42 protein-coding genes, 1 pseudogene and 1 riboswitch (2 of these 44 cut by a window edge) are annotated in these 57,671 nt (G+C 39.4%); of the genes and pseudogenes, 32 read left to right on the top strand and 11 right to left on the bottom strand.

Annotation, left to right across the window (positions count from 1 at the left end):
- On the top strand, positions 1-3,197 hold the 3' portion of the coding sequence (locus VRHSUH09_RS05750) for an acyl-CoA dehydratase activase-related protein (RefSeq protein ID WP_105081646.1). The gene continues 1,060 nt to the left of window position 1, outside the view; 3,197 of the gene's 4,257 nt are visible here — the last part of the coding sequence; its start codon lies beyond the left edge, outside the window; its stop codon occupies positions 3,195-3,197.
- A 761-nt stretch (positions 3,198-3,958) separates the two neighbouring features.
- Here the strand turns inward: VRHSUH09_RS05750 and VRHSUH09_RS05745 are convergent.
- A complete protein-coding gene (locus tag VRHSUH09_RS05745; protein WP_105081645.1) occupies positions 3,959-5,146 on the bottom strand; it encodes a multidrug effflux MFS transporter in 1,188 nt (395 codons plus the stop codon).
- Positions 5,147-5,511: 365 nt separating this feature from the next.
- Here VRHSUH09_RS05745 and VRHSUH09_RS05740 point away from each other — a divergent pair, with 365 nt between their 5' ends.
- Positions 5,512-5,796, top strand: coding sequence for a PepSY domain-containing protein (locus tag VRHSUH09_RS05740; RefSeq protein ID WP_054748410.1), 285 nt, complete (start codon positions 5,512-5,514; stop codon positions 5,794-5,796).
- 75 nt (positions 5,797-5,871) lie between these two features.
- Here the strand turns inward: VRHSUH09_RS05740 and VRHSUH09_RS05735 are convergent, their stop codons facing one another.
- The gene (locus VRHSUH09_RS05735; protein ID WP_105081644.1) at positions 5,872-7,509 is read right to left on the bottom strand and encodes an L-lactate permease; all 1,638 of its coding nucleotides are present in this window, start codon (positions 7,507-7,509) and stop codon (positions 5,872-5,874) included.
- A gap of 295 nt (positions 7,510-7,804) precedes the next feature.
- Complete coding sequence (locus VRHSUH09_RS05730; protein ID WP_009352449.1) at positions 7,805-8,944, bottom strand: Ldh family oxidoreductase; 1,140 nt, start codon at positions 8,942-8,944, stop codon at positions 7,805-7,807.
- A gap of 597 nt (positions 8,945-9,541) precedes the next feature.
- Here VRHSUH09_RS05730 and VRHSUH09_RS05725 point away from each other — a divergent pair.
- The 6 genes from VRHSUH09_RS05725 to VRHSUH09_RS05700 all read left to right on the top strand — a co-directional run bounded on the left by VRHSUH09_RS05725 (position 9,542) and on the right by VRHSUH09_RS05700 (position 16,508).
- Positions 9,542-11,545 carry a molybdopterin-containing oxidoreductase family protein gene (locus VRHSUH09_RS05725; RefSeq protein WP_105081643.1) on the top strand — a complete coding sequence of 668 codons (2,004 nt, stop codon included), beginning with the start codon at positions 9,542-9,544 and terminating at the stop codon, positions 11,543-11,545.
- Between the two features lie 131 nt (positions 11,546-11,676).
- Positions 11,677-13,008, top strand: a complete 1,332-nt coding sequence (gene brnQ / locus VRHSUH09_RS05720; protein WP_009352462.1) for a branched-chain amino acid transport system II carrier protein — start codon at positions 11,677-11,679, stop codon at positions 13,006-13,008.
- A 135-nt stretch (positions 13,009-13,143) separates the two neighbouring features.
- The gene (locus tag VRHSUH09_RS05715; RefSeq protein WP_105081642.1) at positions 13,144-14,220 is read left to right on the top strand and encodes an iron-containing alcohol dehydrogenase family protein; all 1,077 of its coding nucleotides are present in this window, start codon (positions 13,144-13,146) and stop codon (positions 14,218-14,220) included.
- Positions 14,221-14,443: 223 nt separating this feature from the next.
- Entirely contained in the window at positions 14,444-14,680 is a 237-nt protein-coding gene (locus VRHSUH09_RS05710; RefSeq protein ID WP_054748408.1) for a DUF1653 domain-containing protein, read from the top strand.
- 8 nt (positions 14,681-14,688) lie between these two features.
- The gene (locus tag VRHSUH09_RS05705) at positions 14,689-15,465 is read left to right on the top strand and encodes an HAD family hydrolase (protein WP_054748406.1); all 777 of its coding nucleotides are present in this window, start codon (positions 14,689-14,691) and stop codon (positions 15,463-15,465) included.
- Positions 15,466-15,602: 137 nt separating this feature from the next.
- A complete protein-coding gene (locus tag VRHSUH09_RS05700) occupies positions 15,603-16,508 on the top strand; it encodes a DUF3829 domain-containing protein (RefSeq protein ID WP_105081641.1) in 906 nt (301 codons plus the stop codon).
- A gap of 70 nt (positions 16,509-16,578) precedes the next feature.
- Here VRHSUH09_RS05700 and VRHSUH09_RS05695 read toward each other — a convergent pair whose 3' ends face one another.
- Positions 16,579-16,884: a hypothetical protein gene (locus VRHSUH09_RS05695; RefSeq protein WP_009352284.1), complete on the bottom strand. Its 306-nt coding sequence runs from the start codon at positions 16,882-16,884 to the stop codon at positions 16,579-16,581.
- A gap of 301 nt (positions 16,885-17,185) precedes the next feature.
- Here VRHSUH09_RS05695 and VRHSUH09_RS05690 point away from each other — a divergent pair, with 301 nt between their 5' ends.
- The 12 genes from VRHSUH09_RS05690 (at position 17,186) to cysK (ending at position 27,429) form a co-directional block, all read left to right on the top strand.
- Positions 17,186-18,121: a DUF3829 domain-containing protein gene (locus tag VRHSUH09_RS05690; RefSeq protein WP_105081640.1), complete on the top strand. Its 936-nt coding sequence runs from the start codon at positions 17,186-17,188 to the stop codon at positions 18,119-18,121.
- Positions 18,122-18,258: 137 nt separating this feature from the next.
- A complete protein-coding gene (locus VRHSUH09_RS05685; RefSeq protein WP_105081639.1) occupies positions 18,259-18,891 on the top strand; it encodes a hypothetical protein in 633 nt (210 codons plus the stop codon).
- A gap of 78 nt (positions 18,892-18,969) precedes the next feature.
- Entirely contained in the window at positions 18,970-19,683 is a 714-nt protein-coding gene (locus VRHSUH09_RS05680) for a hypothetical protein (protein ID WP_105081638.1), read from the top strand.
- Positions 19,684-19,932: 249 nt separating this feature from the next.
- Complete coding sequence (locus VRHSUH09_RS05675) at positions 19,933-20,574, top strand: peptidylprolyl isomerase (RefSeq protein WP_009352363.1); 642 nt, start codon at positions 19,933-19,935, stop codon at positions 20,572-20,574.
- Positions 20,564-20,845, top strand: a complete 282-nt coding sequence (locus tag VRHSUH09_RS05670; protein WP_054748400.1) for a GIY-YIG nuclease family protein — start codon at positions 20,564-20,566, stop codon at positions 20,843-20,845. Before VRHSUH09_RS05675 ends, VRHSUH09_RS05670 begins: the two co-directional genes overlap by 11 nt.
- Positions 20,846-20,896: 51 nt before the next feature.
- Positions 20,897-21,355, top strand: coding sequence for a YwiB family protein (locus tag VRHSUH09_RS05665; RefSeq protein ID WP_105081637.1), 459 nt, complete (start codon positions 20,897-20,899; stop codon positions 21,353-21,355).
- Positions 21,321-23,054 carry an arginine--tRNA ligase gene (gene argS, locus VRHSUH09_RS05660; RefSeq protein WP_105081636.1) on the top strand — a complete coding sequence of 578 codons (1,734 nt, stop codon included), beginning with the start codon at positions 21,321-21,323 and terminating at the stop codon, positions 23,052-23,054. The genes VRHSUH09_RS05665 and argS overlap by 35 nt, the downstream gene beginning before the upstream one ends.
- A gap of 15 nt (positions 23,055-23,069) precedes the next feature.
- Positions 23,070-24,680, top strand: coding sequence for a CTP synthase (locus tag VRHSUH09_RS05655; protein WP_009352524.1), 1,611 nt, complete (start codon positions 23,070-23,072; stop codon positions 24,678-24,680).
- Positions 24,681-24,689: 9 nt separating this feature from the next.
- Positions 24,690-24,905: a hypothetical protein gene (locus VRHSUH09_RS05650; protein ID WP_054748395.1), complete on the top strand. Its 216-nt coding sequence runs from the start codon at positions 24,690-24,692 to the stop codon at positions 24,903-24,905.
- 189 nt (positions 24,906-25,094) lie between these two features.
- Entirely contained in the window at positions 25,095-25,658 is a 564-nt protein-coding gene (gene ahpC, locus VRHSUH09_RS05645) for an alkyl hydroperoxide reductase subunit C (RefSeq protein ID WP_009352518.1), read from the top strand.
- 370 nt (positions 25,659-26,028) lie between these two features.
- A complete protein-coding gene (locus VRHSUH09_RS05640) occupies positions 26,029-26,478 on the top strand; it encodes an RrF2 family transcriptional regulator (protein ID WP_004698292.1) in 450 nt (149 codons plus the stop codon).
- A gap of 15 nt (positions 26,479-26,493) precedes the next feature.
- On the top strand, positions 26,494-27,429 hold the full coding sequence (gene cysK, locus VRHSUH09_RS05635) for a cysteine synthase A (RefSeq protein WP_054748392.1): 936 nt from the start codon (positions 26,494-26,496) through the stop codon (positions 27,427-27,429).
- Between the two features lie 179 nt (positions 27,430-27,608).
- On the opposite strand, the gene VRHSUH09_RS10455 is transcribed toward cysK, so the two are convergent.
- Positions 27,609-30,881 (bottom strand): subtype B tannase, encoded by a 3,273-nt coding sequence (locus VRHSUH09_RS10455; protein WP_174683239.1) that lies wholly within the window; start codon positions 30,879-30,881, stop codon positions 27,609-27,611.
- Positions 30,882-31,173: 292 nt separating this feature from the next.
- Between VRHSUH09_RS10455 and VRHSUH09_RS05625 the strand changes: the two genes are divergently transcribed.
- Both VRHSUH09_RS05625 and VRHSUH09_RS05620 read left to right on the top strand, forming a co-directional pair.
- On the top strand, positions 31,174-31,758 hold the full coding sequence (locus VRHSUH09_RS05625; RefSeq protein WP_105081635.1) for a hypothetical protein: 585 nt from the start codon (positions 31,174-31,176) through the stop codon (positions 31,756-31,758).
- Between the two features lie 8 nt (positions 31,759-31,766).
- Positions 31,767-32,345 carry a hypothetical protein gene (locus VRHSUH09_RS05620; RefSeq protein WP_054748232.1) on the top strand — a complete coding sequence of 193 codons (579 nt, stop codon included), beginning with the start codon at positions 31,767-31,769 and terminating at the stop codon, positions 32,343-32,345.
- A gap of 112 nt (positions 32,346-32,457) precedes the next feature.
- Here the strand turns inward: VRHSUH09_RS05620 and VRHSUH09_RS05615 are convergent, their stop codons facing one another.
- The 4 genes from VRHSUH09_RS05615 to dapF all read right to left on the bottom strand — a co-directional run bounded on the left by VRHSUH09_RS05615 (position 32,458) and on the right by dapF (position 37,694).
- On the bottom strand, positions 32,458-34,440 hold the full coding sequence (locus VRHSUH09_RS05615) for a PTS fructose transporter subunit IIABC (protein ID WP_105081634.1): 1,983 nt from the start codon (positions 34,438-34,440) through the stop codon (positions 32,458-32,460).
- A 33-nt stretch (positions 34,441-34,473) separates the two neighbouring features.
- Entirely contained in the window at positions 34,474-35,388 is a 915-nt protein-coding gene (gene pfkB, locus VRHSUH09_RS05610; RefSeq protein ID WP_105081633.1) for a 1-phosphofructokinase, read from the bottom strand.
- Between the two features lie 73 nt (positions 35,389-35,461).
- Entirely contained in the window at positions 35,462-36,799 is a 1,338-nt protein-coding gene (locus tag VRHSUH09_RS05605; RefSeq protein ID WP_245875995.1) for a Na+/H+ antiporter NhaC family protein, read from the bottom strand.
- Between the two features lie 61 nt (positions 36,800-36,860).
- Positions 36,861-37,694 carry a diaminopimelate epimerase gene (gene dapF, locus VRHSUH09_RS05600; protein ID WP_054748234.1) on the bottom strand — a complete coding sequence of 278 codons (834 nt, stop codon included), beginning with the start codon at positions 37,692-37,694 and terminating at the stop codon, positions 36,861-36,863.
- 309 nt (positions 37,695-38,003) lie between these two features.
- On the opposite strand from dapF, the gene ptsP reads away from it, so the two are divergent.
- Together ptsP and VRHSUH09_RS05590 are read left to right on the top strand one after the other, a co-directional pair.
- Positions 38,004-39,731: a phosphoenolpyruvate--protein phosphotransferase gene (ptsP, locus tag VRHSUH09_RS05595; protein ID WP_105081631.1), complete on the top strand. Its 1,728-nt coding sequence runs from the start codon at positions 38,004-38,006 to the stop codon at positions 39,729-39,731.
- Between the two features lie 121 nt (positions 39,732-39,852).
- Positions 39,853-40,113, top strand: coding sequence for an HPr family phosphocarrier protein (locus VRHSUH09_RS05590; RefSeq protein WP_009352491.1), 261 nt, complete (start codon positions 39,853-39,855; stop codon positions 40,111-40,113).
- A gap of 81 nt (positions 40,114-40,194) precedes the next feature.
- Here VRHSUH09_RS05590 and VRHSUH09_RS05585 read toward each other — a convergent pair whose 3' ends face one another.
- Positions 40,195-40,473: a metal-sensing transcriptional repressor gene (locus VRHSUH09_RS05585; RefSeq protein WP_009352282.1), complete on the bottom strand. Its 279-nt coding sequence runs from the start codon at positions 40,471-40,473 to the stop codon at positions 40,195-40,197.
- A 360-nt stretch (positions 40,474-40,833) separates the two neighbouring features.
- Here VRHSUH09_RS05585 and VRHSUH09_RS05580 point away from each other — a divergent pair, with 360 nt between their 5' ends.
- Positions 40,834-41,643, top strand: coding sequence for a transglycosylase domain-containing protein (locus VRHSUH09_RS05580; protein WP_054748235.1), 810 nt, complete (start codon positions 40,834-40,836; stop codon positions 41,641-41,643).
- A gap of 205 nt (positions 41,644-41,848) precedes the next feature.
- Here VRHSUH09_RS05580 and VRHSUH09_RS10650 read toward each other — a convergent pair.
- Positions 41,849-42,729, bottom strand: a pseudogene (locus tag VRHSUH09_RS10650) (IS30 family transposase).
- 190 nt (positions 42,730-42,919) lie between these two features.
- Here VRHSUH09_RS10650 and VRHSUH09_RS05570 point away from each other — a divergent pair.
- From VRHSUH09_RS05570 to nikB, 7 genes are all read left to right on the top strand, one after another.
- Positions 42,920-44,617, top strand: coding sequence for a ShlB/FhaC/HecB family hemolysin secretion/activation protein (locus VRHSUH09_RS05570; RefSeq protein WP_105081630.1), 1,698 nt, complete (start codon positions 42,920-42,922; stop codon positions 44,615-44,617).
- Between the two features lie 66 nt (positions 44,618-44,683).
- On the top strand, positions 44,684-50,893 hold the full coding sequence (locus tag VRHSUH09_RS05565) for a two-partner secretion domain-containing protein (RefSeq protein WP_245875994.1): 6,210 nt from the start codon (positions 44,684-44,686) through the stop codon (positions 50,891-50,893).
- On the top strand, positions 50,893-51,768 hold the full coding sequence (locus VRHSUH09_RS05560) for a hypothetical protein (protein WP_167386481.1): 876 nt from the start codon (positions 50,893-50,895) through the stop codon (positions 51,766-51,768). Before VRHSUH09_RS05565 ends, VRHSUH09_RS05560 begins: the two co-directional genes overlap by 1 nt.
- Positions 51,769-51,981: 213 nt before the next feature.
- Positions 51,982-53,193 (top strand): argininosuccinate synthase, encoded by a 1,212-nt coding sequence (locus VRHSUH09_RS05555; protein ID WP_054748244.1) that lies wholly within the window; start codon positions 51,982-51,984, stop codon positions 53,191-53,193.
- Positions 53,193-54,620, top strand: a complete 1,428-nt coding sequence (gene argH / locus VRHSUH09_RS05550) for an argininosuccinate lyase (protein ID WP_105081629.1) — start codon at positions 53,193-53,195, stop codon at positions 54,618-54,620. The genes VRHSUH09_RS05555 and argH overlap by 1 nt, the downstream gene beginning before the upstream one ends.
- 557 nt (positions 54,621-55,177) lie before the next feature.
- Positions 55,178-56,509, top strand: coding sequence for a putrescine-ornithine antiporter (potE, locus tag VRHSUH09_RS05545; protein ID WP_105081628.1), 1,332 nt, complete (start codon positions 55,178-55,180; stop codon positions 56,507-56,509).
- 390 nt (positions 56,510-56,899) lie between these two features.
- Positions 56,900-57,087, top strand: a riboswitch (cobalamin riboswitch).
- A 162-nt stretch (positions 57,088-57,249) separates the two neighbouring features.
- Positions 57,250-57,671: the start of a nickel ABC transporter permease gene (nikB, locus tag VRHSUH09_RS05540; RefSeq protein ID WP_105081627.1), read on the top strand. 517 nt of this gene lie beyond the right edge of the window; only the first 422 of its 939 coding nucleotides appear in the window; its start codon is at positions 57,250-57,252; the stop codon falls past the right edge of the window.

Below are 57,671 nucleotides of genomic sequence, written 5' to 3'. Positions count from 1 at the left end.
CATTAGAAAAATCTCGTGAAATTATCGAGCAAATTTACACATTATTGCCTAAAGGTGCATATATTGCACACTCTGGTGTAACTGGCTACGGCGAAGCCTTTCTTAAACGCGCCCTTGGCATCGATATCGGTGAAGTAGAAACGATGGCTCACTATCGTGCGGCCCGCTTCTTCTGTCCTGATGTATCCTTTATCTTGGATATCGGTGGTCAAGATATGAAATGTTGTAAGGTTCGCGATGGCTACATCGAAGATATTGTATTGAACGAAGCTTGCTCCTCTGGTTGCGGTTCTTTCATCGATACCTTCGCATCTGGCTTGCGTATTCCTATCGACCAATTCGCGAAGGAAGGTTTGTTGGCAACCTTGCCAATCGACTTAGGCTCTCGTTGTACCGTATTCATGAACTCTAAGGTTAAGCAAGCCCAAAAAGAAGGTGCTACGGTACAAGATATTGCAGCAGGCCTTGCTTATTCTGTAATTAAAAATGCCCTTTACAAGGTTCTTAAGGTAAAAGATCCTAAAGAATTGGGTGATCATATCGTTGTACAAGGCGGTACATTCTACAATGAATCCGTTTTGCGCGCCTTCGAAAAATTGATGGGCGTAGAAGTAATTCGTCCTGACGTATCTGGCTTGATGGGCGCATACGGTATGGCTCTTCTTGCTGCTGAAACAGCTGAAGAGTTGCAAAAGGGTAATAGTACATTGTTAGATAGCGAAGGGCTTAATTCCTTACAAGTTGCTACGACAATGCGCAATTGCGGACTTTGCTCCAATAACTGTATGCTTACCATCAATGCTTTCTCTGATGGTCGTACTTACGTAACGGGCAATCGTTGTGACCGCGGTGCGGGCGGTATGATTCAAGAGGAACGCAAAGCAGTTCCTAACTTGGTAGATGTAAAATTGCGCCGTTACTTCGACTATTATTTGAAGAAAAATATTCCAGAGTTTGAAGGTAAAATGCGTGTTGGTATTCCGCGCGTCCTCAACATGTATGAGGATTTCCCATTCTGGTTTACATTCTTTAACACCTTGGGCTATGAAGTTATCCTTTCAGAATATACGACAAAGGATCAATACAATAAGGCTATTGATACGATTCCATCCGATACGGCTTGTTATCCTGCAAAGGCTGTGCATGGTCATATTCGGGATTTGGCGAATGCACAGGTAGACTTTATTTGGTACCCTTGTGTGCAACATGGTCCTAAGGAATTTAGCCGCGACAACAACTACCATTGTCCAATGGTTATTTCCTATCCAGAACTTATCAAAAACAACATGCAGGAGGTTCTGGGGGATACTCCATTCCACGCGCCATTCTTGCCGTTGGCTGATAAAAAATCTCTTGTTCCTGCCCTTGTGAAAGCATTGGACTTCTTGGATCTCAAGAAGAAAGATATTGCTAAGGCAGTAGACCTTGCTTGGGAAGAGCAAGAAAATTGTAAAGCCTCTTACCGTGAAACGACGAAGAAAACTGTTTCTCGCCTCGTAGCAGAACAAATTCCAACCATCGTTTTAGCTGGTCGTCCATATCATTTAGACTCCGGTATTAATCACGGTATTCCTGAGCTCATTACATCTCTAGGGATGGCTGTTCTTACTGAAGATGGTGTAGCACCTCTCGGTAATGATATCAAGCATTTGCGCGTTGTAGACCAATGGTCCTACCATAGTCGTTTATACCGTGCTGCTGAATTCGTAAGCAGAACAGAAGGCTTCCAAATTGTAGAGCTTAATTCCTTTGGTTGCGGTCTCGATTCTATCGTAGCGGATCAAGTAAAAGATATACTTTCAGCAAACCATAAGATCCATACCTTACTCAAAATTGACGAAGGTACAAACCTTGGGGCTGTAACGATTCGTCTGCGTTCCTTGCAATCTGTAATGGAACGTAGCTTGCGTCGTCATAATAACCCAGAGGCACCAGAAGAAGTGGTGGTAGAAGAATTACCAACTTACGATTACAATCGTGTGGTGTTCACTGAGGAAATGCGTAAGACCTATAAAATCTTGGTGCCACAAATGTCACCATTACATTTTAGCCTCTTAGAGCCAGTCCTCAAAAACGAAGGTTATGACTTTGAAATGTTGCCAGCGCCTACGCGCGATGATATTGAAGTGGGCCTAAAATACATCAATAATGATGCATGTTATCCAGCAATCATCGTTGTAGGTCAGCTCATGTCGGCCTTACTGTCTGGTAAATATGACGTAGAAAAAACAGCAGTTATCATCTCTCAAACGGGTGGTGGCTGTCGTGCGACGAACTATATCGGTTACTTGCGTAAAGCATTGATTGATGCAGGTATGAAACAAGTGCCAATCCTATCCCTCAATGCGAGTGATATGGAACGTCAACCAGGCTTTAAGTTGACTAAAGGCTTCTTACATCGCATGATCCAAGCCGTGGTATATGGTGATGCTATTATGCAATGCGTATTGGCTACACGCCCATACGAAAAGAACCCTGGCTCTACCGATGCATTATGTGATTACTGGCTTAAAAAGCTGCGTGAAAACATTACATCTGCCAGCCTTCGTCAGTACAATAAGTACATCAAAGAGATTATCCATGACTTTGATAACTTGCCAGTTAACAAAGACGTACAAAAACCTCGCGTTGGCGTCGTAGGGGAAATTTACGTTAAATTCCACCCAAGTGCTAACAACCATATCAATGAACTCATTGAAAAAGAAGGGGGCGAAGTCGTTACATCTGGCTTATTAGACTTCTTCTTGTACTGTGCAATGGACAGCACATACCGTGCAAAACACCTTGATGGGACATGGTTATCTGGTTTCTTCGGTACACTAGCACGTGAAGCCCTTGAACTCTACCGCTTGCCATATGCTAAAGCCGTAGCGGCGTCTAAAAACTTTGATCCTCTACAACGTATGACAGAAGTAGCAAAAGAAGCAGCTCAATTTATCGGCCTTGGTAACCAATGTGGTGAAGGCTGGTTCCTCACAGGCGATATGATCGACCTTATTGAAAAAGGAGCCAAACAAATCGTATGCTTGCAACCATTCGGCTGCTTGCCAAACCACGTAACGGGTAAAGGCATGGTGAAAACACTATCTGCAGCCTATCCAGAAGTGCGCATCGCAGCAATCGACTACGATCCTGGCTCCAGTGCAGTAAACCAAGCGAATCGGTTGAAACTACTACTATCGACAATGTTTGAGTAAGTAGTTAGTGTATTGCGAATTTTCCCTAAACTAATAGTTGTGTAACTCGATGGAGCTACTGTAAATAAGTGATAAGGTCCCTTACATTTTATAATGGGGCCCGAATACAACTGCATATTACTAGTATAGAAAAAATACAGCCCTCTCTTGGCTCAGTACGTCACTACGTTCCGTAAAATCGCTGCAGAGAGGGCTGTATTCTTTTCTATGTACGCTCATTATGAAGACGTCCCATTATAAAATGTAAATAATCCAACCTATTATATACCTAATAGCTCCATCGAGTTATTTATCTCATTATTTACAAAAAATTAGCAATACATCTAACGGAAAAAGAGGAGAGAGGGCTGTGTTCTTTTCTATATACATCCGTTTTGAAGACGTCCCATTGAAAATATAACTAGTGCAGATGTGGGTAGAAGTAAGGAGATGTGGCTATGCCACATCTCTTTTCCATACAATCAGTTGAGCTGGCGCTTTTCATTATTGTGCTTATGTATATTGGTGTGGATATAAAAGAATAGTGCTAAGTTGATATTAGAATGTAGAATACATATGATTAAACATTTTGTTGATGCTGTTATGTCGTAATGGGACACCTTTATAAAAAATGTTAATAAAAATAGCACCACTTTTTTCGAAGCGATTTTACGGAACGTAGTGACGTACTGAGCAAGAAGAAGGTGGTGCTGTTTTTAAACTAAAATTATTCTGTTGTAACGGGGCCCCATTGTGGGGCTCAAGTACATGTATTAAATAAATTATTCTTTTTCTACCAAACCATACAAGCACAATAAAGAAAGCGCTGCACATACTAGCATTGTAATCCCCATAGGTATGCCCGTGTGTTCTCCACCAATACCAACGAGTGGAGATACGATGCCTGCCGCAAACATGCTTGCAAAGCCTAGTATGGCAGAGGCGCTGCCTGCCATTTTACCGTATTTAGTCATAGCCATTGAGAAGGAGGCGGAACCGAATAGGGATACTGTACATGCAGTAAAGAATAAAATTGTTGTTACAGGAATGAGAGACCATTCGAAAATCATGGCTACTAAGAATAGTAAAGAGCCGATAGTAAGTTGCCATAGACTGAATGTAAGGATTTGGCGAGATGTTACGACATTACTTACTCGTCCGCTAATGGCACTGGCCAAGATAATGCCGCAGCTATTGATACCAAAGAGGTAACTAAATTCCTGAGCTGAAAGTTGGAAAATATTTTGGTATACAAAGGATGAACCTGAGATATAGGCAAAGAAAGCGCCGAAAGCAAAGAATTGAATTAAAGATTGTCCTAGGAAACGTTTATCTTTAATCAGTGTAAAGTAGTTCTTTGTAGCCGTAGCAAGGCCGCCAGCAACGCGTTTTTCCTTTGGTAAGCTTTCACGGAAAAGAAGAGAGCCTACCAATAAAATAGCAGAGAATACTGCTAAGATAACAAAGATTACACGCCATGTAGCAAATAAGAGCAGTTGACCGCCTACTAAAGGTGCAATTACAGGTGCGAGGCCATTGACCATCATGAGCAAAGCAAATAGTTTAGTCAGTTCTTGACCAGATGCAAAGTCTCGAGCGATAGCTTTAGATATAACTACGCCTACAGATCCGGTTAAGCCTTGTAGAAATCGACCTAGTAATAGTATTTCGATGCTAGGTGCATAGGCGCAAATAATGCTAGAAATAACGCATAGTAAGTTACCTACAACAAGTGGCATTTTACGGCCCATTGTGTCACTTATAGGGCCACCAAATAATTGACCTAAGGCAACGCCAAATGTCATAACACCAATGGTCATTTGAATGTTAGATGCTGTTGTGTTGAGTTCACCAGGCATAATCGGTAATGCTGGCAAATAAAGGTCTGTTGCGAGCGGTGTGATTGCCGTTAATAGACCGAGAAAAACTACCATGATAAAGGAAACCTTGGTAGAACTTTCTTGTGTCATAGAAACCTCCTGTACTTAAAATAGAGAATAAAAAAGTCTGCGAATCGCACTTCGCAGACTGCATTTAATTTTTTCTATTTAACAAGAAGTATTGTAACACGATTGATATATAAATTCTATAGATTTTTTTGTAAAAGTTTTTTCTAATAATTAGAGTATAAACTAATAAAGTGATTTACAAGAATTATAAAATTATATATTAAACTTTTTTGTGTATGAAAACGTAGTTGCATAGAATCAGGCAAATCTCTATAGAATGTGATATCAAAACTTTGAGTTTGATACATCTGATTTTATAGATTAAAATAAAGTCATAGATTAAATCTAAAAATATCAATATAGTTTATCGTATATAGGAGTTTAGTATGACCAAATTTGTAAAAACTTTAGTATTGGCGGTAGTAGCTGTTGTTGGTACTGCAACATTCACATCTGTAGAGGCTATTAGCTCTGACGAGGCTGTGCAAAGCGCATTGGCTCGTGTTCCAGGTGCAACTATTGCAAATGTAACTGAGTTTAATCGTGACTATGATCATGGTCGTTTAGAGTATGAAGGCGAAATTCATTACAATGGTTATGAATATGACTTTGAAATCGATGCAGATACTGGTACTTTCACTAAATGGGAAGTAGAACGTAAACATTACTAAGATTTTAAAAGTAAATCATAAAAAAGAACAGCTCATTTCTGAGCTGTTCTTTTTGTTTACCTTATTAGCAATATCTTAGAAGAAGATAGCATGGATTTGGTGGATGAAATGTTGACCGAAGAAGGAGATGCAACCATGCATTACGATGAATACGATGAAGTATTTGAATGCAGTGTTCATAATAACGCTTGCTTCGATTTCATGCTCTAATTTATGAGCTTCATCAGCACTAACTTCTTTGTGGTTTTCGAGGTATGCTTTCAAAGCAGGACCTACGGCACCAATAGAAATCGCGATGGATTGTGGAGACAACATTTTACCGATACCAGCTGCACCAGAGTTAACAGCTGCTAACCAGAAGCCAAGGTCTTCCCAGTTTGTAGGATCTAAGCCTTGAGCTGCTGCGATTTGAAGTGGACCAAACAATACGTTGGAGTTTGTACCGGAACCAGTTAAGAAGGCACCCAACGCACCTACGATAGGAGCGAATAGTGGGTACAAGGAACCTGTACCAGCAACCATTGCTTTCGCAATGTCTGCAGTCATGCCAGAGTATGTCATCAATTTAGCTGTCATAACAACTGTGATGATTGTAAGGTATGTGAACTTCAAGTTTTTAACTGTGTTGCCTAATGTACCGAAGATTTCACCAGCTTTTGCTTTTTGGATGAAACCACCAACAATACCAGCGATGAAAATCATGATACCAGGAGTTGCAATCCATACGAATGTGTAAGGTTTTGCACCAGGACCTTGGTAAATAGGTACAGATGTTTTAATGGACGCAAGTGGACCATTAATTGCAGGGAACAATTTAGAAGTTAATAACAATAATACGAAGATCAAGATGAATGGCATAGCCGCTACAAGACCTTCACCACCGGAAACTTTTGGAGCTTCACCAGTTTGTTTAACTGCGTATTCAGGATCATTAGGAGGCATGATTTTTGCACAACCAATGATAACTGCCATGATTACGATGGATGCAGAAATTACGGATAATTCAGGACCCATTACAGCATTGATTATGATTTCAGGAACAGCTAATGCTAAACCAGAAAGTAATGTAACAAGGAATACACCTTTTAACGCTTTAATACCGCCACCGATGATCATAACAACGAAGAATGGAGCGATAAGGTTAAGCAAGAATAATTGTACGGAAATGAATGTACCCAAGTGGCTTGGATCAAGGCTTGTCAAGGATGCCAATGTAGTAGTTGGGATACCGATAGAGCCGAATGTAGTTGGTACGGAGTTTGCAACGAGACATGCAATGATAGATTTAAGTGGGTCGAAACCTACGGCAACCATCATAGCTGCAGGAATTGCAACGGCAGTACCAAAGCCAGCCATACCTTCCATGAAGGCACCAAAGCCCCATGCAAGTAACAATGCAAGTACGCGAGTATCAGATGTTACAGAAGAAAGCATTGTTTTAATAGTTTCCATTGCTTTCGTGTATACTACCAAGTTATAAACAAAGATAGCAGCTGTAATAACTAATAGGATTGGCCAGATTGCCAAAGCGGCACCTTCAAGGGCACCAGTGACCATAATAAATGGGTCAGATTGGAATGCTGTAATAGCGATGATGAAAGAACCGATTGCAGCAACACTTGTTGCTTGCCATGCTGGTAATTTCAAGATGGATAACGCTACGATCAACCAAATGATTGGAGATAGCGCTAATAGAACGGTGATAGCACTCATTTCTAAGATCATCCTTTCAAGAAAAACAAAAATATATGCTCAACAGGACGATGTAGTTTAATCAAATAAATTGATGAGTAAATCGCTATTATATTAAGTTGTAAAAGTTCAGTTAAAATGTAAAGTTACAATAAAACAACAGATATACTTATCGCAAAAATTGATATAGTACTTAAAAATTTTTAACCTCATAAGTTATGAGGTTAGAAATATAAGAGAGGGGACATAAACAGTGTTTATGTCCCCTTCTGTACTAACTACAAGTCCTTGTTAGGGCCATTACTAAGTTCAGGTATTAGTAGTTACCTTTGAACATTGTAGCAGGAGCTTCTGGTACATAATCGCCGAAGTAGGATTTGAAGTCAAGGCCTAATTCGTTGCAAAGATCTTGAACTTCAAGCATTGTACCGTTAAGTACAGGGATGCCTTCAGCTTTAACTTTTTCAACGGATTCATGTTCTTTTTCACCATGAGTGTAGATGCGGTCTTGACCAGCAGCTTTAGGAGCTTCACGTAATTCTTGTAAGAATTGGGAGAAGTGTTTTTTGATTTCAGCTGGGTCGCCGAAGAATTCAGGGTTGATAGCCATGAAGCCGTGGCAGATGTTGGATTTACCACCAACCATACATTTGTTGGAAGTACCGCCTTGAGACAAGATGGAGGAGAATAATTCAGCAATCATGCCGTTACCATAACCTTTGTGGCCGCCAAGAACTTCTGTAGCACCACCTAAAGGAAGGATACCGCCGCCTTCATGACGGGAGATGTTGCCCAATACTTCAGCTGCATCAGTGGAAGGAACGCCGTCTTTATTAACAGCCCAGCCATCTGGAGTAGCTTTGCCCATTTTGTTGTACATTTCAAGTTTACCACGAGTTACTACTGTAGTGGAGCAATCGAAGAAGAAGTCAACAGGATCTGCTGGTACAGTCCAAGCGATAGGGTTGGAACCAAGCATAGCTTGACGAGCGTATGTAGGAACCATGATTGCTTCGGAGTTTGTACAAGAGAAACCGATTAAGCCTTGGTCGGATGCCATTTTAGCATAGTAACCAGCGATACCATAGTGGTTGGAGTTACGTACGGATACGATACCAACACCGGATTTTTTAGCTTTTTCGATAGCCATTTCCATAGCCATGTGGCCCAAGATTTGGCCCATGCCATCATGACCGTCGATAACTGCGGAGATTGGAGTTTCTTTTACGATTTCAGGTTTTGCGTCGATTTTGATCAAGCCATTAGTGATACCTTTGTGGTAACGAACCATACGTTGCATACCATGGCTTTGAATACCGAACAAGTCGGAAGTCAAAAGTACGTCTTGGATGATGTCAGCTTCTTTTTCGGAGAAACCGAATTTTTGGAAAGCGTCCATGCTCAATTTTTTTAGTGTTTCATAAGGGAATAACACAGTGTTTTTTGCGTCTGCCATCGTTAAAACCTCTTTTCAGAAAATATGTACCTGATATAGCAACTACATTCTAAAAGAATCATGAAATTAATATGACTCTAAGGGTAGTTCTATATCCTCTCAAATGACACTGTCAGTATAGCACAGAAGTTAGTGAGATTGAATAGTTTTGCACTCTGAATGACATTACTAAATACGCATACGTACGGGTGATTTTAATCACATATTCTATAGTGTATAAGTGAAAAAGCCGATTATACCTTAAACTACATGGTTATGACTTTTAGTCATTGTTGCATGATTTTTTTATAGATTAATAGTATTTTTATAGGCCTTATTAGTATAACTGTTCAGCTTTCTAGAAAGAATGATAATGGATAGATATCGATAAAACTTGAAATGTTAAGGTCTATATATCAAAATAATTGATGAGGTCATAAATTGAATGTGATAACTGAATGTATTGATATACAGAAAATCCTTCGCTTTCATCTTTTTTTTTAAAATTAAAAGGTGTGCAAAAGGTTACACATATACAAGTCATACTGTAATATAATATAAATATACATCCTATAGTTTATCCTATAGTTTATATGATTTATAAGCGAGGTGCTTATCTTGAAAGAATATAAGTCTGTTTGTCCCTATGATTGCCCAGACGCATGTGGGCTAATTGTAAGTGTTGAAAATAATAAGGTAGTGTCTGTGCGCGGTAATAAGGATCATGCTTTTACCCGTGGCACATTATGTCCTAAAATGGTGCACTACGAAAAGGTTATCCATTCCCCATTGCGTTTAGAATACCCTATGAAGCGCATTGGTAAAAAAGGTGTTGGTGAAGACCAATATGTACGTATTAGCTGGGATGAGGCGCTAGATACAATAGTAAATAATTTCAAGCACACTATAGATACTTATGGTAGTGAAAGTATTTTACGTTATTCCTACGCCGGAACAATGGGGGTTATTCAAAGCCCCGCAGCAGATTATTTCTTTCGTCGTATAGGTGCTACCGATCAAGATAGAGGCATTTGCTCGCCTGCGAAACAAGCGGGTTTTCGCTCTGTTTATGGTGATACGTTGGCTGTTAAACCGCAAGAGGCACAGCATAGTGATTTAATTGTGTTATGGGGCATAAATGCAACAGCTACAGACGTTCATATCTTACATGATGTAAATATTGCTAAAAAGAATGGGGCTCAAGTTTGGATTATTGATACCCATAAAACATATACCTTTAGTCAGGCTCATGAACAGCTTATTGTGAAACCTGGTAGTGATGGAGCACTAGCATTAGGTATGCTTCATATCATTCATCGTGATGGCTTAGCAGATTTAGAATTTATTAATCAACATGTACAAGGGTATGATCAGCTGGTAGAACAAACGTTAATTGACTTCACCCCAGAGAAAGCGTCTGAAATATGTGGTGTTTCTGTAAAGCGCATGACTGAGTTTGCTCATGCTTATGCTAAAGCTAAGGCTCCATTTATTCGTCTTGGTAGCGGGTTGTCTCGCTACGGCAATGGCGCTATGACTTGTCGTACTATTAATGCTTTGCCGGCTGTTGTGGGAGCGTGGCAGCACCTTGGTGGCGGTCTCTTATCAAGTGCTAGTGGTAGTAAATTCGTCGGTAAAGATGTGATGCAACAGGCTCATGTCCATGCGCCAGCTACACGATTGATGCCCATGATTAAACTTGGTGAAATGCTTACAAATCCTGAAGGAACTAAAGTTCATAGTTTATATATCTTCTCTTCAAATCCTGCTATCACAGCGCCTGACCAGAATGTTGTCCGTAGAGGCTTAATGCGAGATGACTTATTCACTGTGGTACATGAGCGTTTCTTTACGGATACTTGTAAGTATGCTGATATTATTTTGCCTGCCACAACATCTGTAGAGCATGATGATATTTACAATTCTTATGGTCACTATACGATTGGCACGGGCTATAAATTGATTGATCCCATCGGTGAATCTCGCTCCAATTGGCAAGTCATTGCAGAATTAGCGAAGCGAATGGGATTGGTAGATGAGTTCTTTAATCTTAGCGAACGAGAACTGATAGACCAAATTGTGCGCACCTCTAATCGTATATCTAAAGAAGACCAAGATACGATTCTTAGTGGTGAACCTGTAGAGATGGTTGTGCCTGAAAATTATAAGATGGACTTTAAAACACCATCTGGCAAAATTGAGCTTTATAATCCTCACGATGTAGAGCCCCTCATTCGATATATGTTGCCATATGGTGATAATGCGCCGTTCTGGCTTATCAATGGTAACGATATTCGCATTTTGGATTCAAGCTTTTGCGAGTTAGACTTTGATGACCCAGAATTGATGAAGCTTCGTATCCATCCTGAAGATGCAAAATTATATGACATTGCTAATGGTGATGAAGTAGAAATTTATAATAACCGTGGCAGCGTAAAAATAAAAGCGTATTATGATGATGAGGTGCAACAGGGCACATTAGTCACTCTTGGTGTATGGTGGCAATCACAATCTAGTGACACTGAAGTCGCTATCAATGCACTTATGGCAGATCGCCCTACAGATCAAGGTTGGGGCAGTACTTTTTATGATGTACAAGTTGATATAAGAAAACTTTCCTAGTTAAGTCTCTTTACTTATGGGAATGACACTATACCGATATAGAATAGTAAGAATATTTTTCTTGCATACCTAAACCCCTTTGGATTATAATAGTAATATTATTTTTATATAACCTAAAGGGGGTTACATTTATGAATGGTAACGACAATTTGTCGACCCGTGCCTATTTGGCCATAGGCATGATGTTATTCGCCCTATTCTTTGGGGCAGGGAATTTGATCTTCCCAGCGGCCTTAGGTCAACAAGCTGGTAGTAATGTAGGTTGGGCTTTGCTCGGCTTCGTATTAACAGGTGTAGGCCTTCCACTTTTAGGTGTTGCAGCGATGGGTTATTCCTCCTGTAAAGACGTTGAAGAACTTGCAAGCCGTGTTCATCCGATTTATGGCTTGTTGTACACAATTTCTCTTTACTTGAGTATTGGTCCAATGTTTGCGACGCCACGTACTGGTACTGTAGCATATGAAATTGCAATTAAACCTTTCACAGAAGGTTTAAGCATGAATATGGAACCAATTTTCTTGGCATTATTCTTTGGTGTTTCTTTGTGGTTATCCATTAGCCCACAAAAGCTTGTTAATCGTATCGGTAATATTTTGACACCAGCATTACTACTTGTAATTCTGTTGTTAATTATCAAATCCTTTATAACTCCGCTAGGCGGCTATGCAGTGCCACAACCTACTTATGGTGATGCACCTACAGCTGTGTTGCAAGGTTTCTTGGACGGTTATAATACGATGGATGCGTTGGCTTCCGTAGTATTTGCTATTCTTGTAATTGACTTTGTTCGTCTTAGCGGTGCTACATCTCGTGCGGTTATTACAAAAACCGTAATGGAAGTAGGCGCTATTGCAGTAGCTCTTCTTGGTATTGTTTATGTATTTATCGCTAACATTGGTGCTACTAGTGTTGAACGCTTTGGTTTGTTTGATACAGGTGCTCCTGTGTTGTCCGTAAGTGCTAACTACTTGTTCGGTGATTTCGGTCAAATCATCTTGGCTATCATCGTTCTTCTAGCTTGCTTGTCTACGAGTATCGGTCTTATCACTTCTTGCGGTACGTACTTCCACAAGTTGACACCGAAGATTAGCTATAAATTATATGTAGTAATCTTCTCCGTAGCAGCATTTGGTCTTAGCATGTTCGGTTTGAAAACAATCATCAGTGCAGCGATTCCAGTGTTGATGCTCTTGTATCCGTTAACGATTGTAATCATCTTGTTGGCACTTTTTCACAATGTGTTCGGTGGTCGTCGTTGCGTATACGCATGGACAATGGCTTTCACAATGATTTCTGCTCTTATGACTGGTCTTGAAACGGCAGGTATTGCACCTGCTACATTGGAACAGCTCTTTACTCAATACATTCCATTCCAGGCTGCTGGCATGGGCTGGGTGAGCTTTGCGGTATTAGGCTTCGTTGTAGGTCTTATCCATAAAGGTCTTGTGTCCGAAAATAAATAATAACATTAAAGGTTCTATGCTTTCATCTTTTTTGAAAGTATAGAACCTTTTTTGCGGCATAAAAGTTGTCATATGAAATTGCTTTTATAGGTAGGAGTTTCTATAATACATATATAGTATATAAAGGAGATTTTTATGCGTAACACTCATTGTTTACCAAGTTATAGTTTTGGCGGTCACGATGTATTTGACGCCATTCCACAATTTACAAAATTATACGGCCATACAGTAGCCATCATAGGTGGTGAGACAGCACTATCTAAGGCTATGCCTCATATTCAGCCTGTACTAGATAAGGCGGGGATTAACGTATTAGATGTTATTCCATTTGGTGGTGAATGTACCTTCGCGCGAGGCAAGGAAATTGCTGCTATGGATTCTGTGAAAGATGCAGACTTTCTCTTTGCTGTCGGTGGTGGTAAGGCTATCGATACGGTGAAAGTAGTAGCTGTAGAGCTAGACGATAAACCATTCTTTACCATTCCTACCATTGCATCTACTTGTGCGGCTACATCTGAAGCAGCCGCCGTATATACGGCAGATCATAATTTTGATGGCATTGCCTTTGTAAATCATCCGCCCGTACATTGCTTTATTGATGCAGATATTTTAGTAGAGGCACCGAGCCGTTACTTATGGGCTGGCATGGGGGACACTATCGCCAAGCATTATGAAACATTGATGTCTGCACGTAATCGTGAGCAAGTGTACAATACACAATTAGGTCTTGTTTTATCCTCCATGTGTAGTGAACCGATTTTGGAACATGGTTTACAGGCCTATAAGGATAATGAGCACAAACATCGTAGCGAAGCCTTTGATTTGATGGTTATGACCGTAATCTTTACGACGGGTATCGTGTCTGGCTGTATGCCTGGCGATTATAACAGTATCATTGCACATGCTATTTGCTATGGCTGTGCTACGAATGAAGAAACAGAAAAGCATCATTTACACGGTGAAATGGTGGCTTATGGTTTGTTAATTCTCTTTATTGTAGATAAACAATTAGACGAGTTAAACCGCTGGTTGCCTATATATCGTGAAATCGGTTGGCCTACGAAGCTTTCACAAATGGGACTCGATGAATCCTATATACCACAAATCGTGGAGAAAGCCGTATCTGTTCGCGATGTAGTGGTATCGCCGTACGAGATTACTACTGACATGTTGGCAGAGGCCATTCGTTATATGGAAACTATAGAATGTTAATTGCTAGATTATCGTGAATTTACCCTTTAATAGTTATATAATAATAGTAAGAGTATTTTACGTTTTTAATATCCCTTTAAGTTTGTAACTCATTGTTTTATGATTAATTTGGGGATATATTTTATCCATATTGTTAGGTAATGATGTGTTGATAATGGATATATAGATACATTAAGTCTAGTAAAATTAACTACTATTTTAGATTGATATAAAGAGGTTGTTCATGAGTGATATTGTAAAAGGTGGTTTGTATCGCCATTTTAAGGGTATGTATTATTACGTATTAGACGTAGCAACTCATTCGGAAACGGGTGAGAAATTTGTAGTATATCAAAAGCTCTATGATGATCGCGATATGTACATACGTCCATTAGAGATGTTTATTAGCGATGTGGATCGGGAAAAATATCCTGACGTAGAGCAAAAAGAGCGATTTAAGTTGACGAGTGGACGTGACTAGGAGGGCCTGTGGAGCAGAAGTTTTTCTTTTTCGATATTGATAACACCCTAGCTGTATGGCCTGAAGGTAAAATTCCTGACAGTGCTCAATACTGCTTGGATGAATTAAAGCGACGTGGTCATCGCGTAGCCTTAGCGACGGGACGTATCCAAGTAGATGCTAAACGCTTTGCGGAACAAGCAGGACTTACCGATTTTGTAGCGGATGGTGGTCATAGTATTACCGTCAATAATGAATTAGTGTCCATGATTGGTATGGATCGCGATGCATGTATTAAATATTTAGAGTACTTAGAGTCTCATAATATTCCTTGGGCTGTTACGGACCGCAATAAATTAGGCCGCATTACACCGTACAAGGAAATCTTGGAGTGGAATCCAAATTGGGATGTATTTAAAACCAACGTAGATCCTGATTTTGACTTTCATAGTGTTGAGGAGTTTTATAAGATTTATGTATTCTTTAAAGAAGGGGAAGAAGAGGAGAAAGATATTGAACATATGACACACAAGCTGATTCGCTATGGCGACGGCTGTGTTTTGTATGAACCAATGGAAAAGGCCTTAGGTATTCGCAATATGCTTGAGCACTTTGGGATGAAACCAAATCAAGCTGTTGTATTTGGCGATGGTTATAATGATTTATCCATGTTTAGACCTGAATGGCTGAATATTGCCATGGGGAATGCGCGCCCTGAATTAAAAGCAAAAGCGGACTATATTACTACAGACTGTGATAAGGACGGCATTTATAATGCGTGTAAACATTTTAAGTGGATTGACTGATGTATAGTTAATTCCCTTAATTAAAGTGAGATTTACATAAATGTTTAATTAAAGTAGCTGTAGCTACGAAATTAGTGTAGCATAATTAGTATAATGCATTTAGTTCTATACTCGTGTGTAAATAGGAGAGAGAAGTCATGAACAACAAACGTAGATTATTTTCCACTGTACTTTGTGTAGCCGCTTTGACTGCAGGCTTATTTGTATCTGGTTGCGGTAGCGATAAAGCGGGCGGCATTGGTTCTGTAGTATCCTCCGTAGTTGATGGTGGCGATGAAAAAGCTGCTGCAAAGCTTAATACACTTATCGATGCAACTAACCGCTTCAACAGTGACAATGTTTCATTTGCTCAATTCCAAGCAGAAGGTTTGGCTAAATTAAAAGGTGGCTTCGCAGAAGGTGCTATTACTAACCAACCTCACTTTGACAGACTACAAGCAGATTTAGAAAAAGCTAAAAAAGAAGGTTCTACATTTAAAGAAGTTGATGCAGAGCGCGACAATGTATTGAACATTCTTAATGAATTAGTGCCGGTATATAAAGATTTGACTGCTTATGATGACTCTAAAGCTTACATGAACGATGGGGGCGCTAAAGGTAAAGAACTTGCTGCTAAATACGTAGCAGCAGTAGAAAAATTCGATGCTGCTTATGCGAAGTTCAACGAAACTCTAAATAAAGTTAATGCGGAACAAAGCAAAAAACAAATCGAAAAATTGAAAAAAGACGGTAAAAAAGGTTATGCAGCAGCAATGGAATCTACGCTTCGCTTAACTGAGCTTGTGGATAAATTGGAAAAAGCTCCTCAAAATGCTGATAAAGCAGCTGTTGAAAAAGAGCTTTCCGAAATCGAAGCATTGCTTAAGAGCATAAACAACGACCGTGGTCAAGTGCTTGCTGATCGTTATAACTCCGTTGTTGGTGAAGTACGTCAAGTGCTAGCTGATCCAAGCGACAACAACCTTAACAACATGATTGAAGGTTTCAATGGTTATATTGATACATATAACAGCACAACTCCAGACCAATTCGACGCTAAATAATCAAATAGCTAACGAGTGCGTAAGGGTAAAAAAACAGAGTTCCTTTGGGAGCTCTGTTTTTTTGTTAATTCTATTTTAAATCGCTTACATCGTAACCGCGTTGGATCATGTTTTGGCGAACTTCTTCCATCATAGGCGTACGGAATTTCAACCAGTACATAATAGCGCCAGGAATGCCACTAAAGAGTAGGAAAATAACAAAATACATTGTTTTTACTGCATTAAATGTATTACGTAGTACCTTTTCTGTAGTTTGTTCACGACGTAGAGAACGACGCATAATGGCACGAACCATTAAGATTAAGAAGAACGTAAAAATACAACTAAAAATGGTGTAGAAGAAAATAAAGGTCAAGAGTGATAAAATATCGTCCATAGTTTCTCTCCTTTAACAATAACTATAGCAGCATAATGATTATCAGTAATAAAGTATTCTCTCTCATATATGGCCGCATAAAAATAAGTACATAACGAATTATATACATTGTTTTGAGAGTTGCAGTCAAGTATATTGGCTATAATTTGCAAAATTGGAATATTATCATATTAAAAATATGTTTATTTGCATTTTTTGCATGGAGGCATAATGAAATTCACCCTTAATTCATGGGAAATCGTTTTATAAGTTGGTATAATAAAAGATAATTATACTGTTATGTTTGTATAGGAGAATGATTATGAGCTCTAAACGTAAGTTAATTTCCACCTTATTGTGTGTAGGTGCTTTAACAGCAGGTTTATTCGTTTCTGGTTGCGGTAGTGAAAAGGCAGCTGACACTGTATCTTCTGCAGTATCTTCTGCTACAGATACTAAGTCTGATGAAAAAGTATCTAAAGCTTTTAATGAAATTATTGATGCTACAAATAAGTTTAACGGTAACAACACAACTTGGGGCCAACAACATGCTGAAAATCTTGCTAAATTGAAAGCTGGTTTCGATGAGCATGCTATTAACACACAACCTAAATATGATAGCCTACAAAATGGTTTGAAGAAAAGTAAAGAAATAGGCAATACATACAAAGAAGTTGATACCGAGCGCGATAATGTATTAGCTGCATTAGATGAATTAGTGCCAATTTCTAAAGAACTTGCGTCTTATAGTGACTCCAAGGCATATTTAAACGATGGCAAGGCTAAGGGTAATGAGCTAGCAGCTAAATACGTAGCAGCTGTAGAAAAATTTAATGCTGCTTATGGTAAATTAGGCGATGCAGTAAAAGCAGCAAATAAAGAGCAAACTAAAAAGAATCTTGAAAAAATGAAAAAAGATGGCTACAAAAACTATGCTGCAGCAATGGAAGCGACTCTTCGTTTAACAGATTTAGTTGATAAAGTAGAAGCGACACAAAGCAATCCTGATAAAGCTGGTGTAGAAAAAGAAATTGGCGAAATTCAAGCGTTGCTTAATGGTATAGACACAAAAGACTCCTATAAAGAATCTTTAGTTCGTAACTTCAATGATACTGTTGGTGCTATTCGTCAAGTTATGGCTGATCCTAACGATAAATATCAAGATCGCAATCTAAATCGTATGGTTCAAAGCTTTAACCACTACATTGATGTGTACAACCGCATTAAACCAGATTCCTTCGACGAAAAGAAAAAATAATATCGCTTTTATAAGAGAGCCTCTCGTTTTACGAGAGACTCTCTTTATAGTATGAAGTATACGGCTTAATGGCAGTACATACTTCTCCATAATTATGATTTGTAAAGTAAAAACTAATTTGTATATGAGGAGAGCCAATGAAACGGTTCGTGAAATTGTTTGGCATTTTTACGTTATTAATGTCTTTGTTGCTTATTACCGGTTGCGGTAGATATCAAGCTTTTAAATCCGTGTTAGATGAAATTATTTATAAAGGCACTACCTATGTAGATAATCCTACCGATGCTAGTGTTACTTTCACATTGGATGGCACAAGTTATACTGTGGATGCCCATAGTGTGAAGGAAATCGACTTGAAAGAGGGCTCTCATACATTGGTTACACCGAAAGGTGAAACAAAAACCTTTACGGTTTCTCAATATGATATGAAGTCCATTTTGAATCCCACGGAAACGACATATGCTATTTGGTATGTTCAATATGGGGAAGGCAAGGTTGGTAATGTTCAACATGGTGAAGTAACCACATCTATTGGGAATGATGTATATGTAGGTCCTATGACGACGCGTTCTGATATCTATATCGCTCGTCGAGGGAAATATCCATTCCGTTATGGTCTTGATGAGCCTTTTGAAGAAGTAGTTTATGTCAATGAACGAGATCCTAACGAGAAGGGGAATCCCGATGCATTGGTATTCGGAAAAATTTATCGACCAAAGGAATTTAAGGAAGCGTATCCTAAGTTATATAAAGAGTATTTAGGGGAATAAACTGTTTAAATAAGTAGTTTATTTATTATCTATTTATATGTTATGAGTACAATCTTTTTGTGTGTTAAGGAGATAATTATGAATAAGAAATTGTGGGCTCGTTGCTTGATGGCCGGTGTATTATCAATGAGTTTATTCGTTGTAGCTGGCTGTGGTGAGTCTAAAGAGGATAAACAAGCTAGATTTGAAAAGGCGCAGCAAGAGGCGTTGGCACAGGATCGTTCCAATAATGTAGCTCTTACAGATAAAATATCTAAAGCAGATACTTGGAAAACTGCAATTAATAAGTTGAAAGAACGAGGCGAATTAAAAACTGCCCCAATTCAAGTCTCTGGGGACATGACTTTTGATCAAAAGACCTTTAAGATTGACGTAGTAAAACCAGGGACCACTGAGTTGTTACGTTACCAATATGATTTTGAAAAGCAAACTTGGTCTGATGGCGCGCCTGTTGACGTAGTTGGTCCCGGCAAGAACGATATTGCGCAAACATTCTACTCCATCGACAATCTAAATCCAGATATGATGGCAACTGTTATTGAAAGCTTCAAAAAAGAAGGTCAATCCAATCCTGAGTTGAAAGATACTTATACAGGTTTCATTACAAAAGCCGGTATGGGTTGGGGGCCGAAAAGTCAAAAATTCCTCTACTTTGTAAATCAAATTGACTCTGAGGGCGGCGGCTTGGAAAGCGACAAAATCATTGAAGCTACTTATGATGAAACTGGCAAGGCTATCAAGTTAAAGGTAAAACCTAAAGGTAGTAAAGACCGCAAAAATCTTATTAAATAAATATTGAATGTATGTTGCTTCGCTATGTATTGAAATGCCCTATTAACTAAGTTTGTTATTAATCTATATGGTAGAGATATTGTATAGGTCAAAATATTCTAGTAAAATTTAATGATTTTTTAGAATATTTTGGCTTTCAATACGAGTGTAATATGATATACTAAAAAAGAGCCGCTCACGGGTTGAGCGGCTTTTCTATGTGAATTTTACATACATGTTAGTATAGATGATATATCTTTTGGGGGAACTATGAACTGGAAACGCTTGGCTTTATGCGCACTGTTAGGGATTACAATGCTTGGTACAGCGGCATGTGGTACAAAAAGTGGGGAACAACCACAAGGGAATACTGTGAAAGCAGAAACGGTAGCTATGCCTAACTTCTCTAACGCGCCAATTGCTGATGAATACGCTATTTTTGATACAAATTATGGTCAATTCAAAGTTCGTTTATTAGGTTCTAAAGCACCGATTACGGTTAAGAATTTTGATTATCTAGTAAAAAAAGGCTTCTATAACGGTGTTACATTCCACCGCGTTATCGAAGGATTTATGATTCAAGGCGGGGATCCAGATGGCACAGGTGCTGGCGGTCCAGGCTATACAATTCCTGATGAATTCTCTAATGACTTGCATTTCAACAAAATGGGCGTTCTTGCCATGGCTAACCGTGGTCCGAACACTGGTGGTTCCCAATTCTTCATTACCTTAGGTCCTACAGATTGGCTAGATAATAAACACACTATCTTTGGCACTGTAGTACAAGGTATGGATGTAGTTGAAAAAATCGGCAAAGTAAAAACTGGCCGCAACGATAAGCCTGTAGAACCAGTAATCATTAATACCATTACATTGGAACCAATTACTGATGATGCGAAAAATGGCAAATAAGGAGGATAAGTCTGAAGAACGACACTATGTGTATTTAGTGCGTTGTTCTGATGATTCCTTGTACTGTGGATGGACTACAGATCTTGAGCGCCGTATAGAGGCTCATAATGGGCTTATTCCAGGCGGTGCTAAGTATACGAGAGGGCGACGTCCTGTGACCTTGGTGTATGCTGAAAGCTTTCACCATAAACATGAGGCTCAACGTAGGGAATATGCCATTAAACAGATGACAAAGACTAAGAAGTTGAGGCTCATTAAGGGTGCAAAATAGTCCTTAATTATGGTATAATATGATGATTGATTACTACCATGGAGGTTGAAAATGAAGCGGGTTCTAGTGTCCGTAAAGAGTGTACAACGAGATATGGACGGCAAGGATACCGTAGTGGAATTGATTTCCCCAGGTACATCACATGAAAAGGGCAATGCCCAGTATGTGCGTTACGAAGAATCCAGTGTGACTGGTTTAGATGGGGTAAAGACGACCATTAAAATCCATGATGACTCAATTGTATTGCTCCGAACAGGGGCTGTGAATATGCGTCATCAATACGTCCGTGGTGAAGAGCGCGAATCCGTGTATGAAACACCGTATGGTGATTTACACATGGCCGTGAACACTCATGAATTAACAGTAGACTTTCACGAAGGCGTAGGTCATGTTCATTTAGGATATGACATTTCCGTCGAAGGTGAATGGCAATTTTATAATCAGTTAGATATAGACGTGCGGGAGGATATAGAGCATGGAAATGAAGGAAATCCTGAAATCGGGGATTGAACAGGCATTACAAGATACGATTAACAGCGGTGGTTTACCAGCTGGGGAATATCCAGAAATCGTTCTCGAAGTGCCACCTCAAAAAGAATTCGGTGATTTTTCTACAAATATCGCTATGCAATCCGCTCGTGTAGCCCGTCAAAACCCTCGTGCTATTGCAGAGGCTTTGATTAGCCATATGAATTTTGATTGGCTCGAACGTGCTGAGGTTGCTGGTGCAGGTTTCATCAACTTTTTCTTGAAATCTGATATGGTGTACGATACGTTGAAAGCCATTTTACATGCTGGCGATCAGTATGGTGTTCAACCATTGCGTGCACGTGATACGATTCAAGTAGAGTACGTAAGTGCGAACCCAACAGGCCCGTTGCATGTAGGTCATGGTCGTGGTGCTGCGTATGGTAGTGCACTTGTAAACTTGTTGCGTGCAGCAGGTTACAATGTACAGTCTGAGTACTATATCAATGATGCGGGTAACCAAATCGATAATATGGCTATCTCCATTGAGTACCGTTTCCAAGAGTTGCAAGGTGCGACATTAGTGTTCCCACCTAAGCGCAACGAAGATGGTTCCATGCCGGAATTCGATATTCCAGAAGGGGCTCTTGTGTTCCCTGAAAATGGTTACCGTGGTCCTGATATTATCGAGACTGCAAAAGCTATTGCTGAACGCGAAGGCTTTGATAAATTGAATGCTATGAACGAAGCAGATCGTATTGCCTTGTTTAAAGAGGAAGGTCTTAAAGAAAAACTAGCTTGCCTAGAGGAGACATTGAGAAACTTCCGCGTTACTTTTGATAATTGGTTCTCTGAGCGTACTGTTCACGAAACTGAGGAAATTCATCACTCTATAGAGGCGTTGAAGGTTCTTGGCAAAGTATACGAAAAAAACGGCGCTTTGTGGTTGAAATCCACTGATTATGGTGACGATAAAGACCGCGTTGTTATTCGTGATAATGGCGTTCCTACATACTTGGCGGCAGATATTGCATATCACCGCAGCAAATATGATCGTGGATTCAAAGAAATGATTGATATTTGGGGCGCTGACCATCATGGTTATGTATGCCGTGTAAAAGCTGCTATGGCCGCTTTTGGTTATGATCCAGACCAATTAACTATATTGTTATTACAAATGGTAGCATTGTTCCGTGATGGAGAACTCGTTAAATTATCTAAACGTAGTGGCGATAGCGTTACATTGGATGAGTTGATTGATGAAGTAGGCGTAGATGCATCTCGTTATTTCTTCTTGATGCGTTCCTTAGATAGCCAACTTGATTTCGATATTAACTTGGCGAAATCTCGTAGCAATGATAATCCAGTGTATTATATCCAATATGCTCATGCTCGTATTCACAGCATTTACAACCAAGTGCGTGAAGCTGGCATCGCATTTGGCGATTATAGTGAAACTGATTTCACAACGCTTACAAGCGAAATGGAATTAGAATTAATTAAGAAATTAGCTGAATATCCAGAAGAGGTAGTTCAATCTGCTGAACATCGTGCACCACATCGTATTGCTCGTTACTTATACGATTTGGCAAGCATGTTCCACTCCTTCTATCGTCAAGGTCGTATCATTGGCGTAGATCCAGCGTTGCAACAAGCTCGTCTAGGATTAATCACAGCGATTGCCCTCGTACTTCGTCAAGGCTTGGGTATTTTAGGTATTTCCGCTCCGGAAAAAATGTAATAGGTGGGAGGCATCATGGCAACTAAGTATATTTTCGTAACTGGCGGCGTTGTTTCTTCTCTTGGTAAAGGGATTACAGCAGCATCCTTGGGTCGCTTGCTTAAAAACCGCGGTTTCAATGTAACGATTCAAAAATTTGACCCATACATTAATATTGACCCTGGTACGATGAGCCCTTACCAACATGGTGAAGTATTCGTAACAGATGACGGAGCTGAAACTGACCTTGATTTAGGCCATTATGAACGCTTCATCGATATTAACCTTAGTAAACGTTCCAACATTACAGCTGGTAAAGTGTACTGGTCTGTAATTAATAAAGAACGTAAAGGTGACTACTTGGGCAGCACTGTACAAGTAATTCCACATATTACAAATGAAATTAAACAAAATGTATACCGCGTAGGTAAAGAGGATAACGCTGATGTAGTTATCACTGAAATCGGCGGTACAGTAGGCGATATTGAAAGCTTGCCGTTCATGGAAGCTATCCGCCAAGTGAAAAAAGAAGTAGGTCGTAACGACGTACTGTACATTCACGTTACATTGGTACCATACATCAATGCAGCAGGCGAGTTGAAAACAAAACCTACACAACATAGCGTAAAAGAATTGCGCAGTATCGGTATTCAACCAGATATCTTGGTATGCCGTAGTGAAAAACACATTTCTGATGAAATGAAAGAAAAACTTGCTTTGTTCTGCGACGTAGAACCAGAAGCAGTTATTGAAAACAAAACTTGCAGCTCCATCTATGAAGTACCATTGATGATGCAAGACCAAGGTCTTGATGACATCGTTATCAAAAAATTAGGTCTTGAAGAACGCCCTTGCGATATGACTGCATGGAAAGAAATGGTTCACAAAATCTTGAATCCAAGCAAAGATATTACAGTGGCTATCGTTGGTAAATATGTAGCATTACATGATGCGTATTTATCCGTAGTTGAAGCTCTAGATCATGCTGGTATTGCTACGGGTACTAAAGTGAATATTCGTTGGATTGACTCCGAAGAACTTGATGATACATCTATAGATCCTAAAGAGGTATTTGATGGTGTTGAAGGTATCATCGTACCTGGTGGATTTGGCTCTCGTGGTGTAGAAGGTAAAATCCGCACAATCCAATACGCTCGTGAAAACAATATTCCATATCTTGGTTTATGCCTTGGCATGCAAACTGCAGTAATGGAATTTGCTCGTAACGTATGCGGTATGGAAGGTGCCACTTCTAGCGAATTCGATGAAAATGCTAAATATAAAGTGATCGACTTGATGAGTGACCAAGTTGACGTAGATAAAAAAGGCGGCACAATGCGCCTTGGTATTTACCCATGTAAAGTAGAAGCGGGTACAAAAACTCGTGAAGTATATGGGGAAGACCTTATCTATGAACGTCATCGTCACCGTTATGAGTTCAACAATGAATACCGTCAACAATTGACTGATGCTGGTCTTGTTATCTCTGGTACATCTCCAGATGGTCGACTTGTGGAAAGTGTAGAAGTGAAAAATCATCCATTCTTCATCGGTACACAAGCGCATCCAGAACTTAAATCCCGTCCAAATAATGCACATCCATTATTCCGCGGTTTAGTAGATGCGATCTTAGAACTAAAAAAATAGAGTAGAGCCATGGGATCTCTTTTATCTATTATAGATATATTTATATTAGCTGCACTCAAACTAGAGCAGTTTGTATATGGTAAATCGGGAAAAGAACAATCTACAACTGGTCACATAGCACGGAGAGGGCTTGCTAATATAGCGGGTTTAATCGCTTTTGATCATTCTACTATAAGTAGTAAATCTATTGTAGTACGTAAAAAGAAGAAAGATGCTCAGAAATGAGCATCTTTCTTCTTTTTTTATTTACATCGAAAAATATTGAAAAAATATATCGATAAATTTAAAAATAACACTTGCAATATTGAATGATATTTGTTATTATATAGACAAAGATAGATATACCGATGGTGTTAAGTGCACCAATACAAATATAATCATTACAATTTGATACTCACACAAGGAGGACATAACATGTCTATTATTGGTAAACAACTTCCTGAATTTACACTTGATGCTTTCAAAAAACCTGAATTGGTAAAAGTAAGCACTGCAGACGTGTTGGGTAAATGGTCTGTATTCGTATTCTATCCAGCAGATTTCACATTTGTGTGTCCTACTGAATTGGAAGACGTACAAAATTCCTATGCTGAGTTGAAAGAATTGGGTTGCGAAGTTTACTCTGTATCTTGTGACTCCGAATTCGTTCACAAAGCATGGTCCGATGCTTCTCCAACTATCAATAAAATCGAGTACTACATGTTAGCTGACAAAAAACATGAATTAGCTGATTTCTTCGATGTATTCCAAGAAGAATCTGCTATGGCTTACCGTGGTACTTTCGTAGTAGACCCAGAAGGCTTCGTACGTACAGCTGAAATCCATGATATGGGTATCGGTCGTTCCGCTGAAGAATTGGTTCGTAAAGTACAAGCTGCTCAATTCGTAGCTAAACATGGCGACCAAGTGTGCCCTGCACGTTGGAAACCAGGTAAAGACACTTTAAAACCAGGTCTTGATCTTGTAGGTAAAATCTAATTTAGAAACCTATACTTAAGTGCTAGAGTAATCTAGACAACTCCTCAAATGACAAGAACACGGGCGCGCATCGTTTTCCTAACGATACGGTAAGTCCCAATACCAGATGAACCCTCTCCAATTCATCATGGTAAACCTCATATAACAAACTACAAACTATACGCAAAAGGACTGGCCTTCGGGCTGGTCCTTTTGTGTTGTTTATATCCCTTTGCAAAAGTAGGAAATAAGTTCTTGCTTTTTTGTTATGAGTGGTCTATAATGAAATTAATTCCTAGTGATATACAAGGTTTTATAAAAATAATATAACAAGTGCTTTATAACATGGGGTGTGTTAGCGCACTAACTTTTACAAAGAGAGGCAACATATATGAGGATTTCCACAAAGGGTCGTTATGCATTGATGGTTCTCATTGATTTAGCAGAGCAAGGTCAAGATAAACCAGTATCTTTGCGATCTGTGGCAGAACGACAAGGCATTTCTGAAAAATACCTAGAAGGTATCGTAGCTCGTTTGGGTGCTGCAAACCTAGTGGATAGCATTCGTGGTAAATACGGCGGCTATCGATTGTCTAAAAGCCCTAAAGAGTACACAATTATTGAAATTTTGCTTGCCACAGAAGAATCTATGGCTATCATTTCCACCCTTGATGAAGGGGTGAGTACTGATACGGTAATCAACGAACGCACTGTTGGTTTCTGGGCAGGATTACAAAACTATATTCATGATTATTTAGAAAACGTAACTCTTCAAGATGTAATTGATGGAACTTACGCTAAACTTGATACAAAATATGATAATTGGGATGGTTCGATTTAATAAGGAGTGACCACTATGTCTAAAATTGCAAAATCTTTTGTTGAATTAATTGGTAAAACACCGCTATTGGCGGCTACTCGTTTTGGTGCTAAATTTGGTGCAGATGCTAATATCTTCGCTAAATTAGAATACTTCAATCCAGGTGGCTCTGTTAAAGACCGTATCGCAGCAGCGATCATTCAAGCAGCTGTTGAGTCTGGTGAATTACAACCAGGTGGTACAATCGTAGAAGCTACATCTGGTAACACAGGTATTGGCTTATCTGCTGTTGGTGCAGCACTTGGCTATAAAGTAGTTATTGTAATGCCTGAAACAATGTCCGTTGAACGCCGTAAATTGATGCTTGGCTATGGTGCTCAACTTGTATTGACTGATGGCTCTCTTGGTATGAAAGGTGCTATTGCAAAGGCTAAAGAAATCGTAACAGCTACTGCTGGTGCCATCGAAGCCGGTCAATTCGTAAACCAAGCTAACCCTACAATTCACTACAGAACTACAGGTCCTGAAATCTGGCAAGATACAGATGGTGCAGTAGATATCTATGTAGCAGGTGTTGGTACAGGTGGTACTTTAACAGGTGCAGGTCGTTATTTAAAAGAACAAAACCCAGATGTTAAAATTGTGGCTGTGGAACCAACTGATTCCCCAGTATTGTCTAACGGCAAATCAGGCCCTCATAAAATCCAAGGCTTAGGCGCTGGCTTCATTCCTGATACTTTGGATACTAACATTTATGATGAAGTAATCCAAGTAACTAACGAAGATGCATTCGCTACATCTCAAGCATTTGGTCATACAGAAGGCGTATTGGTAGGTATTTCCTCTGGTGCAGCTCTTTGGGCTGCTCAAGAGTTGGCAAAACGCCCTGAAAATAAAGGTAAAAACATCGTAGTAATTCTTCCTGATACAGGTGAACGCTACTTGTCTACAGCTTTATTCCCTGAAGTGTAATAGAATATGATTGGTGAAAGTATTGAATATGCTTTCCTAATATAGCAAAGCCCCTCGTTTTGAGGGGCTTTTTCGTGCTTAACATAGTGGAAGTTTATGTTAGGGATATTTAATTTAACATAAAGAAAAAGGAGCTATTAGGTAGCTCCTTTTATGTTATGGTATGTATTTAATTGTAATTATCTACCGTTCTTAACGATATTGTCTATCCAGTTGAATAATTCATCTAGATCGTAGTCACCAGAATGGTTTACATCAAATGGTGTAGCCATATCTACTTTATACCCAAGGTTTTGAGCGCGGGTACCAACGATCAATGGAATTGCTACAGATGTATTGCTATCAGCTGTACCGTAGCGGATGCGATAGAATTGAGCATTTGTCGCTGCTGGAGAGCCGAGATAGTTCATTGGGTTCATCATAGTAACGACTTTAGCATTTTGTACATATGCCTCTGGATTAGAGGTTGTATCGTGTAAAGCTGCAGTAATTGTAAAGTGATTATTATCTGTTGTACTTGTACCGAATAAGTTGTTCTCGCCAGAGTCATTAGATCGGGAATCGAATGCACCTGGTGCTTTAGAGCGACTTACAAATTGGTTATAAGCTTCCCAGTTAATATCTTTGATAGTACCGGTTTTATTATCACGTACAAGATATGTATGTTTAGATAAATCAGTACCTTTAGCTTGTGCCTTATTAGCGGCTGCAACGATAAATTCTTTCACATAGTTTTTGAAAGTACCATTACCATTCTTATCTAATTTCAACACACGACCTACAGAGTCATGTAATTGTAAGTTATTTACGTATTCAGGGAAGTGTTCCTTAAGCAAATTGGAGTAAGCCATATCATCATGACTCATGGATACTTTGTTGGAGGAGGTAACACCATTATAGCTCCATTCATAAGCCATATCTGCCGCATCAAGGTTAGTGATAGGGGCGTACGCAGAAACTGCATATACATTCGTTGCCGCTGTAGCCGCACCTAATGCTTGTAAATATGGTTGGAAGTCGGAGCTGTTGCCTGCAGCGCCTTGTAACAAGGATACCGCACCGCCAGCACTTGTACCATTGGTGATAATGCGATTTGCATTACCTGGCATAGTGGAATCGTTTGCATGCAAGTATGCCGTAGCTGCTTGTAAGTCAACGATTACTGCTGGTGCTTTGCCGATGAAGTTGCCGTCGGAGGCTTTGTTTGTACGGCCACGTGTAGCTGGGGAGGCTACTACGTAACCACGTGCTAATGCATATACAACACTGTTAGGTTTGCCATTTTCTACTTTTGGAGTCATAGCTTGGCTTGGCATGTAACCACCTACCGTATTTGGCATGAAGATAGGGGCTGTTTGTGTATTGTAACCATTTACAGTACCGTTGTTGAAGTATTCTTCTGGTACATAAATGTTCATGTACTGTTGATCGATATCGATAGGATTAGCCACGTAAGGGATATATTCGAAGGCGCGATATTTGATTTCCTTATTATCTACTGTTGTAGACATAGATTCGTAATTTTTCACGTCGAAGGCAAGGCTAATCTTTGAAGATGCATCGGCTTGCAATGGTGGCTCCATTGGTTGGGAAAGAATATCTTTCTCTTCTACTACAGCAGATCCTTTAGTGGATGCCTCATTACGAGCATCTACATAGGATTGAGGCAATTTGCTTTCTTGAACATTAGCTTCGACTTTAGCTTTTTCTTCAGCCTCAGCTTGAGCTTTAGCAGCGGCTTCAGCCTCAGCTTGTGCTTTAGCCTTAGCTTCAGCCTCGGCTTTAGCTTTTGCTTCAGCTTCAGCTTGAGCCTTAGCAGCAGCTTCCGCTTCTTCTTTTGCTAATTGCTCAGCAGCTAAACGTTCTTGTTCTTCTTTGATCGCAGCTTGTCTTGCAATTTCTGCTTGTTGGGCTGCGATACGTTCTTGTTCTGCTTTGATAGCAGCTTCACGTTCAGCTTTAGCTTGCTCAGCCGCGATACGCTCTTGTTCTGCTTTTAGGGCTGCTTGGCGTTGAGCTTCAGCTTGCTCAGCTGCGATACGTTGTTGTTCAGCCTGTTGAGCAGCGATACGCTCTTGTTCTGCTTTTAGGGCCGCTTGGCGTTCTGCCTCAGCTTTAGCGGCAGCTTCTGCACGTTGACGCGCAGCTTCTTCAGCAGCTAAACGTTCCTCCTCAGCTTGTTGAGCAAGGATACGTTCACGTTCCGCTTTTAAAGCCGCTTGGCGTTGTGCCTCAGCTTGCTCAGCCGCAATACGTTGTTGTTCTGCTTGTTGAGCTGCAATACGTTCTTGTTCTGCTTTTAGAGCTGCTTGGCGTTGAGCTTCGGCTTGCTCAGCTGCGATACGCTCTTGTTCTGCTTTTAGGGCCGCTTGGCGTTGCGCTTCAGCTTGCTCAGCCGCGATTCGTTCTTGTTCTACTTTTAGAGCTGCTTGGCGCTGCGCTTCAGCTTGTTCAGCAGCAATACGTTGTTGTTCTGCTTGTTGAGCTGCAATACGTTCTTGCTCCGCTCTTAATACCGCTTGGCGTTGCGCTTCAGCTTGCTCAGCGGCAAGACGTTGTTGCTCTGCTTGTTGAGCTGCAATACGCTCTTGCTCCGCTCTTAGAGCCGCCTGGCGTTGAGCCTCAGCTTGCTCGGCAGCGATACGTTGTTGCTCAGCTTGCAACGCCATTTGACGTTGTTGTTCACCGAGAATTGCTGCTTGACGTTGAGCCTCGGCTTGCTTTTGAGCAACCATTTGTTGATCAACTTGCACTACGCCACTTTGTTTAGCTGCTTCTTCTGCTTCTAATTGAGCGATTCTTTCACGTTCAGCACGTTGAATATCGCGGATAGTCAATTTTTGTTTAGCTACCACGGGTTTAGTAGTTGTTGTATTAGCAACTGTTAAGGGCATAGTAGATTGTTCTTGCACAACTACAGGCGTACGTTGTACTTGTGTAGTTTGAATTTGTTGTTTGCCATCTACTTGTTTTTGTACAGTTACAGGTTCTGTTTTCCGTTGTACATTCATCAAGCTATGCATAGCCAATGTTGGCTCCATAACAGTGTTAGTTTGTTTATTAACAACGTATTGTGGTTGAGAAACCGTCATATGCTGCTGAGACAAAGCTTTTGCAGTATCTGTTACTGGTACTGGACGTACACGAGGAATCAAAGGTGTTACCATTGGAGGCGCTTGCGTTGTTACAGTTTGTTGTACCTGTGCAGGTCTTATGGGTGCTTGTTGTTGAGTGACAACAGTTGTTTGTGTAATTGGTTGGGTAGGTTGGGTTACTACAGGTCGTACGACTGGGGTCCCTACATTTGTAGTGGCTTGAGTCGTTGATTCAGTGGTAGTGTTCGAACCTACTAAATCATTCATGTTGAGGGTAGGGGCTGCGTGGGCAACACCACCCAACGCTGCTGCTGCAAAAAATGCGGCAGTGACCTTACATTTCCTAGATGATTTCATGAATTACTCTCCGAACTAGAATTGAAAAAAATAATTTATAATTTTAAAATTTATTTATATTTATATAGTTTAACATAAATCGATATATTTGTACAATTTGTGAAAATATAGATGAATAATAGATGGATGTAAAGAAGGTGAAATTAGAAAAGTATAATTAATTTTAAAGTACATGGAATATTAAACTTTGTCTTTAATAATTAGAAGAGGCGTTTTCTTCTGTATACATCTTTCCATAAAATATGATATGCTTTTGGTAATTTAGCTGAGTTTTGTTGATAAAGGAGAGAATATGTTTAGAAAATTCTTATTAGCCTGTATGGTGCTAAGTGCTTTCACCGTACAGACACAGGCTATATCGATTAATGAATTAAATGGATCACCACAGTTTAAAAATGTATATCAAAAAACCGATTCCTATCAAGGTACTTATCCAAAGGATAGGCTAATAAACTATTTAAACACTTACTCTGTAGAAGCACTAGAATACGCAGCGCCACATTATAAATTAAAAGGTACTTTTTACACTGTTTATACATATACTCGTGGTACGTTTATTACTGAATATGAAGTAACGGCCACATATAATACTAATTATTCACTAGGTTCTTTAATTCACGCTAGTCAAATAGCACAGCCATCCCCATCTATGTATGCGGTTATAAAGGCAGCACAAGATGATTCTGGTATACAAATTGACTTACGAGAGGTGAAGCGATTTAATGGGGATGGTACTGAGGTTAGTAGTACAGTTCCTTTAGTGCACCAATTACGACCTTTAGATCGTAGTCGTTCCGATCAAGATCTCTTTGCTATAGCAGATGCCATGTTTGTCGTTGCATATCAGCAGCATTTTGATGATATTGTGGTGAAATGAGGTGCCTTATGAAACGTTTTTTATTTTTTATGGCACTACTATGTGTTTTGTGTATTTCTTTTAATTCTGTAAAAGCTATTTCTAATGCTGAACTACAAGATACCAGTCGTTTTGAACATATCATTTCTAAAGGTGACACAGGTGGTGGAGATGGTAAATATATTGAGTTGAGCACACTTCGAGATATATCTACCGATGCACGTACAAAAAGTATAGAGACTAAAATATACGTTGTATTACCGTCTTCTGATTTGATTCGGGAATACACAATTCGGTATGACTATAATCTAACGTATTCCTTTGCTAATTTAGTAGCAAGAATGCCGGAGTTTACACAACGATTTCCTGATTTTAGCTTAAATGATATATGGAATCTTAAAATGGATGAATCTGGTATTGTAGGGACTGTTAAGGCGCAACAGGATTATACTCTTAATGGGGAAAGTAAACCTACACAACCAGGTTATAAAGGATATGAGCATGTTACATTTTTAACACCTACAGACTTTGATTTTGAAAGCTATCACGTTGCAAACCGAGTTTTTAAGAAAGTATTTGGCATATTTTATGATGATGTAAGTCGATAGTTTATATAAGAAAAGGACTAGAACGTTAGTGTTCTAGTCCTTTTGCTATATGTACTTATTTAGCATATGTATGTTTTTGTCGTATGTACTAGTATTATACTAGCTTTCACAATTATTTTTTCAAGCTTGGTTTTACAAGTGCCAAGATGAAGCAAGCCACAACGGAACCGATTGCGATGGATGCAAGGTATAGGAGTGGGTTACCGATTGTTGGTACTACGAAGATACCGCCGTGAGGAGCGCGTAGTGTACATTCGAAGAACATGGACAACGCACCAGCTGTACCAGCACCGATGATGCAAGCTGGCAATACGCGAACTGGATCAGCCGCTGCAAATGGGATAGCACCTTCTGTGATGAAGGAAAGACCCATAATATAGTTTGTGATACCAGATTTGCGTTCTGCTTCTGTGAAGCGGCTAGGGAAGAATGTAGTACAAAGAGCGATAGCCAACGGAGGAACCATACCGCCTGCCATTACAGCGGCCATGATACCATATTCACCAGTAGCTAGGGCGCCAGTGCCGATAACGTAAGCGGCTTTGTTTACAGGACCACCCATATCAACGGACATCATAGCACCAAAGATGAGACCTAACAATACGCGGCTAGTAGTACCCATAGATTGCAAGGAGTCCATTAACCAGTGGTTAAGTGCAGATACAGGAGGGTTGATTACGAAGGTAATGGCAAGACCTATGAACAATACACCAAGTACAGGATAGAAGAGAACTGGTTTTGTACCTTCTAACGCTTGAGGTAAACCAGATACTAATTTTTTAACTAATAATACTAAATAACCTGCTGCAAAGCCGGCGATTAATGCGCCAAGGAAACCAGAGCCACCTTGGTTAGCCAATAAGCCACCAACGAAACCAGCTACAAGACCTGGGCGGTCAGCAATACTCATAGCAATGTAACCAGCTAATACTGGCAACATGAAGCCAAAGGATGCACCACCGATTTGCATTAAGAACGCAGATAAAGGTGTACCAGAACCGAAGTTTTTAGGATTCGCAGGATCGAATATATCGAATAGGAATGCAAGGGCAATCAAGATACCGCCACCAATAACGAATGGCAACATGTGAGATACACCATTCATCAAGTGTTTGTAGATTTGACGACCTACGCTGTCAGATGCGCTAGCAGCGATTTCAGCAGCTTCACGGTCTGCTGCAGATGCTTGGTATACAGCTGCTGTGCCAGCCATGGCTTCTGTTAAAAGCTCTTCTGCTTTATTGATACCGTTCGCAACCTTCGTTTGAATCATAGGTTTGCCGTTAAAGCGCGCCATTTCTACTTGACGGTCAGAAGCGACGATGATGCATTTAGCATGAGCGATTTCTTCTGCTGTAAGAGCATCTTTAACACCAGAAGCACCATTTTTCTCAACCTTTAAGGAAATGCCCATTTCTTTCGCTTTTCGTTCTAAAGATTCAGCAGCCATGTAGGTATGAGCAATACCAGTAGGGCAACCAGTTACAGCCAATACATCGTAGTGCGGGTTATCTACAGAAATCTTAGGGGCCACTTTTTCGATAGCTTCCGTAGCTTTAGCTTCGATAGCATCGGTAACACTTGGAGTCTCTTGAGATTCTGGCTGTTTGATATATCCTTCAACGGATGGGTCAAAGTTACCTTGCTCTTTAGCTGTTATGAGTTCCAAGAAACGTTCTACAGTAGGAGCAGCGATGAGGGCTTCTTTGAAATCAGGGTCGATAACCATCATAGCTAATTGACTCAATACCTCTACATGAGTGTCAGCTGCGCCTTCTGGAGCTGCGATCATGAAGAATAAACGAGATGGTTGACCGTCGAGTGCTTCGAAGTCTACGCCGTGAGGCACAACCATAGCTGCTAGGCCTGCTTCTTTTACGCCTGCGGATTTGGCATGTGGTGTAGCGATGCCGTCACCAAGGCCGGTAGAACCAGATTCTTCGCGAGCAAAAACGGCTGCTAAGTACTCACCTTTGTCGATGAGGTTGCCACCTTTTTCCATTAACTCCCCTAAGGTATAAATAGCGTCAGCCTTTGTAACAGGGTCCGCATTTAGCAGGACGGATTGAGGTTTTAATAAATCAGTGATTTGCATATGTGTACTCCTTGATGCAAATAAAATGTAAAACTAGTTAACTTGTACTTGTGAAAGTAATGCTTCTACTTCTGTCAGTGTAGCGAGATTTTCAGAGTAAGCGGAGGCAGAGCCACTGGAGATACCCCAGTATAGAGCCTCTTGTAGATCCCCTGTCTTTTCAAAGCCTGTAATAAAGCCTGCTACCATGGAATCGCCAGCGCCTACAGAATTTACGAGCGTCCCCTTAGGGGCAGGGCTCGTATATACAGTGCCATCAGCTGCGACCAAGATAGCTCCATCACCAGCCATAGAGATAAGCACATGCTGTGCGCCTTTCTCTTGCAATGCTTTGGCAGCTTCTACGAGGTCCTCCTTTGTAGAAAGGGGGCGACCAAAGATTTCGCTAAGCTCATGATTGTTAGGTTTAATCAAGAACGGTTTATATGGCAATACTCGTGTAAGTAAATCCTTTGTAGCATCTACGACGATGCGAATATTTTTATGTTGCAAGCGCTCCATAATGAGCTCGTACATATCGCTAGGTAAGCTAGAAGGAATACTGCCTGCAAGGATTAGTGTATCCTTATCTGTCAATGCATCGAGCTGTTTGTAGAGGGCTTTTAATTCGTCGTCCGAGATAATTGGACCACGGCCGTTGATCTCTGTTTCCTCATCAGAGGCTTTCACCTTAACATTGATGCGGGTTAATCCTTCGCGGAGTCGAATGAAATCTTCTTTTACGCCGAAGCTATTGAGCTGTGTTACGATTTCTTCACCTGTAAAGCCGGCGATGAAACCGAGTGCCGTTGTATCCATGCCCAAGTTGTTAAGCACGATAGATACGTTGATACCCTTGCCACCACCAAGAACGTATTCTTGAGTTGTACGATTAATGGTGCCCGTCTTGAGGTGATCTAGGCGCACGATATAATCGAGGGCTGGGTTAAAGGTAATGGTGTAAATCATACAAATTCCCCTTTTAAGATTAATTAGCCTATGATTTGTTGATTTTGTAATTAGTGTATGATTGATTTTGTAATTAGCGTATGATTGGTTGATCTTGCTTCCGTAGTCGTAACCAGTAAAGGAGCGGTACGAGATATAGGAAGAAGGCGAATGGTACATAGCCGGCTGTGCTAGTACCCATCATAACTACAGGTACGTAAGCGGCGATGTTCCATGGTAGTAAGGCGGAAATGACGATGCCGCTGTTTTCAAAGTCGAGCATCACATCTTCATCTTGAATACCCCGTTGAGCGTAGGTAATGCGCATAATAGAATGTGTCATCACAACCGCTATAGCTTGGCTACAACCTACAGCGCCAGTTAAGAGTGCGAGACCTACATTGGCAGCAAATACATCGCTCCGTGTTTTAGCTCGCTCTAATAGTTGTCTAACATCATTCCAGAAGCCAACCCCTTCGAGCATGCCAGAAATGGCAGTAGCCATAAAGATGGATAATGTAGGGATGAACATCGTTTGCAATCCACCGCCGTGAATGATATCTGCTAGCGGATTATAATGTGGTAGTTCAAAGCCTGTTAAGGTATACCATCCCAATTCGGAAAGGGTAGCCCCTTGATTAGTATAAGCAAGAATGGCTGCGGCTAATGCGCTGAGGCCGATAGGCCATCGAATCGATACTTTCAAAGGCAATAGACCGATGACGATAATCACTGGAATCCATAAGATCCAATCGATGTTGAATACAAAGTGGATTGTATCGGGCAGCAAGCTATTAGTATAGTTGAGTGGGAACCACTGAGATAGTAATAGATAAAGCACTGTGGAAATCACAAGTGCTAGCAGACCATCCTTAAACATAATAGGGATATTGGTTGGTACCTTTGTATGTGTTAAAGCCGCTACGAGAGAGGCGCTAGATGATAAAGGACCATTGCGATTGCCAAAGTACGCACCTGCTATAATGGCGCCTGCTACGATATCCTCTGGAATATTACCAGCCCTTGCCATCGTGATGAGCACGATACCCATGGTGCCTACAGTACCGAAAGCTGTACCTAATACCATGCTAACAATCGCTGTTAATAAGAAGGCACAAGCAATAAAGAGGGACGGATTAATCAAGTCGATGCCGGTGGCGATAATCATTGGGATGATGCCTGCTGCTTGCCACATAGCGATGAGCCAACCGATAAGCAAGAATATTTGCATTACCACAATCGAGGTTTTAGCACCTGTCCATGATAGGTTTAGCAGTTCTTTTGGTTGGTATCCTTTGCGATAGAATACATAGGCCATGATGCACCATACCACTATCAAGGCGTAACCAATAGCAATACCGTTAGCTACGGCGATGATAATGACGAGGATAGATATGAGTAAACCTATGAGCGACTCCGTATTTTTCGGCATTAGAGAACGGCCTTGTTGATACTTTAGAAACGCATTTAATATGAGTTGTAACCACTTCATCTTATTCGATAGGAAGTTCTGTTTCGAAGACTTCCTCAGCAGGGCCAGTCATGAGCACCGTGCCATCCTCCAAGTATGAAATATGTAATGTTCCTAAATAGAGCTCTACATCTACTTCGCGGCCTGTTAAGCCTTTTTCGAAGGACATAACGGCAGAGGCGCAAGAGCCTGTACCACATGCTAATGTAGCACCTGCGCCACGTTCCCAAGTGCGCACCTTGATATGCTTGTCGTTTATTACTTCGATGTAGTTAACATTTGTATTGGATGGGAACGCATCGTGTTTTTCAAGGATAGGCCCTTGTGTTGTTACAGGTGCTTTTGTAATATCGTCGATGAACACCTCTGTGTGCGGCACACCGAGCAATACGGAGCTGACCGTTATGGTTTCGCCGTTTACGTCGAGGTCTACGTCGATAACCTTATCCATATCTACATTCATAGGAATGTCTTGAGATTTAAAGAATGGTTTGCCCATGTCTACTGTAACTTGTGTTACGATGCCATTTTCGATGGTCAAGGTAGGTTTCATTACACCTGCTAATGTTTCAATGGTGAAAGTCTCTTTCGTAATTTCACCGTGTTCGTAAGCGTATTTGGCAAAGCAACGAATGGCGTTGCCGCACATTTCTGCTTCACTACCATCGGAGTTGATGATGCGCATGCGTACATCGCATGTTTCAGAAGGAACTAGAATGGCAAGACCGTCGGCGCCAATACCTGTGCGGCGATCGCAAAGGCGAATAGCGAGGTCTGTGTAATCTTTCTCAGTTCCTTTTGGGTCAGCAAAGAGGATAAAATCATTGCCGAGACCATGCATTTTAGTTAATTTCATAAAGTCTCCTATCAATAAGTAAGACTTTCACCATGAAGCCCGTGAAAGTCCCAGATGTATATGTTTATATATTCTATATTATATCATAAATGATACTTGATTATGAGAAGAAATCTTATAAAATTATGGCGAAATAGACGAAAAATTAACCTTCTTTTAGTGTCGAGCTAAATTGATTGATACGTCAAAAACAACCCATGTGGGATGCCCTTTAAGGCTGATAGATGTTGTCTAATTACTTTATTGTTTAACGGAGAAATGATAAAATAAAGAGTAATGTAGTTTATCGTAATAGAAAGAGGAACACATATGCGAATTCAAGGGATTTCTGGATCTCGTGGCGTTGCAGTAGGCAATGTATATAGATATATTCAAGAGGAAATTGTCATTCCTGATTACACCGTGGCTGACGACAAGGTAGAAGAGGAGATTGGCAAGTTTGCAGCTGCTATGGCGGCTACTCTAAAACAATTAGATACGATTCGTCAAAAAGCGTTAGACGAAATGGGCCCAGAAGAGGCAGCCATTTTTGAGGCGCATATGCAAATCGCACAAGACCCATCCTTGTCTGATGGTATTAAATCCCTCGTTGAGTCTAGCCATACTAATGTCGTAGCGGCTACAGCTCAAACTATTGAAACCTTTGCGAATATCTTCCTCGGTATGGAAGATGCATATATGCGAGAACGCGGTGCGGATATTAAAGACATCGGTGATCGTTTGATGCGCAACATGTTAGGTATGAATCCTCGTGGTTTATCTCACATTTCTGGCGAAGTTATTTTGGTGGCTCAAGATTTGGCACCATCCGATACGGCTTCCCTCGATAAAAATGTTGTAAAAGGCATTGTAACAGCGGCCGGTGGTCCTACTTCTCATGCGGCTATCATGGCTCGCACCTTGGAAATCCCTGCTGTTATGGGCGTTGGTGACATTGAAAGCTTCGTAGATGGCGATAAAGCAGTGGTTCTTGGCACAGATGGTATCGTAGAAATGAATCCATCTGATGCGGATTGGGATGAATATACAAACCAAGCTGCGGCGTTCCAAGAGGAATTAAAACGCTTGCGCGAGTCTGCGAACTTAGAAGCTACAACGACTGATGGCCATCATGTAGAATTATTCGGCAATATTGGTAAAGCAAAAGATGCTAAAAATGCTCTTACTATGGGCGCTCAAGGTATCGGCTTGTACCGGACAGAGTTCCTTTATATGGAAAACGACGAATTGCCAGCAGAAGATGTACAATTTGAAGAATATAAAAAGGTTGCCCAAGATATGAAGGGCAAACCTGTTATCATCCGTACTATGGATATCGGTGGCGACAAGGAATTAAAATGCCTTGATTTGCCTAGCGAATTGAATCCATTCCTCGGCTATCGTGCTATCCGTATTTCCTTAAATCGTCCAGATATCTTCAAAGTGCAATTGCGTGCCTTGTTGCGCGCTAGTGCCTTTGGTGATATTCACATCATGTATCCTATGATTGCTTCTGTAGAAGAAGTAAAACAAGCGAATGTTATGCTTGATGAATGTAAGGCAGAACTTACAGCAGAAGGCAAAGAGTTCAATAAGGATATTAAGGTTGGTATCATGATCGAAGTACCAGCGGCGGCTGTTATTTCTCCAATCTTAGCAAAATATGTGGACTTCTTCAGTATCGGTACAAACGATTTATGCCAATATACTTTGGCTGTAGACCGTATGAATGAAGCTATCGGTAGTCTCTATCAACCATTGCATCCAGGCGTGTTACGTCTTATCAAACATGTTATCGATGCTAGCCATGAACAAGGCAAATTCACAGGCATGTGTGGTGAGCTTGCTAGTGATCCTGTGGCTACAATGATTCTCTTAGGTCTAGGCCTAGACGAGTTCTCCATGACAGCATCTTCTATTCCACTCATTAAAAATATCTTGCGTTCTGTTTCTAAAGCAGAATGTGAAGAGGTGGCCAATAAAGCGCTTACTATGGACACGGCTGAAGAAATTACAGGGTATGCTAAATCCGTATTAATAGAAAAAGGCTTACTATAATTGGTAAAGCTTCATCATAATCATATGTAATATACTTGAATTGATGCGCTTATAATTGATACAATATATCTATTAGAACGTAAGGGATAGGCTCTGCCTATCGAGATAGAAAGAGGTTACCATGAAAGAATTAACAGTAGAAATTACAAACGAATCTGGTTTACACGCTCGTCCTGCTACAGCTTTCACACAATTGGCGGCTAAATACGCTTCCAAAGTGACAATCGCTGCTAACGGCAAAACAGCTGATGCTAAATCCATCTTAACTGTATTGACTTTGGGCGCTACAAAAGGTACATCCGTTACTTTAACAGCTGACGGTGCTGACGAAGATGACGCACTCGCTGCATTGAGCGAATTCTTAACAACTAATCACGACTAATTTGTGAGGGAAATAAAAATGACTCTACTACGGTAGAGTCTTTTTTATGCAAAAAAAAGAAGAGGCGGTTTAGCCTCTTCTCTATTTTCCCATATTAGCAAAACGTTCTACAGCTTTTGTAAAGTCGCTAATAGTTTTGTCTACGTCGCCATGCTCGATACCATCACGTACGCAGTGGTTGATGTGACCTTCAAGAACTACTTGTCCTACCTTGTGTAGTGCAGACTTAGCTGCATTAATTTGGCTCAACACATCTTCGCAAGGAATGTCTTCTTCAATCATTCGATCAATAGCTTGCACTTGACCTAAGATTTTACGCAATCGGCGATGCAGATTTTCTGAATCCATACACTGTTTCATATTACTCCTCCAATGGGCATGTTTTTTATCATCTCATTAATTATACTCTATCTAAAGACTGTAATACAACTTAATAAGTATACCTAATATGCATTAAATCTACATATATAGATTAACGATTGGATTGAACGTTTTTTTGTAGGCCTTTAAATACAGCATCTAAATTATAAAATATATTTCGCACGATGGGCATCCATTAAAACCTAGTATGATTCATATCTTCTTCTTGATTGATGTGATACAATACTTTTAATACACATTGTGTTTGTATATGTATTAGGCGCTGTAGATCTATTGTTGCATTATTATCTCTATATTATATGTGTTTAGCTACAGGCCTTTATGAAATAGGTGAAAGCAATGAAAGTGTTTCATTACCTTCGAAACTTATTGGTGTTTGTGGTAGTCATTATATTGGCTATGTTTATATACGACGGATACCATAGTTATCAAGGTTCAGATCGTGAAAGTAACGCTCATACAACTGTTGAAAAACGAATAGAGGAAAGTGAAGATACTCTCAGTCGTACGGACCGGATTATCCGCCTATTTACCTTTAAGGAAAAGGTAGAAATAGCACTGAATCAACGTATTAAAAAAGATCACTGGGTTAAGGGTGACGTGATTCCTGAGTATACTAAAAATGCCCTTATTGCCATTGAGGACAAGCGATATTATAACCATGGCGCCATTGATGTGCTCGGCATTATACGTGCATTTTATACGAATGCTATCGCTGGTGAAACCGTCGAAGGTGGCAGTACCATTACACAACAACTCGTGAAAAATCTCTTCCTTTCATCCAAACGAATTATGAGTCGTAAAGTGGAAGAGGCCATTCTCGCTAGTGAAATGGAACATTATTACTCAAAAGAAGAAATCCTAACGATGTATTTGAATACTGTATATTATGGTCATAGCTACTACGGGATCTATGAGGCATCCCATGGCTATTTTGGAACGAGCCCGAGTCGATTGACCTTGGCCCAAAGTGCACTCCTCGCAGCATTACCTAATGCACCATCCTATTTGGATCCGTATACGAACTATAAAGGGGCAAAGGCAAGACAAAAACTCGTCTTAGAACAAATGGTAGACCAAGGCATGATTACACAAGCCGAAGCTGATTATGCATATAAACAAGACTTAAATCTTATGGAGGAAGAGTAGCTATTTAATTATTTAAGAAAAATTAGAAGTCAGATTAGAATACAGTTATCTTCTATAAATTGAATAAATGGCTTTATGAATATCTCTTAGTTGATTACAAAATTAACTGAGAGATATTTTTATTACTTGAATTGCAATAAGCAATGCAACAAAATTAAATTAATTGTTTTATCTTATATTTTAACATGTCAAAAGGTGTTTTAAATCAAAGGCGCTTTCCGGATCGTTTATTAATCAACATTAGTGCTTATGTTAGTTTATCTAGAGTTAATTTAGCTAAATTGGTTTTTCTAGGGAAAAACTCTCGAAGTAAACCATTACTATTTTCATTAATACCTCGTTGCCATGCTATATAGGCTTCGGCAAAATACATTGGTATTTCGAACTCATCTTTAACCTGTTCATAGCGTGCAAATTCTTTACTATAGCCCACTGTAAAGGTTTTAAGTAGTTTGTTTGTTAATGTATTGTATAGCGAACTAATAGCTAAAAACATAGAATCCTTAGTTCCGTCCTCGGTTTTTACTGCTATATAGAATTGAGTTTTGCGTTCAATAAATGTAGCTAAACAGCCTTTGCTTTGTCCTCTTGAAGAAAAAACATTTTATCTAGTTCCCAATGACCCAAAAACTTAGAATTTTCAAATTCTCGAGGTTTTTCTTTAATGGTTCTTTTGACAAAGAATCGGTCACGCTTTTCTTGTGTCCCAGGCTTTATCCCTTTCCGGCGAAGTACTGTTTCCGTTACAGTAAGAAAACCACAATGGATCCAAGACTATATTATCTTAAAGCTTAGAATTTCAACTAATTCAGCACCAACCAGTTCTTCTGGAGGCCAAGTTTGGTGTAATATGGATTCAATTAAATCAACTAATTAGGGTGTTAACTTTATTGGGCTTCCTTTGTTATCAGACTTACTATTTGCTACCTGATGGGCTTTAATCGAAGAATATTTGTTTTCAACACGATTTAATTCTCTTGCTACGGTAGAATGGTGGACACCGATTAAACTAGCGATTTTACGAACAGAGTACCTTTCTTTTCGTAAAACTTTTATTTGACTTCGTTTTTCTATGGTAAGATGTATTTAGCTCATATTTGAGACCTCCGTGTTATGTATTTGTGGTTATTTACATTTTACACGAGATCTCCAATATGAGTCTTTTTATTTGTCGCAATATATTTTACAATTCATCATTAATAAATAAAAAAGTATTGAAAAAAATATTAAACATAGGTTAAAATTTATTAAGAGTTTATTGAAAGGAGAGGAATTAATGAGAGTTGTATGTATTGCAGCAGGTTGTGTTGGCTTGCTAACCACATTCGGTATGATGCCTAGTTTTGCGGCAGAAGTATCAAACCCATTTATACAACAAGAAGCGGCCCGAGCCGATGCTTCATTACGCCAACGTGTAGAAGCACCAATGACTGGGGCCGCTTTGTCGCGTTCAGAATCTGCCTATATAGGTTTAGATAAAGCACCAATGAAGTCATTACCTAAGGAGAGTACATCATTTGCAATAGAGCATATTGTAGTAACCTCCTCAGAACCAGTGCTTCAAAAATACAAAAATCGATTACAGGTATATAATCATAATCGCATTGGAACAGAGGGTATTCAGTTTTTACAAAAGGAATTACAAGAGCAACTGTTATCTGATGGGTACATTACGAGTCAAGTGGTTGTGCCAAATCAAGATTTACAGTCTGGTACACTCACTTTTGAGATTATGCCTGGCTATGTAGAGGATATTGTTCTTACAAATCCTAAAACACGTACCAATTGGCGAAGTGCTTTTCCTGTGAGACCTGGTTACGTATTACGACGTCAAGCACTAGAGCAAGGGATTGATCAAATGCGTAATGTACCTGGTCAAGATATTAAAATGACCATAGAGCCTGGTACGAAACCGTTACATTCTATTGTTAAGCTTACAGTTGAGCAAAAAGGATTTGTACATGGATCTTTGATGCTAGATAATTCTGGAAATAAATCAACAGGAACATATCAAGGGACCGTATATCTATCTTTCAGTCAATTGGCAGGATTAAATGATGTACTAACCACTAGCTTTACACAAGATATCAGTCATCATGATGATGGTCATGGATCAAAACAATATTCGGTTAGCTATTCCGTTCCTGATGGGAACCGTACATATCGTCTTTCGACATATAAGTATAGCTATAATCAATTAGTATTCATGCCAAATGCGTTTCGCTCTTCTGGTACTACGCAAGGTACAGAATTTGCAGTAGAGCAAGTATTAAATAGAACAAGTCGCTCTAAGACTTCGGCTGTGGCTAAAGTTATTCATAAAGAACGCCATAATTATTTAGATGATGTAGAGCTTGGTGTACAAGAGCAACATACGACAGCTGTTGAAGTTGGTTTATCTCATCGTCAATATAGTGGCAATACTGTATCTGATGTATATCTATTTTATCGACAAGGTATTAATGGATTGGGTGCTCAAGTACGGAGTTGGGAAGGCTTGTCAGATAATCCTACTACACTATATAAAATGGCAGGCGTAGAAGGTCAAATTCAAACTGGCGTTCGTATGGGCCATAAGCAAGGTACGTATACGATGCGTTTTAGAAGTCAGTTCACAGATCAACGTCTATTCGGTACCGATCAATTTAGTATTGGTGGTCGCTATTCTGTACGAGGCTTTAGTGGAGAAGAAACCTTAAGAGGTGATTCTGGCTATTATGTACAAAACGAGTGGGCCTTACCATTTAGAAAACAACAAATTACTCCATATGTAGGGATAGATATTGGACATGTATGGGGGCCATCTACAGAAACTCAATTAGGAAATACCATAGTTGGAGGTGTAGTTGGTGTACGTGGTATGGTTGGTGACGATGTAAACTATGATGTATCATTAGGAACACCAATTAAGAAACCAGAAGGTTTTGATACAGATACGCGTGTGTGGGCCTTTAGAGGCAGCTATCAGTTTTAAGTGTTGTAATCTAGTGCAGCTATACACTTAAATGGTGAATGGTATGTACTAGAAAAGGAGAGTAATATGAATATAAGAAAGCAGACGGCAATGGCTATCTTTGCTGCGTTGTTAGTGACTAACTCTGCACCATGGATTCCTATGGCCCTTGCTAATCCTGTTGTACCAGATCAAGGTAAATTAGGACCCAAAATAGAAGAAGCTCGTAATGGCATGACTGTCGTTAATATTAATACGCCTAATGATAAAGGGTTATCACATAACCAATATAATGCTTTTAATGTAGACGAAAAGGGGCTTATTTTAAATAATGCGAATCGACCTGTAAATACAGAGCTCGCAGGCTATATTATGGGGAACCCTAATTTAGTAGGTCCTACAGCTAATACGATTTTAAATGAAGTAACGGGTACAAGCTCTACATCTATGAATGGTGCTCTTGAGGTAGCAGGAGATAAGGCACATGTTATCATTGCAAACCCAAATGGTATTTCAGTTAATAATGGCACATTTATTAATGCAAGTAGCGCTACACTTACAACGGGTAATCCAATTATTAATAACGGTAGTGTTACAGGCTATAATGTTCAGCAAGGCGTTATTGCCGTAGGTGAAAAGGGACTTAATGCTTCTAAAACGGCACGTACAGACATGCTAGCTGAGGCTGTAAAGCTTAATGGTAAAGTTTGGGCACAAGATACTCAAGTTGTAACGGGTAAGAATGCTATTGCTGTTGACTCTACAGGTAAAGTTACGAATACAAGTAAAACTGGAGAGTCTAGTCAAGTTGGCCTTGATGTGGCGGCTATTGGTGGCATGTATGCAAATAGTATGTATTTAGTTGGTACCAATGACGGATTTGGTGTTAATAACCAAGGCGTATTATCTGCACAAAATAAATTGACCATAGATAGTACTGGTAAATTACAAAATACAGGCACCATTGCTGCTACAGAGGCGAATGTTAGCACCAAAAGTCTGGAGCAAATGAATAAAGGTAAGTTCTATGTGGATGCGGCTAAGATTACTACTGATTCTGTAATACAAACTGGTAATGCTACGACTAAAGACGCACCTGTTATGATTGCTCAAAAAGATTTGTCTATAGCAACAAAATCTATCGTTAATACAGATGGTAGTGTCATCAAAGCAGAAGGTAAATTACAGCTTGGTAAAACGATGGATCAGAATGGTACAGTATCCGGTAAAATGGATAGTGTAGTGAATACTGCATCTACCATTGAGTTTGGTCAAGGTGGCGCTTTGCTTGCGAAATCTGTAGACAATAAGAATGGCGGTATTACTCTTAAGCGTGTAGCTGTAGAGGGTAAAGAGCATGTTAAAAACGAAGTGGCTCCATCTGGTAGCATTAAGCGTTATCAATTATCTGAGGAACGAATTTACGGACATGATGATGAAATTCCAAAAGATAAAGTCGTAGTACACTCATCTGAAAACCTTCAACTTTCCATAAATGGTACACACCATGATAGCTGGACTAAATATGAATATGATCGTACTCGTGAAGTAGATACAGTAGATACATCTAACCCTGGCCGAATCATTTCTGGTGGTAATTTGCATGTGGATGTAGATCATATGGTGAATGAGGCCAGCCAAATTAGTGCTGCTGGAGATATTACGGGTACCGTAGGTCATTATGAACAAAGTAACCCGAAAGGTAATGAATATATTACTGAAGAGGGCACTGCCACAAGTTATAGTCGTCATCATAAAAAAGGGTGGGATACTACCAATATTCGTGAAGCGAAGTATAAGAATACTAAGGTGAACCCTAAAGATGTACCTGTTGCCGTATATGGCGGTCATGTAGAAAATAGTAAAAGTGATGCTACAGTAGATGTATCTCTGTTAAATAGTATGAGTCAGTTATCGACGAATCCTAATACTTCCTATGTAATTGAAACGGATCCAAATTTTACAAATCGTCGCAACTTCTTATCTTCTGATTACGTATTATCTCGCCTTAAATTAGACCCTATGAATATACAAAAACGATTGGGTGATGGGTATTATGAGCAACAGCTCGTTATGCAAGAGATTATGCGTCAAACCGGTAAAAGTAGACTGCAATCTGGTCTTTCCGCAGAAGAACAATATCGCCAATTGATGGATGCAGGGATTAGTGTCACAAAATCTCAATCTATTGTATTAGGTCGAGGATTAACAGAGTCTGAACAAAAGAATCTTAAAGAGGATGTAGTACTCTTAGTTAGTAAATCTGTTGTATTACCAAATGGTAAAACTGAGACTGTACTAGTACCAACTTTGTATTTAGCACCAGGTACAAAACGAGTAGAGGGTGGCGCTAATTTACAAGCTCAATCAATTAACCTTGCTGTTGATACGATGCATAATAGTGGTAGTATTGTAGCGGATAAGAATGTGACTGTTACTGGTAATTCCATTCACAATGATAATGGTCTTATCAAAGGTAACACGGCTACTATTACAGCAAATGACGAAGTTCGTAATACACAAGGCACTATTATGGGCACCGATACAGTCTCTGTATATGCTAAGAAAGACGTTGTTAATGTAGGTGGCACTATCACACAAACTAATGCAACTGGTTCCACAAAGGTTATTGCAGGGCGTGATGTAATCAATAAAGGCGTGCAGTATGAGGCCGGTAATAGCAAGGTTGAGTGGAATAGTAGCAACAACCGCCGTGAAACGATTACGGGTGTAGATCAAGGCCGTATTGGTGGTGCTGGTCAAACAACAGTAGTAGCAGGACGAGATGTATCTATGGAGGCAGGTATTATCTCCTCGGATGTGAATACAAAGGTGACGGCAGGTCGCAATGTAACAATGAAGGCAATGAATGCTACCCACGAGCTTGAAGAACATCGTTTTGATAAAGGTAAATCTGGTGGTGGACATTCTAAAACGACTGAGTCTCATGATCTTGTTAAAGCACAATCATCTGTTGGTAGTAGCATTGAAGGCAAGAACGTTTCCGTTGTAGCCTCTGATGCCGTACAACTGGAAGGCAGTCAAGTATTAGCGGCAGACAAAGTACACGTATCTGGTAATACGGTTGCACTAAATACAGCGAAGGCTAATAGTACAGTTAATCATGTATACTTAGATAAAAAGAAAAGCTTAGTCAAACGTGAACGTACAAATGCTGTTGATGACGTAACAAGTACATCTGTCACAGGTTCTACATTAAGTGGTAAATCTGTAATGATTACTAGTGCTCAAGATGTAACAGGTCAATCTGCTCAAATTATGGGCGAGAATGCCGTATCTGTTACCGCTGGTGGTAAAGTAGAATTGGGAGCAGATAAAGCTATTACTGATGGCTCTAGTGCTTACCGGCATAAAAAATCTGGCTTACTAGGTGGTGCAGGTATAGGCTTCACTATTGGTAAAGAAAAACACAATATTGATGAAGCAAACCATGAAGAATCTACAGTAAGAAATACAATTGCTAGTACGAAAGGGACTGTAAATATTAAGGCTAATGATACAGTACACATTACAAGCGCAGATATTGTTGCTAAAGAAGGTGCTGTGTTAGATGGCTCTGCTGTTACATTAGATGGTAACGTGGATCATAACCACATGACATATGATGAACGCTACAAAAAAACTGGTCTCACCGTATCTTTAGGTGGTGCAATAGCAAATACACTTACAAATACTACGCGTACTATAAAAGAAGCTGGTGGCCGTGATGACAAGCGGTTAGCTGCACTTGAACTCAATGAAGCGCGTAAACAATTGCAAGATGGATATGAAGCAGTAGATGCAGCTTTACATGGAGAAAAAATACGCGATGCCGTAACAGGTAAAGTTGATAAAGTAGACGGCAAAGCTAAACGAGGCGCTAAAAATATTGATGATGCTATTAACTTATCTGTAAGTATCGGTAGCACTTCTAGAAAACAAGGGCAAGTAGTAGATACCAACACATATCAAGGCGGGACTCTTGTTAGCGATAGTGAAGTACAAATCAAAGCTCGAGATGCTCAGAAAACTGGTATTAGTTTAACTGGTGAAACAGTAGAGGCTAAAAAATTAGTATTAGATAGCGCTAGTGATATTAATCTTGAGGCCGGTAAGAATACTGTAGATGTTAACAATACTTATAAAAGCTCTGGGTGGAGTGTTGGAGCAGGTATTAGCTTAACTGGTGGTGGGCTCCTCGACATTAATGCGAGTGGTCATATGGCTCGTCAAAATGGAGATACCCATCAAGAAAGTTATGTACCTACTAAGATTAAAGCAGCTGAATTAGTACAACTTAAAGCAAAACGAGATACAAATATTATTGGTTCCACTGTATCTGGTAAAAAGGTAGAAGTAGATACAGGTCGTGATTTACATATTCAAAGCTTACAAGATGTAGATAACTTTAAAGAACATAGTAAGTCTGCGGGATTCTCTGTGTCCTCTAAACCTAACTTTAAAAATCCAACTGGTAGCATAAATGCTAGTATAGGACGAATAGATAGCAAATGGAAAAGCGTAACAGAACAAGCAGGTATTTATGCTGGAGAAGAAGGCTACAATATTAATGTAGGTAATAAAACTACATTAGAGGGGGCTGTAATTAAAAGTGATGCTCCGAAAGCTAAGAATAAATTGACTACAAAATCTCTAGAGATGAAGGACATCAAAAACGAAGCTGAGTATACATATAGCAACAATGGTATCGGCTATAACTACTATGGTAGTAAAAAGAAACTCGAAGAGATGAAGGCCAATGATAAAAAAGGCTATGATAAGATCTATAATAATATTGGTCTAGTTCCAAATTTAGGCGTAGGATCTAAAGGTAAGGCAAGTTCAACTACTCAATCTGCTATCTCTGATGGTATACTAACTGTAGATGGTAAAGAAATTGATACTAAAACCATTAATACAAATACCGAAAATACATTACATCAATTAGATAAAATTTTTGATAAAAAGAAAATTGAAGAACGACAAGAATTAGCACGTCTATTCTCTAAAAATGCATTTGAACAACTACATAACTGGCAACCAACATCTAAGGATGGCAAAGCCGCTAAATCTATTGCACATGGAATCATAGGCGAATTAGCTGCACGTATAGCTGGTAATACACCAGGTAGCGGTTTTAAAGCCACTATGACTAATGAAATGTTAATTGATGAAATAAGAAAGTTAGCTAAAGATAATTCTGATTTAGCACAGTGGTTAAGTGCTGGATTGGGTGCTTTAGTAAACTTCTCTACAGATTCTGACCCTAATTTAGGTGCAGCTGTAGCGAGTTATGGAACAAAATGGAATGAAGTATCTGTTAGTCATGTTGAGCGTTCTAATGAGACGTTTTTATATGAAAAAGATGCTGAAGCCAGTGCTTACAGGGTAAATTCTGATGTGAGTTATGAAGAAGTTTCTGATAGTTTGAATTTGGTAAAAGAATTAGGTCCAGTAGGAGTTGGGGTTGATTTTCGTGATGTATCACCGGAGTTTTTTAGGTCGTTGGCAGAGGCGGCGAATAAGACTAATCCTTTTAAAGAAAATGGTGCCTTTTTAATGATGAATTTAAATTCAGATTATACTAATCAATTAAACTATAAAGATAAGGGATTTAAGTTATTATCTCCTCGTAAATATGAATTTGTTGCGAACTCTCAACTAGGTAGTGTAATAATGCAGGGGATTGAAATGCAGAAAGCTATCAAAGATACAATTGAATTTGCAGTTAATAATGGTACGGCTGGTAAAACTATCAACATAAAAACTAATATTTCATATAGTAGAAGTTCCACTGGTGAGAAATTATTAGATTTGTTCCCGTTTGTAAGTGCAGGACGGCATGAGTTTAATTCAGAGGCTGAAATAGATTCAAGAAAGAAGATTTACACAAATTCATTATTAGTTGACAATTCAAATTATGAGTATCATAAAGGTACAGCACCTTCAGATATATTAAATAATATAGGGGCTCGGGGAATGGAACTAGGACATTTGAAACCTTATGAATGGTTGATTAAATTTAAGCTAGAGGCTGTACCGGTTGAAATGCTTAGGTTAGAAGAAATGGAGAAAAGAGATGAAATACGAATTATTGGAGATCGTATAATTAGAAAGGCTCCTAGTATTGCTCTTATTAAGAGCGCAGTAGAGAAAAATGGTTCTGAGATTCCAAGTAAGAATAGTTTGGTTGATATAATTAACGAGCAATTAAACTCAGGAGGTAGACTAATAACTATATATGATGCTAAAAAAGAAAAAAATGTAAATTATATTGTATGGGTAAAAAATGGATAATGAAATACATAAAAATATTATTTGTCATAAGTAGTCTTTGTTTAGTATTTTTTATTTTGATAGTTAACTATCTTTTTTCAGATAACCGGTTTAATACTCCAGAGATTTATTATGATATTGAAGAAAACGTGTTAAATAGCTCTAAATCAAAGGGTGTTATAGCCAGAGATGTATATGGGATATATGAAATTGCAAATAAAATTTTTTATATCACCTCTTATGGTTATGGTATTTATAATGAACAAACATATGAAAATAATATTGTTAGATATACTAATGAAAATACGATACCAACTGATGTAAAGTTAACTTTAAATCGGGTGTATTCATCAATTGAACAGCTTGATAGTAGTGAACAGGATATATGGTCTAAAATTTTGAATAATGAAATTAAATCGCAAGATAAATTTCCAGATTGTTATGTTGTTAAGTATCCATTTTATCTTTCCGCGTTACAACATAAAATTCTTAAGTTAGATAATGGTGCGTTAATAGGTCATTATAGAGAGTTTAGTATTCAAAACAAAGCACTATATTTTGTTGATTTTGGAACTATTGGAAAAATTGATTTAGAAACTAATCAAGTATATAAATTGTATACCTCTAAGCTATTAATATCTAACTTTTCTAAAGTGCCTAAAAGTGATGGATTTGATAATTATTTATTAGATGTATTAGAAAAAGAAAGAGTAAAAGATAAAGATTTGTTAGATAATCATACTGTCAACATTCTGTTTTTGAATAATTTTTCTGATTTCAACCGTATGGATCAAGAAATATTTAGTTTATTGATAGATAAAATGATTCGAACTCGTAAAGCTCTTGATATAGAAAAATTAAATAATATACCTATTGTTGAGTATTTAAACGAATGACATAATACCTTGAAAAGATAGTTACGTTCCGAAGTATATTATTATATTGAATAAAAATAATACTTGCATTTATAATTATACAGGTGTATACTATTTTTTGTCAGAAGGAGAAGGTGACCGTTGGTAGCAGATACAACCACGGTGCTTTCACAATGATCTGATATAATATTGATTATATGAGTATAAATAGATAGTAGTTTATGAGGTGTTATCATGGGTAAAGCAAATAAAGTAGTACTCGCATATTCTGGCGGTTTGGACACATCCGTTATCATTCCTTGGTTAAAAGAAAATTATGGTTCTGAAGTTATCGCCGTATGCGTAGACTTGGGCCAACCTGAGGATTATGATGCAGTTGAGAAAAAAGCGATCAAATCTGGTGCGTCTAAAGCGTACATCGTGGATGCTAAAGAAGAGTTCGTAAAAGACTATGTGTGGCCTACAGTAAAAGCGGGTGCCGTTTACGAAGGTAAATATTTATTAGGTACATCCTTCGCTAGACCTTTGATTGGTAAAATCCTCGTAGATATTGCCGAAAAAGAAGGTGCTGATGCTATTGCTCACGGTGCGACAGGTAAAGGTAATGACCAAGTTCGTTTTGAACTCGCCATCAAAGCATTGGCTCCTAATATGAAAATTATCGCTCCTTGGAGAGAGTGGGATTTGAAATCTAGAACTGACTGCATGGAGTATGCTGCTAAGCACGACATTCCAGTAGTAGCTACTAAAAAACATCCGTACTCCATGGATCAAAACGTATGGCATTTGTCCCATGAAGGCGGCGATCTTGAAAACCCAGCAAATGCTCCTAAAGATGATGTGTACTTGGTAACACATACTCCTGAGCAAGCTCCAGATGAAGCTGGTTATGTAACTGTATCCTTCAAAGATGGCGTACCTGTAGCGGTAGATGGCCAAGAAGGTACTCCCTTACAATTGTTAGAAAAACTCAACGAAATCGGTGCACACCATGGCGTAGGCGTTGTAGATATCGTTGAAAATAGATTAGTAGGCATGAAATCCCGTGGCGTTTATGAAAACCCAGGTGGATCCATCATCATGTATGCTCACAGAGAACTTGAATACCTTTGCCTCGACAGAGCTACATACCACTACAAAGAACTTATTGCTAACAAATATGCTGAACTCGTATACGATGGCATGTGGTTTGCACCATTGATGTATGCTTTGCAAGCGTTCGTTGATGAAACTCAAAAAACTGTAACTGGCGATGTAAAACTTAAATTGTACAAAGGCAACATCATTTCTGCTGGTGCTACATCTCCATACTCCTTGTACAGCGAAGATTTCGTAACATTCGAAGAAGATGATGTATACAACCAAGCTGATGCGGCTGGTTTCATCAACTTGTTCGGTTTACCTCTCAAAATTAATGCATTGATGAAAGAAAAGGCAGGTAAATAATGGCTAAATTGTGGGGCGGGCGTTTCACAAAAGGCACTGATAAAGCGGTAGAGGATTTTACATCCTCTATCGCTTTTGATGCGCGGATGTACGCCGAAGATATTGCAGGTAGTAAAGCACATGCAACAATGCTGGCAAAACAAAATATTATCTCCGACGCAGATCGGGACGCTATTGTTGAGGGCTTAACAAAGATTAAAGACCAAATCGATAAAGGTGAGTTCCCATTCTCCGTGGCTCTTGAAGATATTCATATGAATATTGAAAAGCGCTTAACCGATGATATTGGCGAAGCAGGTGGCCGATTACATACAGGTCGTAGCCGTAATGACCAATGTGCAGTAGATTTACATATGTACGTGCGTAAAGCCGTTGTAGAAATGGGCGAGCTCATCGTAGATATGCAAAAAGCCCTCATTGAAACTGCTGAAAAATACAGCGATGTTATCATGCCCGGCTATACGCATTTACAACGGGCACAACCTGTATTGTTTGGTCATCATATGATGGCATACTTCTCTATGTTGGAACGCGACTTTGATCGTTTGTTGATGGTATTTAAGCATGCAGATATTATGCCACTTGGTGCAGGTGCATTAGCTGGTTCTACGTACGGTATTGATCAAACCTATACACAAAAGCTACTCGGCTTCTCTCGTATTTACGAAAATAGTATGGATGCTGTATCCGATCGTGACTACGTGGTTGAGTTCTTATCCTTTGCATCTCTTGTGATGATGCATTTGAGCCGTCTTAGTGAAGAGTTGATTTTGTGGTCTACCAATGAGTTTAATTTTATTGAACTTGATGATGCTCATTGCACAGGCTCTAGCATTATGCCACAAAAGAAAAATCCTGACGTATGTGAACTCGTTCGTGGTAAAACTGGTCGCACCTATGGTCACTTACTGGGTCTTTTAACTACCTTAAAAGGCTTGCCACTTACCTACAATAAAGATATGCAAGAGGATAAAGAGGGTATTTTTGATGCTATCGATACAGTACACTTTGCCTTGTCCATCAATGCGGCAATGATTCGCGGTATGAAGGTCAATGGGGCGCATATGAAAGCTGTCCTCGATGATGACTTCTCTAATGCTACGGACATGGCAGATTACCTTGCGAAAAAAGGCGTTCCATTCCGTGAAGCTCACGAAATCGTAGGTAATGCTGTACATCATTGTATTGAAAAAGGTTGCGTATTGCTTGATTTATCCGTTGAGGATTTCAAAGCTATCTCACATCATTTTGATGCAGATATCCTTGATGCTATCTCCATCGAAGCTTGCGTAGCAGGTCGTAACAACTACTCTGGTACCGCTCCAGAATGTGTTGAAAGACAACGTAACAATGGTAAAGCCCTTATCTCCGAAGAAGAAAAACAAATTGCAGAATGGAAAGCAATTGTTGAATCTGCACAAGAATAAGTGTTTTACATTTTAACTTTCTATTGAAAACTTAAGATCGATATACATATAAGTCTGTTTTAGAAGCTCTATATAGAGCTCAAAGCTCATGTGTATATCGATTTTTTTCGTTTAAAAGCCAGGTAATACCTATAAAAAGGCTTTTCTAATTGATAATGTACTATTAAAAAAATATAAATTTGCGTACGTATACAGTGGACTGTGAGAAAATAATAGTCTTGTACTAGGACACTATAACCGTGATAGATAGGAAAAATTACATATATACACAGAATAAAATAGGGTAAAAACATACCTTGTCATTGTTAAAATGAGTTCTGTTCGTTTTAGATGATAAATTAACTATAATTTATTCAATTCGTGTAATATGGCTTGTCCGCCAATAAAGTACTTTCATTTTGGTTTCATAGGTGTTATTATGTAATTCGTAATAAGAATAACAACGGTAAATCCACATTCAAGCCCATCACAGCACGAACTGGATTTACTTAGCGGTATATTATATTTAAGTGAATTATGGACGAGAAAAAATTCACCTTATGAAAGGGGATTGATACATGAAAACGACCGCTAAAAAAATGTCTGTATTCCAGCTAACCACAATGGTAGCAGCCAATATGCTAGGAGCTGGGATCATTATGTTACCAACTAATTTGGCTCAAGTTGGTACTATTTCAGTTTTATCTTGGCTCGTGACAGCTGTGGGTGCGCTTTTACTAGCGTATATTTTTGCTCAAGCGGGTATGTTCTCCCAAAATAAAGGGGGCATGGGCGGTTATGCAGAACACCGCTTCGGTAAAACTGGACATTTTATGGCGAGCTATGCTTACAGCATATCTCTCATCATTGCTAATATCGCCATCGCGGTTTCTGCCGTAGGTTATGGCGCAGCTTTCTTTGGTGTTGACCTTAATGCTACACAAACAAGCCAAGTAACAATTGTGCTCTTGTGGTTTGCAGCGATTTTGAACTTCCGAGGCAATCGCTTCACAGGTCGACTCAGCAACATGACTATTTGGGGCTCTATCGTTCCGGTTCTTTTAATCGGTACAATCGGCTGGTATTGGTTTGATCCGTCTATCTATTGGGCGGCATGGAACCCAAATGATCTTCCGCTTTACGATGCGGTAAAACAATCTATTTCCCTAACATTATGGGGCTTCCTAGGGTTTGAATCCGCAGCGGCTAATGCTGATGCTGTTGAGAATCCAAAGAGAAACGTACCTATTGCAACTGTAGCAGGTACATTAGCAGTGGCGGTGGTTTACATCTTGTCCACAAACGTTATGGCCGGTATCGTTCCTAACGTTGACTTATTAAATTCTAACGCACCATTCGGTTTGACATTCGTATACATGTTCAATGATACAATTGCAAACATCGTTATGGCTGCTATGGTTATTTCTTGCTTTGGCGCTTTACTTTGCTGGCAATTCACATTGTCTCGCGTATTCAAAAGCGCAGCGGAACACGGTTACTTCCCTAAAGTATTCGCTCGTGTAAATAGCAAAGACGCTCCTGTTCGTGGCGTATTCATTTTACTCGCTGTTGAAACATTACTTACTTTGTTCACTGCAAGCGACTCCTTGCGTGAGCAATTTGAAATCTTAGTAAACTTAGCTGTTGTAACTAACGTAGTACCGTATGTATTGTGCATCTTGGCAGTACCTACAATGATGCGTATGGCTGGTGTAGCTGAAAGCCGCATTAAACGTTCCAACTACGTATTCGGCGCAGGTGTTATCTACTGTTTATATGCAATCTACGCATGTGGCTTTGATGCTATGGTAGGTAGTGCAGTAGCGGTAAGCATCGGTTTCGTGATCTATGTTTTGCGTAAAGCGTGGGATACACGCAGAGCGCACCGCTTACAACAAAGTATCGATTAACTGAATATCTCTCGTCTTATAAGAGGCTGTTACTTAGTAACAGCCTCTTTTTGGTATATTAATCAAACTTATTAATTATGGTTTTATTAATTATAAATAATTGATAGTTGCTAAAGTGATTAAAAGTTTTTTCGGTATGTATAAAAAAAATTCATGAGAAAATTACCATTATAATAATAATTAATATATATACAGTTGCATACAGTTAATACGGTAAAAAGTCACATATATAAAGTGATTTGTATAGGTTTATACATAAATAGAGACTTAATCAGTAATCGATAATTTTTATTAGTATAAAAATTATATTGAAAATCTACGATGTACATATACCCATAAGGGGTATGCGTATTGTAAATAGGATATTAATATAGTATATTTATAATCGATAAAAATGAATGAACTAATGAGTGTCGGTATTCACCGAGCGTAAAAGAGGAAAATGGGTGTAAATCTCATACTATGCAAATAGCTGTAATGAGGAGCAAGGTTTCATTATAGGGTCACTGGGAAACTGGGAAGGCCGAAATGTTGCGATGAATCTGAGTCAGAAAGCCTGCTCTAAATGCATGGTAGCATATACTGTGCTTAATTTAGGTTAGTCAGGCGACTAACCTTTTTGAGTTTCTCAGGTGACTTATTTTCCTTTGTTTTGGCGTATTACTGCTGCGTTAAGCAGAGGGTAACATTAGTTGTTCGTTTGATTTGTTGTTAGTGTTTAGAGAGTTTAGGAGGCGCCTATGGGCAAACGCTTTGTCAAACAGTTGGGGCAATTTATTGTAACCTTGTTTGGCATCACATTTTTAACATTTTGTCTCACCTATTTAGCACCAGGCGATCCAGTAACGATGCTACTAGAAACGGCAGACACTATCGTGTCTCAGGAGCTCATCGATGAGACTCGGGCTCAGCTTGGGTTAGATAAACCGTTTATAGTGCAATATGCAAACTGGGTTGTGAATGCTGCACAAGGTGATTTAGGGATGAGTTACTCTGCTAAAAAGCCAGTAGTAGATCGTATGTTGGAGGCTTTACCAGGGACAGTAATGTTAGCAGGTACTGCTTTAGTATTTACTCTGCTTTATGCATTGCCAGCAGGGATTATAAGCGCCTTAAATCGTAATAAATGGGTAGACTATGTGTTGAGATCTTTATCCTTTGT

Origin of the sequence: Veillonella rogosae JCM 15642 (assembly GCF_002959775.1) — a bacterium.
Taxonomy (GTDB): domain Bacteria; phylum Bacillota; class Negativicutes; order Veillonellales; family Veillonellaceae; genus Veillonella; species Veillonella rogosae.
Note: the sequence above shows the minus strand (reverse complement) of the source record. Positions and strands in the feature narration are given on the sequence as shown.

Bases quoted from the DNA above. Each gene is read 5' to 3' on its own strand.
- VRHSUH09_RS05555 (WP_054748244.1), top strand. From the start codon at position 51,982: ATGGGTAAAGCAAATAAAGTAGTACTCGCATATTCTGGCGGTTTGGAC.
- cysK (WP_054748392.1), top strand. From the start codon at position 26,494: ATGTCTAAAATTGCAAAATCTTTTGTTGAATTAATTGGTAAAACACCG.
- VRHSUH09_RS05740 (WP_054748410.1), top strand. From the start codon at position 5,512: ATGACCAAATTTGTAAAAACTTTAGTATTGGCGGTAGTAGCTGTTGTT.
- VRHSUH09_RS05560 (WP_167386481.1), top strand. From the start codon at position 50,893: ATGAAATACATAAAAATATTATTTGTCATAAGTAGTCTTTGTTTAGTA.
- VRHSUH09_RS05715 (WP_105081642.1), top strand. From the start codon at position 13,144: ATGCGTAACACTCATTGTTTACCAAGTTATAGTTTTGGCGGTCACGAT.
- argS (WP_105081636.1), top strand. From the start codon at position 21,321: ATGGAAATGAAGGAAATCCTGAAATCGGGGATTGAACAGGCATTACAA.
- VRHSUH09_RS05675 (WP_009352363.1), top strand. From the start codon at position 19,933: ATGAACTGGAAACGCTTGGCTTTATGCGCACTGTTAGGGATTACAATG.
- VRHSUH09_RS05690 (WP_105081640.1), top strand. From the start codon at position 17,186: ATGAGCTCTAAACGTAAGTTAATTTCCACCTTATTGTGTGTAGGTGCT.
- VRHSUH09_RS05670 (WP_054748400.1), top strand. From the start codon at position 20,564: ATGGCAAATAAGGAGGATAAGTCTGAAGAACGACACTATGTGTATTTA.
- dapF (WP_054748234.1), bottom strand. From the start codon at position 37,694: ATGAAATTAACTAAAATGCATGGTCTCGGCAATGATTTTATCCTCTTT.
- VRHSUH09_RS05710 (WP_054748408.1), top strand. From the start codon at position 14,444: ATGAGTGATATTGTAAAAGGTGGTTTGTATCGCCATTTTAAGGGTATG.
- ahpC (WP_009352518.1), top strand. From the start codon at position 25,095: ATGTCTATTATTGGTAAACAACTTCCTGAATTTACACTTGATGCTTTC.
- VRHSUH09_RS05615 (WP_105081634.1), bottom strand. From the start codon at position 34,440: ATGCAAATCACTGATTTATTAAAACCTCAATCCGTCCTGCTAAATGCG.
- pfkB (WP_105081633.1), bottom strand. From the start codon at position 35,388: ATGATTTACACCATTACCTTTAACCCAGCCCTCGATTATATCGTGCGC.
- VRHSUH09_RS05735 (WP_105081644.1), bottom strand. From the start codon at position 7,509: ATGAGTGCTATCACCGTTCTATTAGCGCTATCTCCAATCATTTGGTTG.
- VRHSUH09_RS05590 (WP_009352491.1), top strand. From the start codon at position 39,853: ATGAAAGAATTAACAGTAGAAATTACAAACGAATCTGGTTTACACGCT.
- VRHSUH09_RS05695 (WP_009352284.1), bottom strand. From the start codon at position 16,884: ATGGACGATATTTTATCACTCTTGACCTTTATTTTCTTCTACACCATT.
- VRHSUH09_RS05580 (WP_054748235.1), top strand. From the start codon at position 40,834: ATGAAAGTGTTTCATTACCTTCGAAACTTATTGGTGTTTGTGGTAGTC.
- brnQ (WP_009352462.1), top strand. From the start codon at position 11,677: ATGAATGGTAACGACAATTTGTCGACCCGTGCCTATTTGGCCATAGGC.
- VRHSUH09_RS05745 (WP_105081645.1), bottom strand. From the start codon at position 5,146: ATGACACAAGAAAGTTCTACCAAGGTTTCCTTTATCATGGTAGTTTTT.
- VRHSUH09_RS05640 (WP_004698292.1), top strand. From the start codon at position 26,029: ATGAGGATTTCCACAAAGGGTCGTTATGCATTGATGGTTCTCATTGAT.
- VRHSUH09_RS05665 (WP_105081637.1), top strand. From the start codon at position 20,897: ATGAAGCGGGTTCTAGTGTCCGTAAAGAGTGTACAACGAGATATGGAC.
- VRHSUH09_RS05585 (WP_009352282.1), bottom strand. From the start codon at position 40,473: ATGAAACAGTGTATGGATTCAGAAAATCTGCATCGCCGATTGCGTAAA.
- VRHSUH09_RS05625 (WP_105081635.1), top strand. From the start codon at position 31,174: ATGTTTAGAAAATTCTTATTAGCCTGTATGGTGCTAAGTGCTTTCACC.
- VRHSUH09_RS10455 (WP_174683239.1), bottom strand. From the start codon at position 30,881: ATGAAATCATCTAGGAAATGTAAGGTCACTGCCGCATTTTTTGCAGCA.
- VRHSUH09_RS05655 (WP_009352524.1), top strand. From the start codon at position 23,070: ATGGCAACTAAGTATATTTTCGTAACTGGCGGCGTTGTTTCTTCTCTT.
- VRHSUH09_RS05700 (WP_105081641.1), top strand. From the start codon at position 15,603: ATGAACAACAAACGTAGATTATTTTCCACTGTACTTTGTGTAGCCGCT.
- VRHSUH09_RS05620 (WP_054748232.1), top strand. From the start codon at position 31,767: ATGAAACGTTTTTTATTTTTTATGGCACTACTATGTGTTTTGTGTATT.
- VRHSUH09_RS05605 (WP_245875995.1), bottom strand. From the start codon at position 36,799: ATGCCGAAAAATACGGAGTCGCTCATAGGTTTACTCATATCTATCCTC.
- argH (WP_105081629.1), top strand. From the start codon at position 53,193: ATGGCTAAATTGTGGGGCGGGCGTTTCACAAAAGGCACTGATAAAGCG.
- VRHSUH09_RS05650 (WP_054748395.1), top strand. From the start codon at position 24,690: ATGGGATCTCTTTTATCTATTATAGATATATTTATATTAGCTGCACTC.
- VRHSUH09_RS05565 (WP_245875994.1), top strand. From the start codon at position 44,684: ATGAATATAAGAAAGCAGACGGCAATGGCTATCTTTGCTGCGTTGTTA.
- VRHSUH09_RS05680 (WP_105081638.1), top strand. From the start codon at position 18,970: ATGAATAAGAAATTGTGGGCTCGTTGCTTGATGGCCGGTGTATTATCA.
- potE (WP_105081628.1), top strand. From the start codon at position 55,178: ATGAAAACGACCGCTAAAAAAATGTCTGTATTCCAGCTAACCACAATG.
- VRHSUH09_RS05730 (WP_009352449.1), bottom strand. From the start codon at position 8,944: ATGGCAGACGCAAAAAACACTGTGTTATTCCCTTATGAAACACTAAAA.
- VRHSUH09_RS05685 (WP_105081639.1), top strand. From the start codon at position 18,259: ATGAAACGGTTCGTGAAATTGTTTGGCATTTTTACGTTATTAATGTCT.
- ptsP (WP_105081631.1), top strand. From the start codon at position 38,004: ATGCGAATTCAAGGGATTTCTGGATCTCGTGGCGTTGCAGTAGGCAAT.
- VRHSUH09_RS05570 (WP_105081630.1), top strand. From the start codon at position 42,920: ATGAGAGTTGTATGTATTGCAGCAGGTTGTGTTGGCTTGCTAACCACA.